We start from the raw sequence: 57,419 nt of genomic DNA, 5'->3' as shown, positions 1-57,419 counted from the left end.
CTCGTCCGCGCCGAGGTCGATCAGCGGCTTGCACTGGGCGACGTTGGCCACCAGGTTGCGGTGGGTCAGCATGACGCCCTTGGGCAGGCCGGTCGTGCCGCTGGAGTAGGGCAGCGTCACCAGGTCGTTCGCCGGGTCGATGTCGACCTGGGCCGACGGTGCGTCGCTGCCGAGCAGGTCCAGCAGCGACGCGTGGCCCTCGGCGCCGTCCATGACGACGACCTCGTCCACCGGGGCCTTCTCGACCGCGGCCAGCGCCCGGTCCAGGAACGGCGAGACGGTGACGAGCACCTTCGCGCCGGAGTCGCGCAGCTGGAAGGCGATCTCGTCGGGCGTGTACAGCGAGTTGATCGGGCTCATCACGCAGCCGGCGGCCGCGATGCCGTGGAAGACCACGGGGAACCACGGGGTGTTCGGGCAGAAGACGGCGACGACGTCGCCCTTGCGCAGCCCGCGGGCGTGCAGCGCCGCGGCCACCCGGTCGACGTAGGCGGCCAGCTGGCCGTGGGTGATGGTGTCGCCCTTCAGCCCGTCCACCAGCGCGGGCGCGTCCGGGTTCGCGCTGCCGGCGGACAGGACGTACGCGGGGACCGACAGGTCGGGGATCTCGATGTCGGGGTACAGGCTGGCCAGGGCCACGGGTCGTGCTCCTCGGGTCTCGGGTGTGTCGCCAGTCTCACATCCCCGGTGGCTCCCGTCACAGGTGGGTTACCCGTGGGTACCGGAACGGGTCACCGGGGCCAGAGCACGGACTGGGTGCAGCGGAACAGCCCGAGCGTCTTCCCGGTGGCCTCGGCGGTCACGACGGCGTCCCAGACCTGCGTCGTCCGCCCGGCGTGGGCGTTGGTCGCGACCGTGGCGATCCGGCCCTCGCGGACCGTGCCGAGGTAGTTGGTCTTGAGCTCGATCGTGGTGAAGCCGCTGGAGCCCTCCGGCAGCAGCGCCCGGGTGGCCAGCCCGCAGGCGGTGTCGGCCAGCCCCACCACGGTCGCGGCGTGCAGGTAACCGTTGGGCGCGAGCAGCTCCGGGCGGACGTCGACGTGCGCGGTCAGCCGGCCCGGCTCGTGGGTGTCGATGACCAGCCCCAGCAGCCCGGGGAGGGTCCCGGGCAGGAGGGCGTTGAGCTCGTCGGCGGTGTGGAACCCGGTGGCGGCCATGCGCGGCAACCTATCCAGGGCCCGTGCCCGGGAATCGGGTGACCGGCGGTGCTCACGTCCCGGCGGCGGTCTCCCACAGGCCGACGACGTTGCCCTCCGGGTCCCGCACGTAGGCGCTCCACCCCATGTCGCCCACCGGCTGCTTGCCGAGCACGGTCTCCCCGCCGAGCTCGCCGATGCGCTCGAGCGCGACGTCGATGCTCTCCACGTCGACGACGACGACCGGGGTGCCGGCGACGCTCTCCGGCCGCGGCAGCATCCCCCCGTTGACGAAGCCCGGCTCGGCGGGGCCCGCGTCCCCGGTCGGCCCGGTCGTCACCAGGGTGTAGTCCATGCCGGGGTAGGACTGCAGCTGCCAGCCGAAGGCCTCCTTGTAGAAGGCCCGCGCACGATCCCCGTCGTCGAAGGGGATCTCGAAGTGGACGACGCGTCCGGTCACGGGAACACCTCCTGCACCGCACGAGCACCTGCCCCACCTGGCGGACGGGGGCGACGCTAGACCGGCCGCGGCGCCGGGGGAACGGGTTCTCGCTCAGGCCAGGCCGCGGGTGGTGCGGGCGGGCGGGCGGTCGCCGCGGATCGAGGCGACCATGTCCAGCGTCTGCCGGGTCGGCGCCACGTCGTGCGCGCGGAACACCCGGGCGCCCAGCCAGGCGCTCACCGCGGTCGCGGCCAGGGTGCCGGTGAGCCGCTCCTCCAGCGGGACGTCGAGGGTCTCGCCGACGAAGTCCTTGTTCGACAGCGCGACCAGCACCGGCCAGCCGGTGGCGACCAGCTCGTCCAGGCGCCGGGTCGCCTCCAGCGAGTGCCGGGTGTTCTTGCCGAAGTCGTGGCCGGGGTCGACCAGCACCCGGTCGGGGTCCACGCCGGCGGCCACCGCGGCCCCGGCCAGCGCCGTCGTCCGCGCCACCACGTCGGCCACCACGTCGTCGTAGGTCACCCGGTGCGGCCGCGTGCGGGGCGGCAGCCCGCCGGCGTGGGTGCACACGATCCCCGCGCCGGCCGCCGCGGCCACGGCGGCGAGCTCCGGGTCCACCCCGCCCCAGGCGTCGTTGACGACGTCCGCACCCGCCGCGAGCGCCTCCCGCGCCACCTCCGCGCGCCAGGTGTCGATCGAGATCGGCAGCGCCGGGTGCGCCGCCCGGATCGCCGCCACCAGGTCGACCGTGCGGCGGATCTCCTCGGCGGCGTCCACGTGCTCGCCGGGGGCGGCCTTGACCCCGCCGACGTCCACCATGTCCGCGCCCTCGGCGACCACCCGGTCGACGCGCTCCACGGCCCGGGCGAGCTCGTAGGTGGCCCCGCGGTCGTAGAACGAGTCGGGGGTGCGGTTGACGATCGCCATGACGACGAGGTCGCCGTCGGGCACGTCGAGACCGCCGATCCGCAGCACGCCGTCCCCCCGTCCTCACCGGTGTGGTGGAGTCAGCCAACCAGACCGGGACGAGGGAGGACGGACATGGCGCAGACGACCGCCGACGGCGTCGAGGGCGTGCAGGAGCTGGTCGGGCAGCACCTGGGGCACAGCGAGTGGCTGGAGATCACCCAGGAGCGGGTCGACCGGTTCGCCGAGGCCACCGGCGACCACCAGTGGATCCACGTCGACCCGGAGCGGGCCCGGCGGGAGAGCCCGTTCGGCGGCCCGGTGGCGCACGGCTACCTGACGCTGTCGCTGCTGCCGATGCTCATGCCGCAGATCATGGAGACCACCGGGTTCCGGATGGGTGTCAACTACGGCCTGGAGAAGGTCCGCTTCCCGGCGCCGGTGCCGGTGGGCAGCCGGGTGCGGGCCGGGGCGACGCTGGACTCGGCGACGCCGTTCGACGGCGGGGTGCAGATGGTGGCCACGGTGACCGTCGAGGTCGAGGGCGGGTCCAAGCCGGCGATGGTGGCCACGACGGTCTCCCGCCGCTACGTCTGACGCGCCGCGCGCGCTGGGGGCAGACGCGCTGCGCGCCGGGGGCGCAGGAAGCTCTTCCCACGTCCTGAGCCGCTGGACGTGGGAAGAGCCTCCTGTGCCGGGGGTGGCGGGGGTGCCGGGGGCCTCCCTCAGTCGACCAGGGCCTGGTTGACCAGCTGGCGCAGGTAGTTGCGGATCGGCAGCGTGCTCGAGGGCAGCAGCTGGGTGAAGAAGGTGACCGTGACGTCCTCGACCGGGTCGACGTAGAAGGCCGTGGACGCCGCCCCGCCCCAGCTGTAGTCGCCGACGTTGGAGAGGACCCCGTAGCGCACCGGGTCGACCACCATCGAGAACCCGAGGCCGAAGCCGACGCCCCGCAGCGGGGTCTCGGCGAACAGCGGCCGGCCGAAGGTCTCCAGGTCGGCGTCGCCCGGCAGGTGGTTGCGGGTCATCAGCGCGATGGTGCGGGGGCCGAGCAGCCGCCCGCCGTCGTAGGAGCCGCCGCGGCGCAGCAGCTCGACGAAGCGCAGGTAGTCCCCGGCGGTGGAGACCAGGCCGCCGCCGCCGGAGAGGAACGCCGGCTTGGCGTGCGCGGTGGCGCCCATGGTGTCCAGCGGCGCGTAGGTCGTCGGCGGGCCCCCGGGCTGCCCGGGGACGGCGGTGTAGAGCCGGGCCAGGGTGTCGACGTCGTCCCCCGGCCGCAGCCCGAAGGACGTGTCGGTCATGCCCAGCGGCCGGAAGATGCGCTGTTCGAAGAACTCGTCCAGGGGCTGGCCGGAGACCACCTCGACCAGCCGGCCCAGGACGTCGGTGGAGACGCCGTAGTTCCACTCCGACCCGGGCTGGAAGACCAGCGGGACGGCCGCCCACTGCCGGCACACCTCGGCGGAGTCGGCGCCCGGCGGGGTGCCCCACTCGTGCCCCGCGGCCCGGTACATCGCGTCGCAGGGGTGGGCGTGGTGGAAGCCGTAGGTGAGCCCGGAGGTGTGGGTCAGCAGGTGCCACACCCGGATCGGCTCGGTCTGCGGGGCGGTGACCGGCTTCTGCGCCGAGCCGGCCACGTACACCCGGGTGTCGGCGAACTCCGGCAGCCACCGGGCGATGGGGTCGGAGAGCTGGAAGGCGCCCTCCTCGTACAGCATCATCGCCGCGACCGAGGTGATCGGCTTGGTCATGGAGTAGATGCGCCAGCGGGTGCCGGGCTCCACCGGCAGGCCGCGCTCGACGTCGCGGGCGCCGTACGCGCTCAGGTGCGCCAGCCGGCCGTGGCGGGCCACCGTGACGAGGGAGCCGGGCATCCGCCCCTCGTCGACGAAGCGGGCCAGCCGCCGGTCCAGGCGCTCCAGCCGGGCGGGGTCGAAGCCCACCTCGGCGGGGTCGGTGTCCACCTTCAGCTCGGTCGTCACGCGTCCTCCCTCCCCGCCGCCGTCCCCCGTCGGGCGGCGGCCTCCCGCGCATCCTGACCCACGACGCTGTGGGTCAGGCCACACGGGGTGCCGCCCGACGGCGCGGGCCCGCCCGACCGGCGGGCGCACCGGGACGCCGCCCGGCCCCTCCGGTCAGACCGGGACGTTGCTGGCGGCCTTCTTCAGGTTCGAGCCGGCGGTCACCTTGACGGTGTTGGCGGCGGGGATCTCGATCGACTCGCCGGTCTGCGGGTTGCGACCGGTCCGGGCCGAGCGCTGGGTGCGCTCGACGGTCAGCAGGCCCGAGACGGCGACCTTCTCGCCGCGGGTGATGGCCTCGACGAGCTCGTCCTGCAGCCCGGCGAGCACCGAGTCGACGGTCGAGGCGGGCACGTCGGCGCGCTTGGCGATGGCGGAGACCAGTTCGGCCTTGTTCATGTCGTCCTCCCGTTTGTGGGTGTGGTGTGGTGGTCCGGCGTCCGGACCTCGGCGGATACCGCGGTGCGGATCGCAGGGCACGGTGCCATGCCGACCCGGGCTCCCGCCACCGAGGGGGGCGGGCGGGTCCCCCGCGCACCAGCGGCCCCACCCGCCGGGACGGCGTGCGGCGGCCGCCCGGCATAGCTTGGGGGCATGCCGCAGATCCCCGGGACCGACCTGACCGTCAGCGACCTGTGCCTGGGGGCGAACGTCTTCGGCTGGACCGCCGACGAGGCGACCTCGTTCGCCCTGCTGGACCGCTACGAGGACGCCACCCCCGGCACGCTGGCCCCGTTCGTGGACACCGCGGAGATGTACGGCGACGGCCGCTCCGAGCAGATCCTCGGCGGCTGGATGGCCGAGCGGTCGATGCGCGACCGCGTCGTCGTGGCCACCAAGGCCTCGCCGGGCCGCAAGGAGCACCCGCTGTCGGCGCCGGAGATCCGGGCGGCCGCCGAGCGCTCGCTGCGCAACCTGCGGACCGACCGCATCGACCTCTACTACGCCCACTACGACGACGAGAGCACGCCGCTGGAGGAGACCCTCCGGGCGATGGACGAGCTGGTGCAGGCCGGCAAGGTCCGTCACGCCGCGGCGTCCAACTACTCCGCCAAGCGCCTGGTCGAGGCGCGCGAGACCGCCGACCGGCTCGGCGTGCGCGGGTACGTGGCGCTGCAGCCGCACTACAACCTGGTGGAGCGGCCCGCCTACGAGACCGAGCTGCGCGACGTCGTCGCCGCCCAGGGCATGGGCGTGCTGCCCTACTTCTCCCTGGCCAAGGGTTTCCTGACCGGCAAGTACCGGGCGGGGGAGCGGGTCGACTCGCCGCGCGCGCCGAAGGCGTCGGCCTACGTGGGGGAGCACGGCGACCGGGTGCTCGCCGCGCTGGAGGGCGTCGCCGGCGAGACCGGGACGACGATGGCCGCGGTCGCCCTGCGCTGGCTGGCCGAGCAGCCGACGGTCGTGGCGCCGATCGCCAGCGCGCGCTCGGTGGAGCAGCTCGCCGACCTGCTGCCGGTGCTCGACCTGCGGCTCACCGACGAGCAGCGGCAGCGGCTCACCGACGCGTCGGCGTGAGTGGAGTGGGTCCGTGGGCGTCACGCCCACGGACCCACTCCGCTCGCTCAGACCGGGTGGATGTGCGCCCGCACGGCGGCGACGAGGTCCGGGCCCACCTCGGTCACGCCGTGGTCGTCGCGGGCGTGGCCGGCCACCTGGGCGAGGATGCCCTCGGCGTCCCCGGCGGTGAAACGGGCGCTGCAGCCGGGGACGACGTCCCCGCAGGCGAAGGTCTTCATGGCGTGGGTCTCCCGGGTGTGGGGGTGGGCCGGCCGCCCGGGCGGGCGGCCGGGGCTCAGGGGCGCGCGGCGGCGAGGTCCTCGACGCGCAGCAGGCCGACGACGGCGCCGGTCGGGTCGGTGCACAGCACGGGCTCGAACCGGTGCGCGGGCGGGCGGGTGAGCGCCCGGTGCAGCACCTCCGGGACGCCGGCGGAGGGGTGCACCCGCAGGCTGACCGGCGCGGTGTAGGTCTCCCCGGTCCGCGGGTCGGCCAGCAGCAGGCCCACCGGCTCGCCCAGCCGGCCGAGCAGCACGGCCGGTGGGGCGCCGGCCGGCTCCCCGGCGTCGCAGCGGCGGATCGGGCGCACCAGGCCGGCCACGCTGTCGGTGCGCCGGCCGCGCTCGACCTGGGCCCGCACCAGCCGGGTCACCTCGGGTGCGAGCGGGGCGAACCCGGGGGCCGGCCGGCCCAGCAGCCAGCCCTGCGCGAGCGGGACGCCGAGCCGGGCGAAGGTGGCCAGCTCGCCGGCTGTCTCCACGCCCTCGGCCAGCAGCCAGGCGTCGATGCGGCCGGCGAACTCGCCGACCAGCTCGGCCAGCGCGCTGCGCACCGGGTCGGTGTCCACGCCGGAGACCAGCGCCCGGTCCAGCTTGACCAGCTGGGGCCGCAGCACCGTCATCGCCTGCAGCCCGGCGTACCCGGCGCCCGCGTCGTCCAGGGCGACCAGGGCACCGCGCGCCCGCAGCTGGTCGGACAGGCAGCGCACCAGGTCCAGGTCCCCGGCGGGGGCGTGCTCGGTCAGCTCGATGACGACGCACGACAGGTCGCGGCGCCGGTCGAGCGCGTCCTGCACCGGGCCGCTGCCGAGCAGGTGCGGGCTGACGTTGACCGTCAGGAAGGTGTCCTCGGGCAGCCGCGGCACCGCGGCCAGGGCCTTGGCGATCGCCAGCGCCTCCAGCTCGGCGGCCAGCCCGAGGTCGGCGGCGGCGGCGAACCACACGTCCGGCCCGGCCGTCCCGGGGAAGCGGGACAGCGCCTCGTACCCGGCGACCCGGGCACCGGCCAGGTCGACGACGGGCTGGAAGACCAGCGTCAGGTCGTCGGGGTCGGCCAGGAGCGGACGGCAGTCCGGCAGCGTGGCGGCGGAGGGGGCGGCCATGCCCCTCCATCGGCACGGGCCGGCCGCCGCGGCACGCCGCAGGGGTCGGGTCCCACCCGTCCGGGGGACGTACGGTCGTGGTGGCGGTCACGATCCGGGGGCCCTCCTCGTGCCAGCATGGCGGCGACGCGGAGCACCCGTGTCCCGCACGACCGCCGAGGAGGGGCCATGCTCCCCGCGACGCCGGCCGAGCAGCCGGGCGTCCGCGGCGACCCCGGTCGTGTCGCCGCGGCCCGCCGGCTGCTGGCTGAGGGGCCCGACCCGGTCGCCGCGGACCGGCTGGCCGGGCTGGCCGCGCGGCTGCTCGGTGCCGCGCGGGCGACGATCACGCTGGTCACCGACCGGCCGGTGGTCGTCGGTGGGTACGGCCTGTCGCCGGAGACGGCCGGCGGCCCCGCGCAGCTGACCGGCCCCCTGGCGGTGGAGACGGTGCGTCGCGGCGCGCCGCTGGTCGTGGCCGACGCCGCCACCGACCCGGTGGCGGCGGGTCTGCCCGGTGTGCGGTCCGGCCGGCTGGGCGCCTACCTCGGAGTCCCCCTGTCCACTGCCGCGGGCGACGCGGTGGGGGCGCTGTCGGTGCACGACGCCGTCCCGCGCGCCTGGGCGGACGACGACCCCGCGCTGCTCGCGGCGCTCGCCGGTTCCGTGGTCGCCGAGCTCGAGCTGCCGGCGGTCCGCGCGGCCGTCGACGCCTCGCTCACCCGCCTCGACGTCGCCCTGGAGGCCGGGTCGGTCGGCATCTGGGAGGTCGACCTGCGGGCCGGGCACATCGACTGGGACGCCCGCTGCGCGGCGATCTTCGGCCTGGACGACGCCACGCGGCTGCCCCTGGACCGGCTCTTCGCCGAGCACGTGCACCCCGAGGACCAGGAGCGCGCCGCCGAGGCCATGGGCGCGGCGGTGGCCGCCCGAGCGCAGTACACGGTCGAGCTGCGCGTGCTGCGCGCCGACGGCGGGCTGCGCTGGACGATCAGCCGCGGCCGCGTGCTCACCGGCCCGGACGGCGGGCCCGACCGCATCCTGGGCACGGTCGTGGACGTCACCGACGCCCGCGACCAGGCCGAGCAGCAGCTCTCCGCCGTCCGCCGGGCGGCCGCCGTGGCCGAGGTCGCCGCGCAGCTCGCGCACGGCACCCGCATGGCCGAGCTGGCCGAGATCGCCCTGCGGGGCGCGGAGGTGGTCGGGGCGGACGCCGTCGGCCTCGCCGTCGTCGACCCGCGCGACGGCCGGCTGTACGCGCACCTGTCCCGCCGCCTCGTGGACGAGGTGGCCAGCGCGGCCGACCTCCACCTGCCGGAGGGCGGGCTGGAGGTGCCGCTGGACGACGAGCTGCCCACCCAGTGGGTGGCCCGGCACGGGGAGCCGCTCCTGTTCCCCGACCCCGCGGCCGCCGCGGCGCGCTTCCCGGCGATGGGCCGGGTGCAGGCGTTGCTCGGCATCCGCGCCCTGGCCGCCCTCCCGCTGCGGGTGGGCGGGCGGCTGATCGGCTCCTTCGTCGTCGTCTGGCACACCGACCACGCCTTCCGCGCCGAGGACGTCGAGCTGCTCGAGGCGCTCGCCGCGCAGATCGCGCTGACCTCCTCGCGGCTGCACGCCGACGCGGCCCGCGGCGAGGCGGTCGCCGCGATGCGGGAGGCCACCGCGCGGCTGCAGCTGCTGGCCGACGCCGGCCGGGTGCTCTCCGGCAGCCTGGAGGTCACCGCGCAGGTGCGGCAGCTGGCCGACCTCGTCGTCCCCGCGCTCGGGGACTGGTGCTGGCTGGTCGTCACCGACGAGCAGGGCCGGCACCACGAGCTGGCGTCGGCGCACCGCGACCCGCAGCTGCGCGCCGAGCTGGAGCGCTACGTCCGGCAGATGGTCGTCGGCATGACCGAGCAGGCGGCCGCCCGCGTGGTCACCAGCACCGGCCGGCCGCTGCGGCTGCCGCGGATCAGCGCCGAGCGCCTGGAGCGGGCCCTGCCCGACCCGGCGACGCGGGAGCTGGCCGTCCGGCTCGGCCTCGCGTCCGGGGTCATCGTCCCGCTGACGGCGCGGGGGCAGACGCTGGGTGCGCTGGGCCTGTTCTCCGCCGACGGCCGCGGACCGCTCACCGACGCGCAGGTGCAGACCGCGGCCGAGATCGGCCGGCGCGCCGGGCTCTCCCTGCACCACGCCCGCCTGCACGGCCAGCAGCGCGAGCTGGCCGGTGCGCTGCAGCACAGCATGCTCACCGCGCCGCCGCAGCCCCGGCACTGCTCGATCGTCGTGCGCTACGTGCCCGCGGCCGCCGGGGCCGAGATCGGCGGGGACTGGTACGACGCCTTCCTCGAGCCCGGCGGGTCCACGGTGCTGGCCATCGGCGACGTCGCCGGCCACGACAGCCGCGCCGCGGCCGCGATGGGGCAGCTGCGCGGCCTGCTCCGCGGCATCAGCTACGCCGGCGGCGGGTCACCCGCGCAGGTGCTGACCCAGCTGGACCGCGCCGTCGAGGGCCTGGAGCTCCAGGCGCTGGCGACCGCCCTGGTCGCCCGGCTGGAATCCGGCGACGGCGACCCGGACGGCGTCCCCGCCCGGCTGCGCTGGTCGAGCGCCGGCCACCCGCCGCCGCTGCTGGTAGCGCCCGGCGGCCGGGTGCAGGTGCTCGGGGGGCGGCCGGCCGACCTGCTGCTCGGGGTCGACCCGGCCACCCCGCGCACCGAGCGGGTCAGCGATCTGCCCCCGGGCAGCACCCTCCTGCTGCACACCGACGGGCTGGTGGAGCGGCGCGACCGCGACCTGGACACCGGCACCGCCGAGCTGGTCGGGGCGCTGCGGGCGCACGCGCACCTCCCGCTGGAGGAGCTGTGCGACCGCGTGCTCGCCGAGCTGTTCCTCCCCGACGCCGAGGACGACGTCGCGCTGCTCGCCCTGCGGCTGGATCAGCCCGCGGCGACCTCGTAGGTGTGCCCGGCGGCGCGCAGCCGCTCCACCAGCGGCTCGCCGAGCGCGGTGGCGGGGGTGAGGGACCCGGCGCGCTCCGGCAGCCGGTCCCCGTCCCCGGCCAGCGCGAGGACGGCCTGCCCGAGCATGACGGCGGTGGCGGCGTACCCCGGGTCCCCCGGGCCGGCCGCGGTCGCCCGGTACCGGCGGCCGCTCTCGGTCTGCGCGTCCACCTCCATGCGGAACCAGCCGCGGCTGCGGGTGCGCTCGCCCGGCCCGCTGCCCGGGGCGGGGAGCACCCGGTCCAGCAGCGCGCGGGCGGGCGGCAGGCTCATCGCGGCCAGACCGGCGGCCAGCCCCGTGGTGAGGGCCACCGCGGAGGCCGCGCCGAGCGGGCCGCGCCCGCAGCCCATCGCCTCGCCGTAGCGCAGGCCGCGGCCGTACGCCCAGTCCTGCAGGGCGTTGCTGCGGCGCACGACCCGGGTGTTGAACGGCGCCATCACGAACGGGGCGGTCCAGACGCCGTCGCGGGTGCGGGCCGGCGGCCCGGCGTCCGCGGGCTGGCGGGTCGCGGGTTCGGCGTCCCGGTCGGGGGAGAGGGCGTGGGGGTCGGCCGCCAGCCGGCGCGCGGCCGGGTCCCGGCGCACGGCCTCCAGCTGGCCGCGCAGCGAGTCGACCGTGCCGCCGCTGATCCCGCCGCGGGCGGTGGCCACGAGGCGGACGTCGGTGAGCCCGCCCGCCCCGTCGGCGGCGGCCCGCCGGGCGAGCAGCAGCACGGAGAGGTCCGAGGGCACCGAGTCGTACCCGCAGGCGTGCACGAGGCGGGCTCCGCTCTCCCGGGCCGCCGCGTCGAAGCGGTCGATCGCCTCCCGGACGAAGAGGACCTCGCCGGTGAGGTCGGCGTAGTGGGTCCCGGCCCGGGCGCAGGCCTCGACCACGGGCAGGCCGTGCCGCGCGTAGGGGCCGACGGTGGTCGCCACCACCCGGGTGCCCGCGGCCATGGCGGCCACGGAGCCCGGGTCGCCGGAGTCGGCCACCACCAGCGGCCAGTCGTGCGCGGCCGGCGGCAGCCCGGCCCGGACCTCGGCGAGCCGCTGCTCGGAGCGCCCGGCCAGCGCTATGCGCGTGCCGGACGGGGCGTGCACGGCCAGGTGGGCGGCCAGCAGGCGGCCGACGAACCCGGTGGCGCCGTAGACGACGACGTCGGAGGTGGTGGTCACCCGGCCATCCTCGCCCGGGCGGCAGCGCGCGGCCATCCTCGCCCGGCCTCCCTCGGGCCTCCCCGAACCGCGCCTCCCCCCGGCCCTCCCCGCGGCCCTCCCGCGGTGATCCCGCGGTGATCATGGGCTTCTCGCCCGCCGACGCGCCGCTCCCGGGGTGTCCGCGGGCAAGAACCCCATGATCACGGCGGAGGAGGGGGCGGCCGCACGGCGGAGGAGGGGGCCGGCCGCTGCCGGGATGGACCGGGCCGCGGCGGGTCGCTAGCGTCGGGCTCCCGCGCTCCAGGAGGCCCACCGTGCCCGTACGACCGCCGGACGAGAACGAGGTGGCCGCCCTCGCGGCCGGTTACGGGATCGAGCTGCCGCCGGGGGAGGTGGCGACCTGGACCACGCTCGTGGCCGGCGCGCTGTCCTCCTACGACGCGGTCGAGGAGCTGCACGCCACGCTGGAGCGGCAGGCGCCGGTGGACCGGCCCAGCAACCGGCCGGGCGACGCCGACAACCCGCTCGGCGCCTGGTACGTCACCACCGACATCCCGGGTGCCGGCTCCGGTCCGCTGGCCGGCCGCACGGTCGCGGTCAAGGACAACGTCGCGGTCGCCGGCGTGCCCATGATGAACGGGTCGCACACCGTCGAGGGGTTCGTCCCGTCCGAGGACGCCACCGTCGTCACCCGGCTGCTCGAGGCCGGGGCCCGCATCACCGGCAAGGCGGTCTGCGAGGACCTCTGCTTCTCCGGCGGCAGCCACACGTCGGTGACCGGCCCGGTCCGCAACCCGTGGGACCCCACCCGCACCACCGGCGGCAGCTCCAGTGGCAGCGCCGCGCTGGTCGCCTCGGGCGCGGTCGACCTGGCCATCGGCGGCGACCAGGGCGGGTCGATCCGCATGCCGGCGGCGTTCTGCGGGATCGTGGGGCACAAGCCCACGCACGGCCTGGTGCCCTACACCGGCGCGTTCCCCATCGAGCTGACCCTCGACCACCTCGGCCCCATGACCCGCACGGTGGCCGACGCCGCGACGATGCTCGACGTCCTCGCCGGGCGCGACGGGCACGACCCCCGGCAGCCGGCCGACCTGCAGGCGGGTGGCTACGCGGCGGCCCTGGACGGCGACGTCCGCGGGCTGCGCGTCGGGGTCCTGACCGATGGCTTCGGCTGGGCGGAGCTGTCCGAGCCCGGCGTCGACGACACCGTGCGGGCCGCCGCCCGGCGGCTGGGCGAGCTGGGCGTCGACGTCGTCGAGCTGGAGCTGCCCTGGCACCGGCACGCGCTGCACGTCTGGAACGTGATCGCCACCGACGGCGCGACCGTGCAGATGATCGAGGGCAACGGGTACGGCCAGAACTGGGAGGGGCGCTACGACCCCGAGCTCATCGCGCACTACGGCCGCCGCCGGCGCGAGGTGACCGACCGCTGGTCGCCCACGGTCACCCTCGTCGCGCTGGCCGGCCGCTGGTCGGCCGAGCGGGAGCACACCCGGCACTACGCGATGGCGCAGAACCTGGGCGCGGAGGTCCGCCGGCAGTACGACCGGGCGCTGGCCGACGTCGACCTGCTCGTGCTGCCCACGGTGCCGATGGTGGCCCCGGAGATCCCCGCGCCGGACGACCCGCTCGAGATCCGCATCGCCCGCGGGCTGGAGATGATCGTCAACTGCGCGCCGTTCGACGTCAGCGGGCACCCGGCGACGAGCGTCCCGGCGGGGCTGTCGGACGGGTTGCCGGTCGGCATGATGCTGGTCGGCCGGCGGTTCGAGGACGCCACCTGCCTGCGGGTCGCGCACGCCTTCGAGCAGCTCGTCGGCGGCTTCCCGCGCCCGGCCGACCGCGCGGCCGCCCCGGCCTGAGCCGCCCCTGCCCCGGGCGGCCCCCGACCCGCCCGGGGCCGCTGCGCCGCCGTGATCATGGGGCTCTGGCACGCCCGCGCGGCGTGTCGACCCGTGTCCCGTGCAAGACCCCCATGATCACCGCGGGGAGGGGGCCGCGGGGAGGGGGCCGCGGGGAGGGGGCCGCGGGGAGGGGGCGCGCGGGAGGGCGGCCGTCGACGGGGCGGCGGCCGGTCGTGCGCAACGATCACGGGCAGGCAACGATCACGGCTTCGACCTGCGAGGTGGCCGCCGCGGGGTCAGGGTCGAGGGCGGACGACGAACCGCCGAATCCCCGGAGGTCCCCGTGCGTGCTCCTCGAACGCTGTCGTCGGTCGCGGCCGGCGCCCTGCTGCTCACCGCCTGCTCGGGCGGGGAGAGCGTCGACACCGGCGGGGGAGGCGGCGGCGGGGGCGAGAACGTTCTGGTGGCCGCGGTGAGCGCCCAGCCCGACCAGCTCGACCCGCACGTCACCAGCGCCTACCCGAGCTTCCAGGTGCTGGAGAACGTCTACGACACCCTCGTGGTCCCCAACGCCGAGGACCTCACGATGGAGCCCAGCCTGGCCACCGGGTGGGAGACCAGCGAGGACGGCCTGACCTGGACCTTCACGCTCCGGGACGACGTCACCTTCCACGACGGCAGCGAGTTCGACGCCGCCGACGTCGTCTACTCCTACAACCGGATCATCGACGAGCAGCTCAACAACGCCTACCGCTTCGCGACGGTGGAGTCGGTGGAGGCCGTCGACCCGCAGACGGTGGAGATCCGGGTCACCCAGCCGACGCCGAACCTGCCCGCGCTCATCGGCGGCTTCAAGGGCATGGCGATCCTCCCCGAGGGCGCGGCCGACCAGGTCGACCTCACCACCGAGGCGATCGGCACCGGCCCCTTCCAGCTGGAGAGCTCCGACGCCGGCAGCACCGTGCTCACCGCCTACGAGGACTACTGGGGCGGCGCGCCGACGGTCGACGGGGTGGAGTTCCGCTACATCACCGAGCCCGCCGCGGCGCTGACCGCGCTGCAGAACGGCGAGGTGGACTGGACCGACAACATCCCGCCGCAGCAGGTCAGCGCGCTGGAGAGCGAGGAGGGCGTCGAGCTCCAGAGCATCCCCAGCGTCGACTACTGGTACATGACGATGAACTACGACCGGCCGCCGTTCGACAACCGCGACGTGCGCCGGGCCGTCGCCACCGCCGTCGACCGGGCCGCGGTCACCGAGGCCGCCCGCTTCGAGGCGGCCCAGCCGAACCAGACCGCGATCCCCGAGGACAACTTCTACGCCTCGGACTACGCGCCCTTCGACACGAACCAGGACGCCGCCCGCCAGCTGCTCGAGCAGTCCGGCGTGCCGCTGCCGATCGAGATGGGCCTGATGGTCACCGACGAGTTCCCCGAGACGGTGACCGCCGCGCAGGTGATCGCCAGCCAGCTCGAGCCGATCGGCATCAACGTCAACGTCGAGACGCTGGACTTCGCCACCTGGCTGGACCGGGAGGCCCAGGGCGACTTCGACGCCTTCATGCTGGGCTGGCTGGGCAACATCGACCCGTTCGACTACTACCACGCGCAGCACATCACCGACGGGTCCAGCAACTACCAGGGCTACAGCAACCCCGAGGTCGACCGGCTGCTCAACGAGGCGGCCACGGAGACCGACGAGGACGCCCGGCGCGACCTGTACAACCAGGCGGTCCAGCTGATCGTCGACGACGTGTCCTACCTGTACCTGTACAACCCGAACGTGGTGCAGGCCTGGACGCCGGGGCTGACCGGGTACCAGATCCGACCCGACAAGGCGATCAACTTCGAGACCGTCGAGCTGCCCTGAGCCGTGGGCGGTTACCTGCTGCGCCGCGTCGGCCAGGCCGCTGTCGTCCTGGTCGGCGTGAGCGTGGTCGTCTTCGGGCTGCTCCAGCTGGTGCCGGGCGACCCGATCCGGCTCGCGCTGGGCACCCGCTTCTCCCAGGAGACCTACGACGCGCTGCTCGAGCGCTCCGGCCTGGACCAGCCGGTGCTCCAGCAGTACGTCACCTGGGCCGGCAACGCGCTGACCGGTGACCTGGGGGTGAGCTTCCGCAGCGGCGAGCCGGTCACCCAGCTCGTCCTGGAGCGGCTGCCGGCGACGCTCACGCTGGCGTTCGCCTCGATCCTGGTGGCGCTGCTGATCGCCGTCCCGCTGGGCACCCTCTCGGCGCTGCGCCCGCGGTCGGTGGTCGACCGGGGCGCCACCGTGCTCAGCCAGTTCGGCATCTCGGTGCCGGATTTCTGGATGGCGATCGTGCTCATCCTGATCTTCGCCGGGACGCTGGGCTGGCTGCCCTCCGGCGGGTACGTGCCGCTCACCGAGGACCCGCTGGGCTGGCTGCAGCGGCTGATCCTGCCGGCGATCGTGACCGGCGTGGTCTCCGGCTCGGTCATCACCCGGTTCGTGCGCTCCAGCGTGCTGGAGGTGCTGGGCCAGGACCACGTGCGGACGGCGCAGGCCAAGGGCATGGCGACCCGCCAGGTGCTCGGCTGGCACGTGCTGCGCAACGCCCTGCTGCCGCTGGTCACCGTCACCGGCGTGCAGCTGGCCTACCTGCTGTCGGGGGTGGTGGTCGTGGAGATCGTGTTCGCCTGGCCGGGCCTGGGCCAGCTGGCGCTGCAGTCGGTGCAGGCCCGCGACTACCCGGTGCTTCAGGGCGCCGTCCTGCTGTTCGCGCTCGTCTTCCTCGTCATCAACCTGGTGGTGGACCTGCTGTACAGCGTGATCGACCCGAGGATCGCCCGGCGATGACAGACAACCGAGGCCGGCAGCGATGACCCACAGCCGAGGCCGGCAGCCGGCCGCACACAGCCGAGGCCTGCCGCGATGACCGGCCAGCCCTACCCCGAACCGGCGGCGAGCCCCACCGCGACCGAGGCCGGCCGCGAGCCCTCGCTGCGCCCCGCCCGCCCGCGCTGGCGGGAGACCCTCGGGCTGCTGGCCCGCAACCCGACCGCGGCCGGCGCCGCGACGGTCCTCGTGCTCGTCGCGCTCGTGGCCGTCTTCGACCAGCAGCTGGCCCCCGAGGGGCCGAACGAGATCTCCGTCGAGGACCGGCTGCAGCCGCCCAGCACCGAGCACTGGTTCGGCACCGACGACCTCGGCCGCGACGTCCTCAGCCGGATCATCCTGGGCGCCTCGGTGTCCCTGCGGGTCGGGTTCACCGCCGTCGGCATCGCCCTGGTCGTGGGCACGCTGATCGGCCTGCTCGCCGGCTACTACGGCAAGTGGGTCGACGACGTCCTCATGCGCTTCATGGACGTGATCTTCGCGTTCCCGGCGGTGCTGCTGGCCATCGCGGTGCTCGCCGTCCGCGGGCCCGGGCCGACCAACACCGCCATCGCGATCGCGGTCGTCTACGTGCCGATCTTCGCGCGGGTGACCCGGGCCAGCGTGCTCGGCGTGCGGGAGGAGGTCTACGTGCGGGCCTCCCGCTCGGTCGGCGCCTCCGACCTGCGCCTGCTGACCCGGCACATCCTGCCCAACGCCGCGCCGCCGATCATCGTGCAGACCTCGATCAGCCTGGCCTTCGCCGTCCTCGCCGAGGCGGCGCTGTCCTTCCTCGGCCTGGGCACCCAGCCGCCGAACCCGTCGTGGGGGCTGATGCTCGCCGAGGGCCGCGGCTACATCGAGCTGGCCTGGTGGATCGCCTTCTTCCCGGGCATGGCGATCTTCCTCGTCGTCCTGTGCTTCAACCTGCTCGGCGACGGACTGCGCGACGTCCTCGACCCCCGGCAGCGGACGGCGATGGGGGGTGGCCGGTGAGCGAGCCCGTGCTGGAGGTCGAGGACCTGCGGGTGGACCTGCGCACCCCGCGCGGGACGGCGCACGTGGTGAACGGCCTGAGCTACACCGTGGGCCGCGGCGAGACGGTGGCGGTGGTGGGGGAGTCCGGCAGCGGCAAGAGCGTCTCGGTGCTCGCCCTGCTCGGCCTGCTGCCCTCCCGGACGGCGACGGTGACCGGCCGCGCCGCCCTGCAGGGCGAGGACCTGCTCACCATGTCGAAGAACCGGCTGCGGGAGGTCCGCGGCCCGGGCGTCGGCATGGTCTTCCAGGACCCGATGACCTCGCTGAACCCGGTGCTCACCATCGGCCGCCAGCTGGCCGAGGCGGTGCGCGCGCACGGGGAGAGCTCCAAGGCCGCCGCCCGGGAGCGCGCAGTCGACCTGCTCCGCGAGGTCGGCCTCCCCGACCCCGACCGCGCGGTGGACCGCTACCCGCACCAGCTCTCCGGCGGCATGCGGCAGCGGGTCATCATCGCGATCGCGCTGGCCAACTCCCCGGCGCTGCTGATCGCCGACGAGGCCACCACCGCCCTCGACGTCACCGTGCAGGCGCAGATCATCGAGCTGGTGGACCGGCTGCAGGAGGACCACGGCACCGGCGTCGTGTGGATCACCCACGACCTCGGGGTGGTCGCCGGCATCGCCGACCGGGTGCTGGTCATGTACGGCGGCCGGTGCGTGGAGGACGGCACGGTGGACGACGTCCTCGAGCGCCCGGCCCACCCCTACACGCGCGGCCTGCTCGGCGCGCTGCCCGACCTGGCCGAGGAGACCGGGGACGGCGAGGTGCCCGACCTCGCCACCGTGCCCGGCGTCCCCCCACCGCCGACCGACCTGCCCGAGGGGTGCGTGTTCTGGCCGCGCTGCCCGGTGCGCTCGGACCCGCGCTGCGAGACCGAGCAGCCGCCCCTGGACCTGGTGGGGGGACCGCTGCTCACGAAGGGCGACGGGTTGCCGCACCGCGCGGCGACCTGGTGCCGGGAGGGGGACGACCGGTGGACCTGACCAAGCGGGCCGAGCCCGAGCGGGACGTGCTGGTCTCCGCCCGCGGGCTGGAGGTGCACTTCCCGATCCGCGGCAGCGGCTTCCGCCGGCGGCCGATCGGGGCGGTGCGGGCCGTCGACGGCGTCGACCTGGACGTGTACCGCGGCGAGACGCTGGGGCTGGTCGGGGAGTCCGGCTGCGGGAAGTCGACCCTGGGCAACGCGCTGCTGCGCCTCGTGCCGCCCACCGGCGGCCGGGTGACCTTCGACGGCATCGACGTCACCGCGCTGGACCGGCGGCGGCTGCGGGAGCTGCGCCGCCGCGCCGGGATGGTGTTCCAGGACCCCTTCGCCTCCCTCGACCCCCGGCGCACCGTGGCCCAGACGGTGTCCGAGCCGCTCGAGGTGCACGGGCTGGCCGGGGACCGGCGGGAGCGGGCGGCCCGGGTCGGGGAGCTGCTCGAGCTGGTGGGGCTGGACCCCGCGGTCGCCGGGCGCTACCCGCACGAGTTCTCCGGCGGGCAGCGGCAGCGGGTGGGCATCGCCCGAGCGCTGGCCGGGGAGCCGGACTTCCTGGTGTGCGACGAGGCGATCGCCTCGCTCGACGTGAGCGTGCAGGCCCAGGTGCTCAACCTGCTGCGCCGGCTGCAGCGGCAGCTGGGCCTGACCCTGCTGTTCGTCTCGCACGACCTGTCGGCGGTGCGGCACATCTCCGACCGCATCGCCGTCATGTACCTGGGCCGCATCGTCGAGGTGGGCCCGGCCGCGGCGGTCGCCGGCGACCCGCAGATGCCCTACACGCGGGCGCTGCTGTCGGCGGTGCCCGTGCCGCACCCGGAGCTCGAGCGCTCCCGGCAGCGGGTGGTGCTCGGCGGCGACGTGCCCTCGCCGGCCGCCGTCCCGAGCGGGTGCCGCTTCCGCACCCGCTGCCCGGACGTCTTCGAGCCGTGCCCCGACGTCGACCCGGCGCTGCAGCCGGTCGGGTCGGCACCCGGCCACCTGGCCGCCTGCCACCTGCACGGCGTCGTCGGCACGCCGGTGGCGGCGGAGGCGGACGGCGCCGCGGACCGGCCGCCGCGCGCCGCCACCGGCTCCGCGGCCCGGTAGTCCGGGCCGGCCGCGGCGCGCGGCGGGGGCTCAGCCGGTCGCGCCTTCCTGCACCGCCACGGAGTCCGTGACGACGAACGGCTGGCCGGCGTACGGCTCGAACAGCGCGTCGTCGAGGTCGACGCCCTGGTCGCTCTCCACGGTGGGCACGTCGAAGCCCTCCTCCAGGGTGCCGGTGACCTGCACCGGGGTCCCCGGGTCGAGGGAGCCGGTGCTCCCCGCTTCGGTGTCGACGACGAGGAGCGGGGCCACCGAGGGGTCGTCGGGCGCGGTCATCGCGAAGAAGCCGGGCTGGATCACCTCGGTGACCTGGCCGTCGAGCTGGACCTGCTGCTGGGCGTACTGGTCGACGTCGCTGACGAAGTCCGGCCCGTAGCCGCCGGCGAACACGGGCGGCTCGACGAGCTCGTCGTCCGGCTCGAGCGTCTCCAGGGCGTCCTCGCCGGTGGTGTCCTCGCCGGCGCCGGTGTCACCGGTCCCCGGGAGTGCGGTGTCGGCGTCGTCGCCGCCGCAGCCGGCCAGCCCCAGGACGGCGGCGGCGGCGAGCCCGGTGAGCGCGGTCCGGGTCCGGTGGGTGCGCATCGGTTGGTCCTCCTCGGGTTCACGGGAACAGCGGTTCCCGGCCGTCGGTCGTGGTCCCCGTCTCCTTCCCGCCGCCCCGGCGGCCGCCCCGGATCGGCCCGCTTCGTCAACGCAATGACATGTGCCGGCCGGGGAGGCGGGGGGGTCGGTCCGGCGCGGGCTCCCGCCGGGGCGGCCGGTGCGGTAGGAACGGCCCGTGCGGACGGCGGAGGCCCGGGAGCGCTTCGCCTCGTGCCACGTCGCGCGCCTGGCCACGGTGCGCCCGGACGGCGCCCCGCACCTGGTCCCGGTGACCTTCGCCGCGGTGGGCGACCTGGTCTACAGCGCCGTGGACGCCAAGCCGAAGCGCACCGCCCGGCTGCAGCGCCTGGCCAACCTGCGCGCCGAGCCGCGCTGCGCCCTCCTCGCCGACCACTACGAGGACGACTGGGCGGCGCTGTGGTGGGTGCGCGCGGACGGGACGGCGGAGGTCGTCGACCCGCCGGACCCCGCGCACCCCGGGCTGGCCGCCCTGGCCGCCCGCTACCCCCAGTACCGCGCGCAGCCGCCGTCCGGGCCGCTGCTCGTGGTCACCGTCGACCGCTGGAGCGGTTGGTCGAGCAGGTCCTGACACGAGGAGGTCCGGGTGGAGATCGCGATCGGGATGCCCAACAGCATCCGCGGGACGACGGGTGGGCAGCTGCTGGACTGGGCGCGGCGGGCCGAGGCGGCCGGGTTCTCCAGCCTGGCCTCGATCGGCGCCGTCTCCTACCCCACCTACGAGGAGCTGACGGTGTTCGCCGCCGCCGGGGCGGTGACCGAGCGGATCCGGTTCCTCAGCAACGTGCTCATCGCCCCGGCCCGGAGCGCCGCCGAGCTGGCCAAGCAGGCGGCCACGGTGCACGAGCTCACCGGCGGGCGGCTGACCCTCGGCCTGGGGGTGGGGTGGCGGGCCTCCGACTACGCCCTCACCGGCCGCGACCACGCCACCCGCGGTGCGCTGTTCGACCGGCAGCTGGCCGACCTGCGCCGCGCCTGGGCCGGGGAGGCGCTGGCCGAGGGCACCCGCCCGCCGGCCCCGGAGACCGGGGTCGGCCCGGTGCCGGTCCTCATCGGCGGCAACACCGACGCGGCGATCCGCCGGACCGTCGAGCACGGCGTCGGCTGGACCGCCGGGGGCCTGCCGCCCGAGGCGACCGCGCCGTTCGTCGACCGGGTCCGCGCGGCCTGGCAGGACGCCGGCCGGGAGGGCTCTCCGCGGATCGTGGCGCTCAACTACTTCGGCCTCGGCGACACCGAGGAGCGCTCCCGCGGCTACCTGCTCGACTACTACGCCGCGATGGGCGACGAGGCCGCGCAGTACATCGCCGGCAGCGCGCACCGCTCGCCGGAGGCCATCCGCGAGGTGATCGCCGGGTTCGAGGCGATCGGCGTGGACGAGCTCGTGCTGGACCCGACCGTGTCCGACCCCGACCAGGTGGAGCTGCTCGCGGAGGACGCGCTCCCCTGACCGCCGTGCACCCCGCCGACCCGTCCGCCGTCCACTCCCCAGCCGTGGCCCCCGCCGCCGCGCCGCTCACGCCCCCGCCGCTCACGCCCCCACCGCCGCTCACGCGCCCACCCCGCGGTGATCATGGGGATCCGGCTCGCCGACACGCCGGTGTGCGCGTGTCCCGTGGCAAGACCTCCATGATCACGGCCGCGGGGCGCCACCCGCATGATCACGGCCGCAGGGGCGGCGGCGCCGGCCGCGGGCGCGGGTCGGGGTGAGGATCGGCGGGCGCCTCAGGTGCGGGGCTCGCGGCCCACCGGCTGCCGCGGCTCGTCGAGCAGCGGGGTGGGGGCGCGCAGCGGCGCGGTGGCAGGGGTGGCGGCCGTGGCCACCAGACGGGCGCCGTCCACGACGACGGTCACCGGCTCCCCGCCGCGCACCAGCGTGACCGTGGTGCCCTCGCGCGTCGTCTCGACGCGGAGCAGCCGGCCGCGCCAGGTGACGGAGTAGGCGGTGCGCGAGAGCGAGGAGGGCAGCAGCGGCGCGAGCTCGAGGTCCTCGTGGTCCTCCCGCAGCCCACCGAGACCGGCGGTGAACGCCAGCCACGCCCCGCCCACCGAGGCCATGTGCAACCCCTGGGCGGTGGAGCCGGTGACGTCCCGGAGGTCCACGAGCGCGGCCTCGCGCAGGTAGCGCAGCGCGAGGTCCGGGTGCTGGGCCTGGGCGCACACCACCGCCTGGACGGCGGCCGAGAGCGAGGAGTCCCGGACGGTGCGCGCCTCGTAGTAGTCCAGGTCGCGCGCCACCTCCTCGGCCGTGAAGTCGTCGCGGCACCACCACAGCGCCTGGACGAGGTCGGCCTGCTTGAGCACCTGCCGCCGGTAGAACGTGGCGTAGTGCTCGTGCTCCTGGACCGGGTAGGAGTCGCGCGCGTCCTCGAACCGCCACTCGCGGTAGCTCGTGAAGTTCTCGTTCATCGGGTGCACCCGCAGGCCGTCGTCCCACGGGACGTGGACGGCGTCCGCCGCGGCCCGCCAGGTCGCCGTCTCGGCGTGGTCCACGCCGAGCTCCGCGGCGCGCGCGCCCATCCGCCGGCACGCGTCGGCGGCGCGCCGGAGGTTGGCCCGGGCCATGAGGTTGGTGAAGACGTTGTCGTCGACGATCCCGGTGTACTCGTCCGGCCCCGTCATGCCGAACAGGTGCCAGCGGCCGGCGGCGTCCTCGTGCCCCAGGGACATCCACAGCCGCGCCGTCTCGACGAGCACCTCCAGGCCCCCGACGGAGTCGAGGTCGGAGCCGGTGACGTTCTCGTGGAGCCAGAAGGCGCGGGAGATGTCGGCGTTGACGTGCATCGCCGCCGTGCTGGCGGGCCAGTACGCGGAGACCTCGCGCCCGCTGATCGTGCGCCACGCGAAGCAGGCCCCCTCCAACCCCAGCGTCGCGGCCCGCTCGCGGGCGTGGTGCAGGCCGCCCGAGCGCCACCGCAGCAGGCGTGCCGCCGCGTCCGGGCGCAGCAGGGTCAGCGCCGGCAGGACGAACCCCTCGACGTCCCAGAAGGTGTGGCCGCTGTAGCCCACGCCGGTCAGCCCCTTGGCGCCGACGGGGGCGTCCGAGATGCAGGCGGCGGAGCAGAACAGCTGGAAAACGGCGTAGCGCAGGGCCTGCTGGAGCTCGTTGTCGCCGTCGACCTCGACGTCCGCCGTCGCCCACAGCTCGTCGAGCACGGCCCGCTGACCGGCGAGCAGCCGGTCCCATCCGAGGTCGAGCGCGGAGCTCACGGCGGCCGACGCCTCGCCGAGGACGGAGTCGGAGCCGGCGTCGGCCGACCAGCTGTACCCGACGACCTTGACGATGGTGAGGGCCTCGCCGGCGAGCAGGTCGGCGGCGATCGTGGTGACGACGTGCTGCTCGTCGACGTGGGAGTCGACCCGCCCGCCCTCGGCCCGGTGCTCGACGGCGGTGGCGACCGTGATGCCCGACCGGCGGGTCCGCTCCACGAGGGCGCCGCCGGTCGCCGTGCCGATCTGCGCGCGCGGGTCGAAGGCCTCGTCCAGGCACTCCGCGACCCGCGGGTCGTCGTTGTCCACGCCCGCCGGCGTGACCTGCCCGGCGGCCAGCTCCGACCGCACGAGGACGTGCGCGGGCCCGTCCAGGGCGCGGACCTCGTACCGCACGGCGCAGACCGACCGCTCCGCGAGCGAGACGAGCCGCCGGGAGGACACCTCCACCGACGTGCCCGACAGCGCCGTCCACCGCACGCGGCGGTCGAGCGTGCCGGCGCGCAGGTCCAGCGTGCGCTCGTGGACCTGCGGCCGGACCTCGCGCACGTCGAGCGCGACCCCGTCGACCAGCAGGCGCAGCGGCGTCCCGTCGGCCACGGTGAGCAGCGCCTGCCCCTCCTCCGGGTGCCCGTAACCACCTTCGGGGTAGGACAGCGGGTGCGTCTCGAAGACCCCGGACAGGTACGTGCCCCGCATGTCGGCGGGCTCCACCTCGTCGAACGTCCCGCGGATCCCCACGTAGCCGTTGGAGAGGCTGAACACCGACTCGGCGACGGCGAGCGCCTCGAGGTCCACGTGCGGTTCGCGGACCCGCCACGGGTCGGTGTCGAGGGTCGGGGCGGCCACGGGCAGTCCTCACTCGCGTCGTCCGGGGTGGAGCGGGACGCGCGGGCCGGGCATCCCGCTGACCGTCCTACCGGCCGGCGCCCCCGGGCGCGATCCGGACGGCGGAGGTCCCGGCCTCCTCTCCCGCCGTGATCATGGGGATCTGGCTCGTCGACACGCCGGCCTGCGCGTGTCCGCTGGCAAGAAGCCCATGATCACGGCCGGGGAGGACGGCGGGGAGGACGGCGGGGAGGACGGCGGGGAGGATAGCCTCGACGGCGCCAGGAGGGCTCGCCTAGTGGCCGATGGCGGCGGTCTTGAAAACCGCTATGGGGTGACACCCATCGTGGGTTCGAATCCCACGCCCTCCGCTCGGAGCGCGGTCAGGTGCGGACGACGAGCTGCCCGCCCTCGGCGGCGAACTCGTCGCGCATCTCGCGCAGGATGTCCAGGGCCCCGAGGTCGGCGCCGCGGACCCCGCGCATGTCGAGCACCACCCGGGGCGGGCCGCTGCCGCGCAGCCCGTCGGCGGTGCCCCGGAGCAGGTCGGCGCCGAGGGAGGTGAGGGGGCCGCGCACCCGGATCAGCCCGGCGCGGCGGTCCACCACCTCGACCTCGACCAGGTCGGGGCTCACCGAGGGCCCCGACCGGCCGGCCCGGTCAGGTACCCGGGTGCCGGGTGGGGCGGTAGAGCGCCTCGGCCCCGGCCACGGTGGCCATCAGCAGGGCGAGGCCGACGACGGTCAGCCAGAACCAGCCGGTGAGCACGCTGCCGAGGACGGCGAGGGTCAGCCAGACGACGGCCATGAGGGCGGTCAGGGCGAGCACGGTCCACCTCCGTGGACGGGGAGGGTTCGGTGCTCACGCGACGGCTCTGCCCGGTGCGGGCTCCAGTTGCATCACACGCCACAGGCCGGTGCGGTGCAGGAGGTCCTCGGTGCGCCGGTTGGCGCCGCGCAGCACCACCGCCCCGCCGCGGGCGCGGCAGGTGCGGTGCGCCCACAGGAAGCTCGCCACCGCGGAACTCGACAGATGGGCCACCCCGGTGAGGTCGACGACCAGCCGCCGCGCGCCGGCGAGCAGCGCGTCGTGCAGCAGCCACCGCACGTCCGCCAGACCGTCGGCGAGCATCGCGTCGTCGAGGTGGACGGTCACCACGTCGCCGCGCGTCTCGACCTCGGCCCGGGTGCGGGCGGCAGTGGTCATCGGTGTCCTCCTGGAGTCGGTGACCGGATCCTGTGAGCGGGTACTGACAGACTCGGTGGGGGACGTTGCGATACCTCTTGGAGTTGCTTTGCGATCCCATGACGGAAGCGCGTCGGGGAAGGCCGCGGTGGCAGCATGATCCGGGTGCCACCCCGCCTGCTGGTCGTCGAGGACGACGACCCGATCCGCACTGCCCTGCGCTGGGCGCTGGAGGACGAGGGCTACGACGTGGCCGAGGCGGCCACGGGGGAAGACGCGATCGCCCAGGTCGCCGTCGCCGCGCCCGACGTGATGGTCGTCGACCTGATGCTGGGCTCCACCGACGGCTTCGCGGTCATCCGCGAGGTCCGCCGCGAGCACGACCTGCCGATCATCGTGGTCAGCGCCCGCGCCGACACCCACGACATCGTCGCCGCCCTGGAGGCCGGCGCCGACGACTACGTGACCAAGCCCTTCCAGGTCAAGGAGATCACCGCCCGGCTGCGTGCCCTGCGCCGCCGGGCCCGGGCCGGCGGCGGCGCGGCGCCCGACGTCCCGCCCGACGAGGTCGTGCTCGACGCGCACCCCGCGGCGCCGCTGGTGCTGCGCGAGCAGCGGGGCACGGTGCACCGCGGCGACGAGCAGGTGCCCCTCACGCTCACCGAGTTCCGGCTGCTGTGCGAGCTCGCCGCCGCCCCGGGGCGGGTGTTCAGCCGCCAGGCCCTGCTCGAGCGGGTCTGGGAGCACGGCTTCTTCGGTGACGAGCGGATCGTCGACGTCCACATCCGCCGGCTGCGCACGAAGGTCGAGCTCGACCCCGGCTCCCCCCGGCTGGTGGTGACCGTGCGGGGGCTGGGCTACCGCCTGGACCCGCAGTGACCGAGTCCCTGCGGGCGCGGGGGCTGCGGGCGCGGATCGTGCTGGGGTTCGCCGTCGGCACCCTGCTCGTCTCCGCCGTGCTGGTGACCACCACCTGGCTGCTGGCCCGCGGCTACCTGGTCGACCAGCGCGAGCGCTCGCTGACCCGGCAGGCGTTCGCCGACGCCAACGTGCTGGCCAGCCGGCTGGCCACCGCCGGGACCGAGGTGGGCGACGTGCTCACCGAGCAGGTGCCCTCCGGCGGGGCGGACGTCGTCGTCCGCAGCGGCGACTCCTGGTACTCCACCAGCCTGGACGTCGGCGCCCGGGACGTGCCCACGTCCCTGCAGGCGCTGGTCGAGGACGGGTCGGCCGGCACCGCGCGGGTGGAGATCGGGGGCGTGCCGGCGCTGCTGGTCGGCGTCCCCGTCGCCTCGGCCGACGTCGAGTTCTACGAGGTCACCCGGTTGACCGAGCTGCAGCAGGTGCTGCGGACGCTGGCCGCCGTCCTCGGCGCCGGTGCGCTCGTCGCGACCGCCGCCGGCGCGGCCTTCGGGGTGTGGGCCAGCCGGCGCGCGGTCACGCCGCTGGAGCAGGTGGCCGGCGCCGCGACCCGCATCGCCGGCGGCGAGCTGACCACCCGGCTGCCGCCCACCGAGGACCCCGACCTGGTCGGCATCGTCGCGGCGTTCAACAGCATGGTCGACGCCCTGTCGGCCCGCATCGAGCGCGATGCCCGGTTCGTCGGCGACGTCAGCCACGAGCTGCGCAGCCCGCTGACCAGCGTGGTCACCAGCGTCGAGGTGCTCGGCGCACGGCGTGCGGAGCTCAGCCCGCGGGCCGACCAGGCGCTGGCGCTGGTGGAGCGCGAGCTCGACCGGTTCCGGCACATGCTCGACGACCTGCTGGAGCTCGCCCGCATCGACGGCGCCCCCGACCCGTCCGCCGGCACCCCGGTGTCGGTGGCGGCGCTGGCCCGGGAGCTCCTGGCGGCCACCGGCCGGGACCCCGACCTGCTGCGGGCCGAGGCGGGGGAGGACACCACCGTCCTCGGCGACAAGACCGCCCTGGAGCGCGCCCTGCGCAACCTGCTCGACAACGCCGACCGGCACGCCGGCGGCGCGGTCGCGGTGGTGGTGCGCCGCACCGGGGACACGGTCGTGGCCGGCGTGGACGACGCCGGCCCCGGGGTCGCGCTCGAGGACCGGGAGCGGGTGTTCGAGCGCTTCGCCCGCGGGACCGGCGCCGCGCGCGGCTCGCTGCCCGGTGCCGGGCTCGGCCTGGCCATCGTCGCGGAGACCGCGGCCCGGCACGGCGGCGCCGCGTGGGTGAGCGAGGCACCGGGAGGCGGGGCACGGTTCAACCTGTCGGTGCCGGCCGCCCCCGTCGGCGGGCCGGCGGGCGAGGGCTCGCCGTCCGGTGGCGCGCCCGGTGCGGCGCGCGGCGGGGAGGCCGAGCCGGTCGCCCCGGCGGGGAGCACCCGCAGGGGGACCCCGTGACCGCACGTCACCGGCGCTGGGTCGGTGCGGTGGCCCTCCCCGCGGCCTCGTCGCTGGTGCTGCTGACCGGCTGCGGGGTGCCCACCGGCGACCCGGCCGAGCCGATCCCGGCCTCCGACGTGCCCTTCGGGCTGGCCACGCCCACGACCGAGCCGGCCCCGAGCACCTCGCCCACCCCCGCGCCCGGCGTCCCCGAGGTGTACCTGCTCGCCGCCGGGGACCACCTCGTCCCCCGCGGCCGGGAGGTGCTCGCCGGGGCGCTGCCCGACCGGCTGGAGTCGGTCCTCGACGAGCTGGCCGCCGGCCCGACGAGCACGGAGCGGGACGCGCAGCTGTCCACCGCGCTGCCACCCGAGGTCGAGCTCGACGTCGTCGAGGTCTCCGGCGGGACGGCGACCATCGACCTCAGCGGCTCGGAGCAGGTCCCCTCGGGCACGGCGGGCCGGCGGGCGGTGGCCCAGGTGGTGCTCACCGCGACCAGCGTGGCCGGGATCTCCTCGGTCGTGCTCACCGTGGACGGCGAGCGCGTCGAGGCGCCGCTGCCGTCGGGCGAGCTGACCGCCGACCCGCTCACCGCGGTCGACTACACGGAGTTCCTGACCCCCGTCGAGCAGACCCCCGTCGCGGAGATCCCCGCCCCGGCGAGCCCCGCGCCGTCGGTCCCCGCGCCGCCCTCCTGACGTGAGGTCCCCGGCGCGCGGGACGCCCCCGGTGTGCGAGGGACAGGAAGCCATGCCCCCGTCACGGGCTGCTGGACGCCGGCATGGTTTCCTTCTCCGCGGCCTCCCGCGCGGCGGCCGGGCCCAGGGACCCGCAGCCGCCGCAGCCGCGGCCCAGCAGGACCCGGCCCAGCAGGACCCGGCCCAGCAGGACCCGGCCGGCGGGTCACATCGTGCGGCGCAGCTTCATCCGCGGCGGCCGGCCGTCGGGGTCGAACACCAGGCGGTAGGCCGGGGCGGCGAAGAGCCGCTGCCAGCGCGGTGGCGGCTGCACCCGGTGCGGCCGCAGCCGGCCGGGCGGGCGGGGGCCGGTGCGCCCGCCGGCGTGCCAGGTGTCCAGGGCGTCCGCGGAGGCCCGCAGCGCCGCGACGGCGGAGTCCGGGTCGAGCAGGTCGGCGTCGTCCCCGTCGGCGCGGTCGAGGTGCTCGCGCAGCAGGCGCAGCCGCAGCTCGCGGGCGAACACCCGCGCCCCGTCGCCGAGCCCGGCGGGGTCGGCCGGCGCTCGCTCGTCGCGGGCGGCGTCGAGCACCGCGGCGGTCAGCTCCGAGTCGTGGGTCCAGGACCGGCGGTTGAAGTTGTCGCTGCCGACGGCGGCCCACACGTCGTCGACCACGCAGACCTTGGCGTGCACGTACACCGGCTCGCCGTCCCGGTTCTCGACGTCGAAGACCTGCACCCGGTCCCCGCCGGCCTCCCGCACCATCTCCAGCGCCTCGGCGTGCCCGAGCATCACCGCGGGGACGCTGAAGCGCCCGTCCTGGTCGGGGAAGCGGGGGACGACGGCGACCAGGTGCAGCCGCGGCTGCGCGCGCAGGGCCTCGGCGAACACCCGGGCCACGTCGATGGACCACAGGTACTGGTCCTCGACGTAGACCAGCCGGCGGGCCCGCCGCAGCGCCTTGGCGTAGCCGCGGGCGGCGCTGCGCTCCCCGTCGGGGGCGAACGGGTAGCCCGGCCAGCGGTTGGGGTAGGTGCGCAGCAGCTGGACCGCGCAGCTCCCCGCGGCCGGCGGGTCCGGTCGCGGCTCGGGCAGGTGCGAGGGCTCGCGGTCCAGCCGGCGCAGCATGTCCGGCAGCGCCTGCCACGGCAGCCGGGTCAGGGCGGCCGGGTCCTCCCAGCGCTCGCGGAAGACGTCCTCCACCTCCCGCACGGCCGGCCCCTGGACCTGCACCTGCACGTCGTGCCAGGCCGGGCTGCCGCCGTAGGGGTCGGCAAAGGGCTGGGTCTGCGGGTCCCCGCCGTGGTCGGCGTCGTCGCGCCGGCTGTGGCCGAGGTCGATCCCGCCCAGGAAGGCGACGTCCCGCCGGGGGTCGTCGGCGTGCCGGACGACGACGAACTTCTGGTGGTGGCTGCCCATCGGCCGCACCCGCTGGTCGAGCAGCACCTCCCCGCCGTCGTCGTTGACGTCCTCGGAGAGGTCCCGGTTCTGCGCGGCGGAGAACTGGAAGCGGTCCAGGTGCGAGCGCCAGACCAGCCCCTTGACCAGCGCGCCCCGCCGCGCGGCCCGCGACAGGATCTCGCCGAGCCGCGGGCCGTCGTCGACCAGCTGCTCGTCCGGGTCGCCGCGCCAGTCGGCGAAGAAGACCAGGTCGCCGTCGGCGGCGCCCTCCAGCGCGTCGAGCAGCACGGGGAAGTAGCTGCGGCCGTCGACCAGCGCCCGCACCGCGTTGCCCTCGGTCCAGGCCCGCAGCCGGGTGGCGTCGTTGCCCCGCTCCTCGGCGCTGAGGAACCAGGCCTCGGGGCCGGTGCGCTCCGTCCCCGGTTCCGGCCCGTCGAGGACGGCGTGCAGCCGGGCGTAGAGGTCGGACCCGTCGGGGGCCGCGACCACCGGCACCTCGCCCACCCGGTCCCCGATCCGCGGGGCCGGCTCGGGCGTTCCGGGCGGCGCGACGGTGCGCAGCGCGATGGCGACCACCCGGTCGGGGTGCCGCCGCGCGAAGTCGGCGTAGATCTCGGGGTCGTGCTCGCCGTCGTCCCCGACGAGCACCCAGCGGACGTCCGGCAGGTCGGCGGCCAGCCGCTCGAGCTCGGCCCGCTTGTGCGCCTTCCCGCTGCGGAACCAGGCCGTGGGGCTGATGCCCCAGTCGGTCATGAGCAGCGCCCCGGCGGGGAACTCGTGCCGGGCCAGGAAGCGGCTGATCACGCCGGCCAGGTTCCACGGGCCGTTGCTCAGGTAGACCACCGGCGGGTCCGGCTCGCCCTCGAGGAGGCGGTTGAGCAGCCCGGCCATCCCCGAGACCGGCCGCCGGCCGGCGCCGCTGCGGGCGAACGTCCGCCAGGCGGCGCGCAGCGGGTGCCGCAGCCCGGTGACCCACACCGTGTCGTCGACGTCGCAGACGACGCCGCGGGCCGCCTCCGGCGCGGCCACGTGCACCGGCGCGGGCACCGGCGGGCGCCCCTCGACGTGCAGCAGGGCGCGCGCCGGGCCCGGGGGCAGGTGGGCGTCGACGGTGACGTCGAGCAGCCCGGCCCGGTCGGCGCGGACCCGGGTGCGCGTGCCGCCGAGGTCGACCTCCACCGCCCCGCCCGGCTCCTCCAGGGTGAGCAGCCGCCGCCAGCCGGGCACGTCGCGGCGCGTGCCCGGGTCGGTGGCGGGCGGGGCCAGCAGCAGCCGGCCGAGCACGCGGGCCCGGCCCGAGGCGCCGTAGCCGGGGAAGGCGAGGGCCGCCGTCGTCCAGCCGCTGCGCCGGGCCACCGCGGCCGAGCCCTCGCGGACGGCCGTGCCGAGCCGGTTGGCCAGCACGAGCAGCCGGCGGGCGGGTGGGGGCGCGCTCCCCGGGGCGGCGCCCTGCGGGGCGTCGCCTCCCGGTACGCGGCTCGGCCGGGCGGTGGTCACCTGGACCGTCCTACTCGCCCTGCGGCCGCGGGGCCACCGCTCCGGCGCTGGTCACCGGCCCGGGGACGCGAGGCCGCGGACCGTCCCGGCCAGCGCCCGCGCGGTGAGCCGGCCGTCGGCGAGCCCGAGGGCGACGACGTCGTCGAACACCCGCCGGTCGGCCGCGGCGGCGCGGACGGCGGCGTCCATGAGCGCCGGCCACCGGGACAGCTGCGAGGCCGCCGCCGACGACCGCAGGTGCCGGCCCAGCCGCCGGCGCAGCGCCGACCGGTAGCGCGCCCCGGCACCCGCCCCCTCCCGGGCGCACGCCCCGGCCAGCGCCCCGGAGAGGACGGCGTAGAAGATCCCCTCCCCGGTCAGCGGGTTGACCAGCGAGGCGGCGTCCCCCGCCAGCAGCACCCGGCCGTCGGGCTGGCGCGGGCGCTCCGTGGACAGCGGCAGCCGGTGCGCCCGCAGCGCCGTCGGCTCGACCCCGGGCAGCAGCCGGGCCAGGCCCTCGAGGAGCGCCGCCCGCGTCGCCCCGCCGGAGACCAGCTCGCCGTAGCCGGCGTTCACCCGCCCGTCGCCGATCGGGAACGACCACGCGTAGGCCGGCCAGCGCCGCTCGGTGGTGACCAGCACCTGGGTGCCGGGCCGGCCGGGCGGCTCGGGGGCGTAGCCGCGGATCGCCACCGCCAGCCGGTCGGGGCGGTTGGTGCCCAGCCCCAGCGCCCGGCGGACGACGGACTCCGCGCCGTCGGCCCCCACGAGCACCCCGGCGGTCAGGGCGCCGTCGACGACCACGCCGTCCGGGCCGGGCGCCACCCGCCGCACCGCGTGCCGGCGCACCTGCGCACCCCGGGCGCGGGCGGCGTCGAGGAGCCGCGCGTCGAGCACCAGCCGCGGGACCACGTACGAGGGCCGGGCGACGTCCCGCTCGACGGTCGCGCCGCGCGGCGAGCGCAGGGACAGCCGGGGCACCGGCGGGTGGCCGGCGACCACCGCGGCCGGGTCGACCCCGAGGCCGGCGAGCACGTCGAGAGCCTCGGCGGCCACCCCGTCGCCGCACACCTTGTCCCGCGGGAAGCCGGCCCGGTCGAGCACCAGCACGGACGCGCCGGTGGCCCGGGCCGCGAGCGCGGCGGCCGCTCCGGCCGGGCCGCCGCCGACGACGACGACGTCCCAGCGCTCCACCCGACCGACGCTAGGCGGCCCGGTTCAGCGGCGCACGATCACGGCGGCGTGGGCTGCCACTTGCGCTCCGGGTGCTCGTAGGCCTCGACGAAGGCCAGCAGCTCCGCCGCGCTGCCCACCACGCCGAGCGCGTCGAGGCGGTGGGCGTCGAGGTAGCCGTCCTCGACCATGCGCTGCACCTGGTCCAGCAGCGGCTGCCAGAACCCGTCGACGTCCACCAGCACGACCGGCTTGGCGTGCAGCCCGAGCATCCCCCAGGTCCAGGCCTCGAACAGCTCCTCGAGGGTGCCGGCCGCGCCGGGCAGTGCCACGAAGGCGTCGGCCAGCTCGGCCATGCGGGCCTTGCGCTCGTGCATCGACCCGACGACCTCCAGCTGCGGCAGCCCCGGGTGGGCCAGCTCGTCGTCGACCAGGTGCTGCGGGATGACGCCGACGACGTCCCCGCCGGCGGCCAGCGCCGCGTCGGCGACCACGCCCATCAGCCCGACGCGCCCGCCGCCGTAGACCAGGCCGACACCGGCGCGGGCCAGGTCCGCGGCGAGGGCGGCGGCGGCCGCGCGGTGGGACGGCGGCCCGCTGCGGGACCCGGTGAAGACGGCGACGCGCACGCCCCGAGCCTGGCACGCCCGCCCGGGGCGCCCGCCGCGCCCCCGCGACCCGGGGTTCACTGGTCGGCGTGTTCACCTCCACCGACGGCTGGGTGCGGTGCGACCTCGGGCACCGGCACTGGGGCCTGGTCGGCGCGGCCGGCCTGCTCGTGCACCGGGACGGCGACGACGGCCCCGAGCTGCTGCTCCAGCACCGCGCGGTCTGGTCGCACCACGGCGGCACCTGGGGCACCCCCGGCGGCGCGCTGCACGCGGGGGAGAGCCCGGAGCACGGGGCGCTGCGCGAGGTCCGGGAGGAGCTGGGCCTCGACCCGGCCGACCTGGTGCTCGGGGCCTCATCGGTCGACGACCACGGCGGGTGGTCCTACACCACGGTGCTGGCCCGGCCGGTGCGCCGCATCGAGGCGGCCGACCTGCGGCTGGACGGCGAGAGCGACGGGGTGGCCTGGATCCCGGTCGCCGACCTGGTGTCGGTGCCGCTGCACCCGGGGTTCGAGGCCTCGCTGGTCCGGGTCGCCGCCCTCCTCCCCTGACCCAGGGCGCGGCGGGTGGGGCGGGCCGGCCGGGTCGGGGCGGCCGAGCGGGGCGGCCGGGTCGGGGCGGCCGGGTCGGGGCGGCCGGGTCGGGGCGGCCGATGATCAGGTCACCTGGTCGTTGCCGGTCCTGGCTCACCACCGGTGCTGAGCCAGGACCCGCAACGGTGAGCCAGGACGACGGCGGCCCCGGCGGCGATCGGGAGGGGGCCGGGACGACGACCGGTCGCCGGGGTCAGGCCGGGGCGACGGTCACCGACAGCGCCCGGTGGTCGCCGACCGCCAGGCGGGTGGCCGCCGCGTCGTGGCCGGCCAGCCCGTCCCCGACGGCCAGCAGGTGGTCGAGCTGCACCCGCGGCCCGTGCGCCGGGAAGCTGGGCAGCCGCACCAGCGGGTGGGCCCGGGCCAGCCGGGCGGGCACCCGACCGGGCAGGTTGAGGTCGCCGGCCAGGACGACGGGCCCGCGCAGCCCGGCCATCCACCGGCGCAGCCGCAGCAGCTGGCGCACCGCGGTGTGCGGCGCGAACGACAGGTGCGTGGCCACCACGGTCACCGCGTCCAGCCGCGCGGCGACGGCGACCCGCGGCTCGTCGGGGATCCACCACCAGCGCGGCCGCCCGGTGCGCGGGTCGAGGGCCTGCATGGGCAGCCGGGCGCGGCCGGCACCCAGCCCGAGCACCGACCACTCCCGCACGGGCAGGCGGCTGAGCAGGGCGATGCCGTAGGCGGGGCCGTCGGCGCTGCCGTCGTCCGGACCGCGCAGGGCCGGCGGCGCCGGCCGCCAGCTCCGGAACGGGTCGGGCGTGCCCGCCACGGTCGCGGCTCCCCGCCAGTGCCCGGCCTCCAGCGCGCCGGCGAGGACGGCGGCCTGGTCGGTGCCCTGCGAGCGCGGCTGGCCGGCGTCCACCTCCTGCACCGCGAGGACGTCGACGTCCAGGCCGGTGACGGCCGCGGCGAGCTGGTCGGGGCCGAGCACCGCGCCGCCCGGGCCGCGGCCGCCGGCGAGGTTCAGGGTGCCCACGCGGACGGCGGGGGCGGGGGGCACGTCCCGGACGCTACCGGGGCCCGAGCGGTCCGGCCGGACACGCGGGGCTGTACCGGACCGTGCCTGAACCGTTACCTTGCGTCGTCGCGCTGTCACCCGTTCGGAGGAACCGGCCGTGAGTTCCCACCGCCACCGTCGCACCGCCGCAGGCGCCTCGGGCCGGCGCGGGCGCCGCCTGGCCGGCCTGCTCCTGCTGCTCGGCTGCGTCGCGGCCCTGGTGGCGGTCGTGTCGGCGGCGTCCCCGGGGACGGCGACCGTGGCCGCCGAGGGGCGGGTCCGGGAGGCCCCGGCCGCGTCGCCCGCGGAGACGGGCAGCGGCCTCTCCCGCGCCTGGAACCGCTCCTCCGGCCCGGGGGCGACCGCGCCGTCCGGGTCCCCGGGCACCCCGCCGCCCACCGCGGCGACCCGGGCGCCGGCCGCGACCGGCCCGGCGGCTCCCGACGCCCCCGCGGGCACGGCGACCCCCGCCGGGGCGACCAGCGCCGGGGCGACCACCCCGACGGCCATCGCAGCTCCCGCCACGACCCCGGCCGGCGCGACGGTCCTCCCGGCGCCCGTCGTGCCGGGGACGCCGGCACCCGCCGCCCCGGTTCCGGGAGCGGCCGCCTCCCCGGCCGCGGGCGGCACGACGGGCGCGCCCAGCGGCGCCACCCTGCCCGCGGCCACCACGGCCCCGGGCGGCACCGCCGCCCGCACGGCGGCGCCGGCCGCCGCCCCCGCGCCACCGGCCGTCGCCCCCGCGCCACCGGCCGTCGCCCCCGCGCCACCGGCCGTCGCCCCCGCGCCACCGGCCGTCGCCCCCGCGCCACCGGCCGTCGCCCCCGCGCCACCGGCCGCCCCGGCACCGGCCACCCCGCCCGCCGGGTCGACGGGGGAGGCCGACGCGACGGAGGAGGCGGCACCGACGGCCGGGACCGCGCCGACCCCGTCGACCGACCCGGCGGCGACCACCGCCGCGAGCACCACCGCCGCCGCCGTCCCCGCTCCCACCGCCACCGCCGCGCAGGCGGCGCCGCCGGCCCCCGGGGAGCCCGGGCGCCGGCACGGGCACGACCGGCCCTGACCCGGCCACCGCCCGGCCGCCGGCCGCCGGCCGCCGGCCGCAGGCCGGCCACCGGCCCTGACCCGGCCACCGCCCGGCCACCTCCGGGCGGGAGCACTAGGTTCGGGTCATGCCCGCCCGCGACGACGTCTCCGAGCTGTTCGACCCCGCCGCGTGGCAGCCGGTCGAGGGCTTCGACCTGACCGACCTCACCTACCACCGGGCCGTGGACGCCGGGGTCGTGCGCATCGCCTTCGACCGGCCGGAGGTCCGCAACGCCTTCCGGCCGCAGACGGTCGACGAGCTCATCGCCGTCCTCGACCACGCGCGGCTGTCCACCGACGTCGGGTGCGTGCTGCTGACCGGCAACGGCCCGAGCCCCCGGGACGGCGGGTGGGCGTTCTGCTCCGGCGGCGACCAGCGGGTGCGGGGCCGGTACGGCTACGAGCACGACAAGGGGCGCAGCAGCGGCCGGCTGCACGTGCTCGAGGCCCAGCGGCTGATCCGCTTCATGCCCAAGGTCGTCGTGTGCGTCGTCCCCGGCTGGGCGGCCGGCGGCGGCCACAGCCTGCACGTGGTCAGCGACCTCACGCTGGCCAGCGCCGAGCACGCCCGGTTCAAGCAGACCGACGCCGACGTCGGCAGCTTCGACGGCGGCTTCGGCTCGGCGTACCTGGCCCGCCAGGTGGGGCAGAAGTTCGCCCGCGAGGTCTTCTTCCTCGGCGACGAGTACTCCGCCGCCGACGCACACGCCATGGGCATGGTCAACCGCGTCGTCCCGCACGCCGAGCTGGAGCGCACCGCGCTGGAGTGGGGACGGCGGATCGTGGCGAAGAGCCCGACCGCCCAGCGGATGCTGAAGTACTCGTTCAACCTGATCGACGACGGGCTGGTCGGCCAGCAGCTGTTCGCCGGGGAGACCACCCGGCTGGCCTACATGGCCGAGGAGGCCGTGGAGGGCCGTGACGCCTTCCTGGAGAAGCGGGAGCCGGACTTCACGCGGTTCCCGTGGCACGTGTGACGACCGACGCGCCCGGCGCGGGCGTGCGAGCGCTGGGGAGAAGGGGGTCCTTGCTGTGATCGTCGAGGTGGTCGGCGGGGCGGACGCGCGCCCCGAGGTGAAGGTGGTGGACGTCGACGAGCTGACGTCCCTGCACCTGGCGCTGGGCGAGGTGACCGACGAGGAGGCCGACGGTGCCCTGCGCGCCGCGGGGCTCGGCCGGCTGGCCGACGGCGAGACCGGGTACCTGGACCCGGCGGCCCTGCGCGCGTCGGCGGAGCCGCAGGCGGGGGCCGCCGACTGGCCGCAGCGCTGGGAGGGGATGCTGGCGACCGCCCGGGAGCGCGGCTGGGTCGCCGACGACGGCAGCCTGCAGGTGCACGTGGAGAGCGCCGCGGGGGCCTGAGGCCGGCCCGACGCCCTGGGAGCAGAAGTTGAGAAAGTAAGGAAAACTGGGGGAGAACGGTCGCGGGTGATTGTGGGGACTCCGACCCACGGTCCACGATGGCCTGCGTCGTGACGACCGGGAGAGGGGCCGAGAGGTGACAGGGACGCCGGGGCGCCCGCTGAGCGCGGAGCTGTCCGAGCAACTGCTGACCGTGGCGGTCGACATCCTGGCCGAGGACGGGTGGGGCAAGCTCAACAGCGACCGGGTCGCTGCCCGTGCACGCGCGGGGAAGGCCGGGATCTACCGGCGCTGGCCGACGATGGCGGCGATGGCCCGCCACGCGGTCAGCCGCACCGCGCTGGTCGCCGCCCCGGTCGACACCGGGTCGCTGCGCGACGACCTGGCCCTGCTCGTGGACCGCTGGCGCCGCCCGCTGGACCGCGAGGAGCGGGCCGTGGCGAGCCTGGTCGGTGCCGCCCGCCACGACGACGAGCTGCGGGCCGGGCTCGACGCCGCGCTCGTGCAGCCGCTGGCGGCGGCCGTGGCGGAGATCGGCGCCCGCGCCGAGGCCCGCGGCGAGGGCCTGCCGCCGGCGCGGCTGGCGCTGCTCGGCTCGGTGCTCGAGGCGTTCTGGTGGCAGCGGTTCACCGCCGGCACCGGCCCGATGCCCGACGACCAGGTGCAGCGGGTGCTCGACGAGGTGCTGCTGCCGATCGTCCGCATGCCCGCCGGCGAGGCCGCCGCCGTCTGACCCCGGGTCACCCGGCCGCGTCGCGCCGCCAGTCCTGCAGCACGGCCCGGGCCCACGAGTCGACCAGCACGGCCAGGTCGATGACGTCGAGGTCCGCCGCGACGTCAGCGATCGTCGTCCGCCACACCGCCGGCCGCGCCGTGCCCTCCGGGACCGGGGGCGAGGCCGTCCGGGTGGCCAGCGCGTCGAGGGCGGCGCGCACCCGGTCGGGTCCGGCCCCGGCCGCGTGCTGGGCGGTCCAGGCGGCCTCGGCGAGGGCGAGCGTGGCCGCCGGCCGCGGGTCCGCACCCTCCTCGTCGCGCAGCCCCCGCGTGGTCTCCTCGAAGAGCCGAGCGCAGGCGGCCGTCGGGGCGGCGGGCGGCTCCGGGGCGGTGGTCTCCAGGGCGGCGAGCACCGATCCGCAGCCGGGGCACTGCACCGCGGCGTCCGCGGCGGTGCGGGCGGGCGGGACGGCGGGCGGCGGCGTGGGCACCCGCCGATCGTGCCCCACGGCGGCCCCCGGAGCGGTCCGGCTCCCCGTCCGCGGTTGGCCGGGGAGCCGCGCGGGCACCGCCCCGGCGTGGTGCTGCGCGCGGGGCTCGTCGGCGCCGGTGGGGTGGGCGCCCGGCACGCCCGGACCCTGGCCGGCTTCCCCGACGTCGAGCTGATCGGGATCACCGACCCGGCGCCCGGGGTCGCCGGCGCCCTGGCCGCGGACCTCGGCGTCCCGGTCGCCCCGGACCTGCCGGCCCTGCTGCGGCAGCGGCCGGACGCGGTCTGGCTGTGCGTGCCGCCGTTCGCCCACGGCGCGCCCGAGCTGGCCGCCGTCCGCGCGGGGGTGCCCTTCCTCGTGGAGAAGCCGCTGTCCACCGGCCTGCCGGTGGCCGAGGAGGTGGCCGCCGCCGTCGCCGCGGCCGGCCTGCCCACCGCCACCGGCTACCACTGGCGCCACCTCGACACGGTGGCCCGCGCCCGGGAGGTCTGCGCCGCCTCCCCGCCCCGGCTGGTCGACGCGACCTGGCTGGACACGGTGCCGCCCCCGGCCTGGTGGCGCCGGCGGGAGGCCTCCGGCGGGCAGGTCGTCGAGCAGCTCACCCACGTGCTCGACCTGGCGCGGCTGCTGGCCGGCGAGGTCGCCGAGGTCCGCGCCCTCCCGGCCGGCTCGACCGGCGCGGGGCGGGACGTCGACGACGCCACCGCGGCCCTGCTCGCCTTCACCGGCGGCGCGGTCGGCACCGTCACCGCCGCCTGCACGCTGCCGGCCAAGGTGCGCGCCGGCCTCGACGTCGTCTGCGACGGGGTGGCCGTCGAGCTGACCGAGACCGCGCTGACCGTCACCACCCGGGACGGCGCGGAGACCCGGCAGCCGCAGGTCGACGCCCGCACCGCCGTCGACCGGGCCTTCGTCGACCTGCTGGCCGGCGGGCCGCCGGCCCCGGGGCTGGTCGACTACGCCGAGGCGCTGCGCACCCACCGGGTGGGGGTGGCGATCGCCGAGTCGGCGCGCACCGGCGCCGCCGTCCGCCCCTGACGGCCTGCCGCCCGGCTACCGCCCCGCCCGCCGCAGCACCTCCGCGTAGAGCCGCAGGTAGCCGTCGGCCATGACGGCCGGGGCGAACCGGCGCCGGGCCTCCGCCGCGCACACCTCCGGGTCGATCGCGTCGAGCCGGCGCAGCGCCGCGGTGAAGCCCGCCTCGTCGCCGGCCAGCCACCCGGTGCGGCCGTCGTCCACCAGCGAGGGCAGGCAGCCGCGCGCCATGGCGACCACCGGGGTGCCGGCGGCCAGCGCCTCGCACACCGCGGTGCCGCCGGGCTCCTCCCAGCGGATGGGGAACAGGACCGCCCGGGAGGTGCGCAGCAGCTCGTCCTTCGCGGCGCCGCCCACGCTGCCGATCCAGCGGGCGGACCGGCCGTCGAGGTGCGGTGCCACGTGCTCGGCGAACCAGGCGACGTCGGGGTGCGAGCGGGCCGGGTGGTCGGGGTCGGCGAGCGCGGCGTCGAGGGCCGCCCGGTCGGGCAGCCCGCCGACCGGGCCGGCGAGGACCAGCGGCACCCCGGCCGCGCGGCAGGCCCGCAGCGCGGTGTCCACGCCCTTGGACGCGCACAGCCGCGACAGCACCAGGACGCGGTCGGCCCGCTGCCCGCGGGGCACCGGCGGCCGCCGGTCGACCGGCACGGCCAGGGGGACGACGCCCACCACCTGCTCGCGCAGCCGCGGGGCCGCCCGCGCCACCTGGCTCGCCGAGACCCCGGCGAAGCAGACCCGCCCGCGGCCGTCGAAGGTCGCCCAGAAGTCGGCGTTGCGGTGCAGGTCCCAGTGCAGCGTGCCCAGCACCGGGGGGCCGGCGCTGTCGAGGGCACCCAGCACGGCCGGCCCCACGACCTCGACGTGCGTGTGCACCAGGTCGAAGGGCCGCCCGGCGACGGCGTGGTCGGCGAGGGCGCGCAGCACAGCCTGCTCGTGCGCGTGGGCGGTGCCCACCACCTGCGGGTAGGGGCCGCCCAGCAGCTCGAACCGGCCGTCGGGGAAGGCGCTGACCAGCCCGTCGACCGGCAGCGTCGAGTCGCCGGGCGCGGCGAGGACGACGGTGTGCCCGCGGGCGCGCAGCTCGGTGGTGAGGGTGGCCACCACGTTCTCCACCCCGCCGTAGCCCGGCGGGGGCACCGGGAGCCACGGCCCGGCGTCCATGAGGACCTTCACGGCCGGGGGGTGCCGTCGCGGGCGGCCGCGCGCCGCACCGACCGCATCGGCGGGCGCTCGGCGACCCCGACGTCCCAGGTCACCCCCTCCAGCCCGTCGGCGGTGCGCAGGAACTGCAGCAGCTCGGTGGCCGGCCGCCCGCCGCCGGGCCGGCGGGCGAGCGCGGTCTGCAGGACCTGCCCGGCCATCCGCCCCAGCGCCGCGTCGGGCTGGTGGCCGTGCCGGCGGGTGCCGAGGTCGACCTGGGCCAGGGCGTCGAGCCCGGCGAGGGCGGCGAGGTCCACCAGCAGGCCGAGCTCCACGCCGTACCCGGAGACGAACGGCACCCGCTCGAGGAGGTCCCGCCGCCCGGCGTACTCCCCGGACAGCGGCTGCACGAAGCCGGCCAGCTCGGGCCAGAAGGCGTTGATCAGCGGCCGCGCGAGCAGCTCGGTGACCCGCCCGCCGCCGGAGGGCACGATGCCGTCGACGGTGGTGAGCGGGCGGTCGTAGAGGGCCTTGACGTAGCCGATCGCCGGGTCGGTGAGCAGCGGGCCCAGCAGGCCGACGACGAACTGCGGGTCGAAGCCGATGAGGTCGGCGTCGACGAAGACGACGAGGTCGCCGGTGGTGGCGTGCAGCGACTTCCACAGCGCCTCGCCCTTGCCGGGCCGGCCGCCGTGCGCGGGCAGCACGTCGGCGGCGGTCACCACCGTCGCCCCCGCGGTCGCCGCGACCTGCGCGGTCCGGTCGGTGGAGCCGCTGTCGACGACGACCACCTCGTCGACCAGGGGGCAGTCCTCGACCAGCGCGCGCCGGAGGGCGGCGACGATGTCGCCGACGGTGCGCTCCTCGTCGAGGGCGGGCAGCACCACGCTCACCGTGGTGCCGCCGTCGGCCTTGCGCTCGAGCAGCTGCGCTGCCCGCCAGGTGCCCGCGGTGTAGGTGCGGGTGCCGAACCAGTGCCGGACGTCGGGGCGCACGTGCCCTCCCGGGGAGGCGGTGCCGACGGCCTCGCCGGCACGCGGGCGGGCCCGTCGCGCCGGGGGCGGCGGGCCCGGACGGTCCCGGGCGGCTGGTCTGCACCCGGGGTGCCGTTGTACCGGATCGCGGGCCGCGCGGCGCGCCGGAGCGGCCCCGGACCTCAGCCGACCTCGTCGGTGCGCGCCCGGTACCCGGGCACGGTGGCCATCGGCGGGCGCTCGTCCACGGCGACCGCGGTGCTGCCCGGCACGAACGCCGTCCCGTCGTGGGTGAACCGGGTGAGCAGGCCGCCGGGGTCGGTGCGCAGCCCGCCGGCGCGGGCGAGGACCGCCGACACCACCTGGCCGGCCATCCGGCCGAGGGCCACCTCGTCCTGGGAGGTGTGCCGCCGGACGCCGAGGTCCACCTGCGCCAGCGCGTGCAGGCCGACCAGGTCGAGCAGGTCGACCAGCAGCCCGACTTCCACGCCGTAGCCGGAGACGAACGGCACCTGCTCCAGCGCCGACCGCCGGCCGGCGTACTCGCCGCCCAGCGGCTGGACGACGCCGGCCAGCTCGGGCCACAGGGCGTTGAGCAGCGGGCGCGCGGTGAGCTCGGTGACCCGCCCGCCGCCGGCGGGGAGCACCCGGCCGCCGACCTCCAGCGGCCGGGTGTAGCAGCCCTTGACGTAGTCGACGCCCGGGTCGGTGAGCAGGGGGCCGAGCAGCCCGGGGACGTAGTGCCGGACGTCGCCGAGCAGGTCGGCGTCGAGGAAGACCACCAGGTCCCCCGTCGTGGCGGCCAGCGACTTCCACAGCGCCTCGCCCTTGCCGGGCCGGTGGCCGTGGGCCGGCAGCACGTCGCCGGCGGCCACCACCTCGGCCCCGGCGGCCCGGGCCGCCGCGGCCGTGCCGTCGGTCGAGTCGGAGTCGACGACGAGCAGCTCGTCGACCAGCGGGACCTCCTCGACCCAGTGCCGGCGCAGGTCGGCGACCAGCCGCCCCACGGTGGCCTCCTCGTCGCGGGCGGGGAGGACGACGCTGACCCGCTGCCGGCCGCGGCGCCTGGCCCGCAGCAGGAGGTCGGCGTCGACCGCGTCGAGGGTGGGGACGGAGGTCGTGCGGGTCCGGAACCACGCGCCGGCGTCGGGTCGCATCGGCCCACTCTCCGGGACGGCCGGTCGCCGGCGCCACGGCGGGAGGCCAGTGTTCACACGCACGTCCGGCGGCCGTCACCGGGCCCGGCGCCCGGGAGCCGTTGGCAGGCGAGGGGGGCCGCTCGTACGGTGGTCGGCGGACGCGGGTCCGGGGGACACAGGGCGGGACGCCCGGGGGGACATGGCGGGACGAGCGGCGCGACACCTGACGCGGCGGCGCCCTGCCCGGGGCCCCGCCGTGGTCGTCGTCCACCTCCTCGACCTCGCCGACCCGGGGTGGGACCTCGACGCGGCCGCCGCCGTCCTCACCGCCGCCGAGCGCGAGCGCGCCGAGCGCGGCGTCCCGGCCGTGCGGCGCCGCCGGCTCCTGGTCCGCGCCGGCCTGCGCCGGGTGCTCGGCGGGGTGCTCGGCGTCCCGCCGGCCGCGGTGCCCCTGCGCGGCGACCGCGGCCGGCCGCTGGTCGACGGGGCGGACCTCGGCCTGTCCTGCTCGGCCGGCGGGGACCTCGCCCTGGTGGCGGTCGCGGCAGGCGCGCGGATCGGCGTCGACGTGCAGCCGCACCGGGACGCCGAGGCCGCCGCCGCGCCCGCCGAGGGCTGGCTGGCGCCCGCCGAGCAGGCCCGGATCGCCGAGCTCCCCGCCGCCTCCCGGCTGCCCGCGGTCACCCGCTGCTGGGTGCAGAAGGAGGCCGTGCTCAAGGCGCGGGGGACCGGGATCCGCCGTCCCCCCGCCGACGTGGTGACCCCGGTGGCCGACTCGGGACGGGTCGGGCCGGAGTGGGTGACCGCGCTGCCCGTCCCGGCCGGGTCGCTCGCCGCCCTGGCGGCCGACGTCCCCGTGCCCGCCCCCGGTGTCGTCCTGCTCCCCCCAGGAGGTCCACGGTGAAGACCCCGCCCCCGGTGGGGCCCGCGCCCGCCGGGCCCCGGACCGCGGCCCCGCAGGTCGCCGGCTTCCGGGCGCGCGCCGAGGCCGTCGCCGGCCGCCCGCTGCCCACCCCTCCCGCGCTGCACGCCTGGTCGGTGGCCGCCCCCGGCGACTTCTGGCGCACGTTCCTCGACTGGTCCGGCCTGGTCTGGGAGGGCTCGGCCGACCCGGTCCTGACCGAGGGGGACGTGCGGACGGCGCGGTTCTTCCCCGGCGTGCGGCTCAACTACGCCGAGAACGCGCTGCGGGCGGTGGACGGCGCCGGGGACGACGCCCCCGCCCTGACCTCCGTGCACGCCGACGGGTCGGTGGAGCGGTACACCCGCGGGGAGCTGCGGGCCGCCGTCCGCCGGACCTCCCGCGCCCTGGCCGACTCAGGCGTCGGCCCGGGGGCCGCGGTGCTGGCCGTCGCGCCGAACACCGCCGCGGTCGCCGTCGCGGCGCTCGCCGTCGCCGGGCTGGGCGCCGCGCTGTCGACCGCCACCCCGGACATGGGCCCGAGCACGCTGCTCGGCCGGTTCGGGCCGGTGCGGGCGGCGACCCTGCTGGTGGACCGGACCGGCATGGCCCGCCCCGACGCGCCGGCCGACGACGTGCTCGCCGCGGTGCTCGCCGGCCTGCCCACCGCCGAGCGGGTGCTGCTGCTCGACGACGGGCCGCTGCCCGCCCTGGAGGGGGTGGCCGTCGACCGCCTCGCCGACCGGGTGGCCGCCGTCCCGGCCGGCGACCCGGGCCCCGCCTGGCCCCGGCAGCCGTTCGACGCGCCGCTGTGGGTGATGGCGTCCTCGGGCACGACCGGCCCGCCGAAGGCGATGGTGCACGGCACCGGCGGCTCGCTGCTGGAGCACGTCAAGGAGCACCGGCTGCACGGCGACCTGGGCCCCGGCGACACGCTGCACTTCCACACCACCACCGCCTGGATGATGTGGAACTGGCAGCTCTCGGCGCTCGCCGTCGGGGCGCACGTGGTGCTCGCCGACGTGCCGCTGACCGGGCCGGACACGCTGTGGCGGCTGGCCGCCGAGCACGGCGTCACGGTGCTGGGCACCAGCCCGGCGTACCTGCAGCTGTGCCAGGACGAGGGGTACCGGCCGCGCGACGAGGTGGACCTCTCCCGGCTGCGCGCGGTGCTCTCGACCGGCGCCGTGCTGCACGAGTGGCAGTTCCGCTGGGCCGCCGACGCCGTCGGGGCCGTGCCGCTGCAGTCGATCTCCGGCGGCACCGACATCGTCGGCTGCTTCGTCCTCGGCTCCCCGGAGCTGCCGGTGCGGCCCGGCCGGTCGCAGGCGCTCAGCCTCGGCCTGGACGTCGCCGCCCTCGACGACGCCGGCCGCCCGGTGCTCGGGCAGGTCGGCGAGCTGGTCTGCCGCAACCCGTTCCCCTCCCGGCCGACCGGCTTCCTGGACGACCCGGACGGCGAGCGCTTCCGGGCCGCCTACTTCGCCCGGCACCCGGGGGTGTGGACGCACGGCGACCGCGTCGACGTCGACGCCGACGGCTCGGCGCGGGTGCACGGCCGCTCGGACGGCGTGCTCAACGTCGCCGGCGTCCGGATCGGGCCCTCGGAGATCTACACGATCGCGCGGGCGGTCCCCGGGGTGGCCGACGCCATGGCGGTCGAGACCCGCGACCCGGCGGCGGAGGGCAGCACCCGGCTGGCGCTGCTCGTGGTGCTGCGGCCCGGGGTGGAGCTGGACGACGGGCTGGCCGTCGCGCTCCGGGCGGCGCTGCGGCGGGAGGGGTCGCCGGCGCACGTGCCGGACCTGCTGCTGGCCGTCGACGAGCTGCCGCTGACGCACAACGGCAAGCGGTCGGAGGCGGCCGCCCGCGCGGTGCTCGACGGCGAGCCGGTGCGCAACACCGCCGCGCTGCGCAACCCGGGGTCGCTGCGGGGCATCGCGGCGGCCGCGGCGGCCGCGGCCGGGGCGGCTGCTGCGGCTGCTGCGGCGCCCTCGCCGGCCGCGGACGGCCCGCAGGGCGGCGTGCACGACGCGGTGGCCCGCGTCTTCACCGAGGTCCTCGGCGCCCCCGTGCCCGACGACGCCGACTTCTTCGACGCCGGCGGGACCTCCCGCAGCTCGATGACCGTGCTGCGCCGGCTGCGCAGCGAGCTCGGCCGCCCGGTGGGCCTGGAGGTGTTCGCCGCCGAGCCGACCGTCCGCGGCCTGACCACGGCGCTGGCCGAGGCCGACCCGCAGGGGGCGACGGTGGAGCCGCTCCGGGAGGGGGCGGCCGGCGAGCCGCCGCTGGTCCTGGTGCACGGGGCCTTCGGGGACGTCGACGCCTACCGGGCCCTGGTCGAGGCCCTGGACACCGACGCCCCGGTGTACGGGCTGCCCGTGCCCCCCGGTGAGGGCGGCGGGGTCGCCGAGCTGGCCCGCCGGCACGTGGAGACGGTCTCGACGGTGTGGCCGGCCGGGCCGGTGCGGCTGGCCGGGTACTCCTTCGGCGGGCTGGTGGCCTACGAGATGGCCCGGCTGCTGACCGCCCGGGGCCGGGAGGTGCCCTTCCTCGGCCTGCTCGACGTCCTGCCGCCGACCGGCCGGCTGTCCCGGAACCGGCAGCGGCTGTACCACCTGGCGGCGCTGCTGGCCCGCTTCGTGCCGGGCATGGCCGAGGACGGCCCGGTGGACTTCCTGCGCGCCGGCCCGCTGGCCCCGCTGCTGCGCCTGGCGCCGGCGCCCCCGCCGGCCCCCGAGGAGGCGGCGCTGCAGCGCAGCGAGGAGCTGTTCAACGCGCACGCGTGGGGCCCCTACGGCGGGCGGGTGAGCTACTTCCGGGCGCGCCGGCGGATCCCGGTGATCATGAACCAGCTCGCCGCGTGGCGGCGGGTCGCGCCCGACCTCGCGGTCGCCGACGTGCCCGGGGCACACCACGACCTCCTGGCCGCCGAGCACGCCCCGGGGCTGGCGCGGGCGGTGTCGGCGGCGCTGGCGGCGTCGCCCTCGCCGTCGGCCGGCTGACGTACCGTCCCCGCCGGCCGGGGCGCCGGCCGGTCAGGCCGGGACGTCGGCCACGGGGGCGGGGGAGCGCCGCGCCCGCGCGGTGGCGCTGTCCGGACCCACCGCGGCCCCCTCCCCGGTCGGCTCGGGGTGGCCGAGGTCGGTCAGCCAGCCGCGCAGCACGCGGTGCAGGTGCTCGGCCCCGACGATCTCGCCGGGCGGCCGGAACGAGCGGGGGTGCAGCAGGAAGCCGAGCTGCTGCGGGCCGCCGAGCCCGCCGTGCGAGCCGACGTGCGGCTCGAAGGCCGACGCCTCGTCGGTGTGCGGGTCGTACCGGCTGTTGACCACGACGTCGGCGCAGTGCCGGAACGTCGAGGCGCGGGCCACCAGGCGGGCGGCGTGCGGGCCGTAGGGGGTGAGCGGGTCCTCGCCGAGCACCTCGCCGGTGGCCAGCCGGTGCACGCCGTCCCGGCCGAGCACGACCGGGCCCTGCTCGGTGGAGTGCACCAGCAGGAACCCGACGCCGTCGTGGTCGACCAGCCCGGGTAGCAGCGCCGGCCAGTGCTGCTCGATCTCCTCCAGCGGCACCCGGCCCGGGATGTCGGGGAAGGAGACCATCGCGGTGTGCCCGGAGACGGCGACGACGACCCCCGGGGCGACCCGCGGCACCTGCCCGGCGCGGTCGGCCGGCAGCTCGTGGTCGTGCGGCCGGCCGGCGCCCCGCTCGGCCCGCTCCCGCAGCCGCCGGGCGATCGGGCCGGCGCCCTCGGCCAGGGCGGCCCCGACCTGCCAGCCCTCGGTCAGCCGGCGGCTGTCGCGGGGCCCGGTGAGGTGCCCGGTGCCGGCTTCCGAGCCGCCGCACAGCCGGCCGACGAGCGCCTCGACCGTCTCGCCGAAGCGGGTGGCGAAGGACTCGCCCTGGGTCTGGCCGTGGTCGGACAGGCAGACCAGGTGGTACTCGCGGGGGGCGAGCTGCGCGGCCCGCTGCAGCCGGCCGATCTGCTGGTCGATGGTGCGCAGCACGGCCAGGCTGTCGGCCCGCTCGAGCCCGGCGTGGTGGGCCGCCTCGTCGTAGCCGAGGAAGTCCGCGTAGGCCACCGGGCGGCCGGCCAGCATGTCCTCGAGCAGGGCGAAGACGACGACGTCCCGGCTGATCACCGTCGTCCCCGGGCGGGCCAGCGGGTACAGGCCGCCGCGGGAGGTGCGCGGCCGGACGTCGTCGCGCCGCTCCCGGGCCGCGGCGAGCAGTTCCCGGCCGACGTCGACCAGGGAGACCGCGAGGGTGCGCAGGGCGTTCACCGGGCTGGCGAAGTAGGCGTAGTAGCCGGTGCCGACCCGCTCCCGGCGGCGGGCCCGGCGGGAGCGGGCGGGGACCACGTGGGCCAGCGAGCTCATGGTGAGGCTGACGTGCGCGGCGTCGCCGGTGAACAGGTTGCCGCGGCTGGCCCCGCCGCCGGCGAGCAGCCCGCGGCCGTCGGAGAGCCGGCGCTCGATCTCCGCGGCGTCGGTGGGGGAGGAGACCCGCACGATGCGGTCGCGGTCCTTGTCGTAGAAGCGGAAGCCCGGGACGTCCTCGTTCGACCCGTGCAGGATGCCGCTGACCGCCGCGCCGGTCTGCGAGCTCCAGTCGGTGTGCCAGGAGGTCATCGCGTGGCTGCCCGAGCGCAGCCAGGCGGACAGGACCGGCATGGAGCCGTCGCGGACCGCGCGCCGGGCCGTCTCGTAGGAGAGCGCGTCGATCTGCAGGAACAGCACGCCGGGCGGGCGGTCGCCGTCCGGCTGCGCCCGCCGGGCCCGTCGCCGCGCGCGGCGGAAGAACAGCTCGTCCTCGTCGAGGGCGAGCACGCTGCTGACCACCCCGGAGACCCCGGCCATGACCACCCCGACGACCACCGCGGTGGGCAGGCCGGTGATGACCACGCCGGGCACGAGGAAGGAGAGCCCGAGCACGGCCGCGCCGAGCAGCAGGAAGCTGCCCAGGCCGAGGGTGAGGAAGGCCAGGGGCAGGGCGACCCGCATGACCAGCGGCCAGGCCACCGCGGTGAGCAGCCCGAGCAGCAGCGCGATGACCGGGGGCTGCCACCAGGAGTCCATGGTGAAGGTGCGCAGCCGGTCGTCGAGCAGGACCAGCGCCGCGGTGGTGACCGCCCAGGTGAGGACCAGCCGGGCCGGCGTGCGCCCGGCCTGCAGGACGCGGCCGACGACCCGGGGGGCCGCGCTCACGCCGGACCGCAGGGGGTGGCGTCGGGGCGGGTGGGGTCGGGCCGGCGGGCACCGGGGCCGGCCGCGGTGGGGGGCTCGCCCGGCTCCCGGGCCCGGCGCCGGCGGTTGCCGAGCAGGTTGAGCAGCGCGCCGACGACCAGGACCAGGACCGTGGCCAGCAGGACGGCGGTCAGCGGGGAGTCGAAGATGCCGCCGCTGATCACGCCGAGCAGGGAGTAGGCCAGCGCCCACAGCGCGGCGGCGGTGAACGAGGCGGGCAGCAGCCGGCGCCACGGGTAGGCCAGCGCGCCGGCCGCCAGGAGCACCGGGATGCGCCCGGCGGGCAGCAGCCGGCCGACGACGATGATCTGCCAGCCGTGCTGCCGGAACTGCTCGCGGACCTCGGCGATGCGGTCGGCGTGCTGGCCGCGGGCCACCCAGCGCACCGCGGCGGGGCCCCCGGACCGGCAGATGGTGAAGGTGACGACGTCCCCGGTCCAGGCCGCCAGCGTGGCGACGAGCACCACCAGCGGCAGGTTCAGCCCGTGCGCGGTCATCGCGAACGCCGCCCCGGCGCCGACGATCGCCCCGGTCGGCACCACCGGCGCGATGGAGCCGAGCAGCACGCCGCCGAAGAGGACCGGGTAGCCGATGCTCGCGCCGTCGGTCCAGCTCGAGGCCAGCGCGCTCATGCCGTCGTCCCCAGCAGGACCGGGTTCCCGGGCAGGGTGACCGCCACCCGCGTGGGCAGCGCCCGGGCGGTGACGGCGGCGGCGAACTCGTGCGGCGGGGACGTGAGCAGCCGGCGCATCCGGCTGCCCAGCCGCGGCAGCGCGGTGGCCCCGCGCACGGCGAGGGTGCCCCAGTGCACGGGCACCGCCAGCCGCGGGCGCAGCCGGGCCACCGCCTCGGCCGCCTGCTGCGGGTCGAGGTGGCCGGGGCCCAGCGAGGGCCCCCAGCCCCAGACCGGCAGCAGCGCGATGTCGAGGGCGGCGCCCGCGAGCTCCCGCATGCCGTCGAACAGCCCGGTGTCGCCGCTGACGTAGACGGTGCTCCCGCCGCCCTCGAGCAGGTGCCCGACCGCGCGGGTGTCGGGCCCGTGGGTCAGCCGCGGCCCCCAGCGGTGGCCGCTGTGCGCGGCCGGGACGGCGGTCACCGTCAGCGGGCCGTGGGTGAAGGACTCCCCGGGCGCGACCTCCACCACGTCGCGCACCCCCCGGCCGCGCAGCCAGCGCCCGGCGCCGCGGGGGACCGCGACCCGGACGTCGGGGCCCAGCCGGCGCAGCGAGGGCAGGTGCAGGTGGTCGCCGTGCAGGTGGCTGACGAGGACGAGGTCGACGCCGGCCCAGGTCTCCGGCGCCGGCGGGGGGACGACGCGGCGCAGCGGCCCGACCCGCGAGGTGAGCAGCGGGTCGGTGAGCACGGTGACGCCGGCCAGCTCGACGCGGACCGTCGAGTGCCCGAGGAAGTGCATCGACGGCCCACCCACCGACCCAGTATCGGGCCCGGGGGTGACAGGACCCAGGGGATTCACCCCCACCAGGATCCCCGGGACCACCCTGGTTCCCAGGTCCGCACCGACCGTTCACCCGCCCGCCACCCCCCGGCGGTGATCATGGGCGACTTCCCCAGCGGTGATCATGGGCGTCTGGCCGGCCGCCTGGGCGTGTCCGCGCGTGTCCCCGGCAAGAAGCCCATGATCACCGCGGCCGGGGGGGGGGGGGGCGCCCACACCCGGCAGCGGCGTCCACAGGTCGTCGTCGCCACCGCTGTGGGCGGCTCCGGGCCAGCACGGTCGCCGGGTGACCGACATCGAGCTGGGCGAGGCCTACACCTGGGCGGCGGCGCGGGCGGCCGGCGCCACGCGCGGGCAGATCCGGCGGGACGGCGTCCGGCTGGGCAAGGGCCTGTACCTCTCCTCCGCCGCCGAGCCCGACCTGCGAACCCGCTGCGCGGCATGGGCGCCGGTGCTGCCGGACGACGCCGCCTTCGGCCTCTGGACGGCGGCCGAGCTGCTGGGTGCGCCGGCCCGCCGCTCCTCGGTCCACGTGGTGCTCAGCCCACGGCTGTCCCTGCCACGGCGCGCCGGCCTGGTCGTGCACGCCCGGGGGATCGCCGCCGCCGACGTCGTGGACCTCGACGGCCTCGCCGTGACCTCCGGCCCCCAGACCTGGCTCGACCTGGCGCCGCTCCTCCCGCCGCAGGAGCTGGTCGCGGTCGGGGACGCGCTGATGCGGGGCGGCCACCTCACCGCCGACGACCTGGCCGCGCGCCTGGCACGGGCCGGCGGGCTGCGGGGCGTCGTCCGCGCCCGCGAGTGCGCGCCGCTGCTCGACGGGCGCGCGGCCTCGCGGCCGGAGAGCCTCACCCGGTACTGGCTCGTGACCAGCGACCTGCCCGCTCTCGAGATCCAGATGCCGGTGCACGACCGGTGGGGCCGGGAGGTGGTCCACGCCGACCTGGGGTGGAGCCGCTGGCGGGTGGCCGTGGAGTACGAGGGCCGGCAGCACGCCGACCACGACCAGTTCGGCCGGGACCTCGACCGGTACTCGCTCATGGCCGCGGACGGCTGGCTGCTGCTCCGCTTCGCCGCGCGGCACGTCGACGGCCCGACCGTGGTGGTCGAGCGCTGCCGCCGGGCCCTGCTCAGCCGCGGCTGGCGCCCGGACTCACCGTGATCGCCGGCCTCCCCCGGCCGCGGCCCGCCGCGGGTCCCCACCCCTTCGCCGCCCCTTCGCCGCCCTTCGCCGCCCCTTCGCCGCCCCTTCGCCGCGGTGATCATGGGCGTCTTGCCTGGGACACGCGCCGACACGCCGGGGCGGCCGGCCACATCCCCATGATCACCGCCGGGCCGCGCCCCGCCGCCACGTCGCCGCGGTGATCATGGGCGTCTTGCCGGGGACACGCGCCGACACGCCGGGGCGGCCGGCCAGATCCCCATGATCACCGCCGGGGGCGGGGGGCCGGGAGGCCCGGCGGGGCCGGAGGGGGCAGGCGGCGGCCCCCGGAAGCCCCACCCACCGGCCGGCAGCGGGCGGACGGCGGCATCCGGGTTCCGAGCGGCCGGATCGTGCCCAACATGGCAGAGTCGGCCGGGTGAAGACCTGGCTCGACGCGTGGCCGGTGTACCGGCAGCTCACCGGACCGGACCCGCTCGGCCGCGGCAGGGCCGCGCGCAACAAGGGCACCGAGCAGCTGACCAGCCGGACGGCGACCGCCGACCGCGTGGTCCAGAGCGTCTGCCCGTACTGCGCCGTGGGCTGCGGCCAGCGCGTGTACGTCAAGGACGAGCAGATCCTGCAGATCGAGGGCGACCCGGACTCGCCGATCAGCCGCGGCCGGCTGTGCCCCAAGGGCAGCGCCAGCAAGCAGCTGGTGACCAGCCCGAGCCGGGTCACCGAGGTCCGCTACCGCCGCCCGTACGGGACGGAGTGGGAGGACCTCGACCTCGACACGGCGATGGACATGATCGCCGACCGCGTGCTCGACGCCCGCCGCAAGCGCTGGGAGGCCGAGGACGAGGACGGCCGGACGCTCAACCGCACCATGGGGATAGCGAGCCTCGGAGGGGCGACCCTCGACAACGAGGAGAACTACCTCATGAAGAAGCTGTACAGCGCCATGGGGGCCATCCAGATCGAGAACCAGGCCCGCATATAGCACTCCGCCACGGTCCCCGGTCTGGGGACCACGTTCGGGCGCGGCGGCGCCACCAGCTTCCAGCAGGACCTCGCGAACTCCGACTGCATCGTCATCGAGGGTTCGAACATGGCCGAGTGCCACCCGGTCGGCTTCCAGTGGGTGATGGAGGCCAAGGACCGGGGCGCGAAGGTCATCCACGTCGACCCGCGGTTCACCCGCACCAGCGCGCTGGCCGACCGGCACGTCCCGCTGCGCGCCGGCACCGACATCGCCTTCCTCGGCGGGCTGATCAACCACGTGCTGCAGAACGAGCTGTACTTCCGGGAGTACGTGCTCGCCTACACCAACGCCGCGACGCTGGTCCGGGAGGACTTCCAGGACACCGAGGACCTCGACGGCCTGTTCTCCGGCTTCGACCCGGAGACCCGCAAGTACGACGAGTCCAGCTGGCAGTACGACGGCGTGGACACCCCGGCGGCGGCCGGCCAGCGCTCCACCGCGCAGCCCGGCGGTCAGGTCAAGTCCCCCAACGACGGCGGCCGGGCCGACCGGATGCAGGAGCAGTCCGGTGAGGACGTCGACGTCCGCAGCGCCGACCAGTTCGAGACCGCCGGCAGCGGGGGCTCCGGGGCGGTCCCGAAGCCTGAGCGCGACGAGACCCTGCAGCACCCGCGCTGCGTGATCAACGTCCTCAAGCGGCACTTCTCCCGCTACACCCCGGAGCTGGTCGGCGAGATCTGCGGCGTCGAGCCCGAGGTGTTCCTCGAGGTCGCCGAGGCGATCACGGCCAACAGCGGCCGGGACCGGACGACGGCGTGGGTGTACTCGGTGGGCTGGACGCACCACACCGTGGGCGTGCAGTACATCCGCACCTGCTCGATCCTGCAGGCGCTGCTGGGCAACATGGGCCGGCCGGGCGGGGGGATCCTCGCGCTGCGGGGGCACGCCAGCATCCAGGGGTCCACGGACATCCCGACGCTGTTCAACATCCTCCCCGGCTACCTGCCGATGCCGCACGCCAAGCAGCACCAGTCGCTCGACGACTACTGCGCGCTCGGCGACCAGCGGATCGGCTTCTGGGGCAACATGCGCGCCTACACCGTCAGCCTGCTGAAGTCCTGGTGGGGCGACGCGGCGCAGCCGGAGAACGACTTCTGCTTCGACTACATGCCGCGGATCAGCGGCGACCACAGCTCCTACCGCACGGTCGCCGACATGATCGAGGGCAAGGTGCCCGGCTACTTCCTCGTCGGGGAGAACCCGGCGGTGGGCCACGCCAACGGGCGCATGCAGCGCTTCGGGCTGGCCAACCTGGAGTGGCTCGTCGTCCGCGACCTGCAGATGATCGAGTCGGCCACGTTCTGGCAGGACGGCCCGGAGATCGCCACCGGGGAGATGGTCACCGACCAGGTCCCGACCGAGGTGTTCTTCATGCCCGCCGCCACGCACGTGGAGAAGGAGGGCACGTTCACCCAGACCCAGCGGCTGCTCCAGTGGCGGCACAAGGCCGTCGAGCCGCCGGGCGAGTGCCGCAGCGACCTGTGGTTCTACTTCCACCTCGGCCGCCGGCTCAGGGAGAAGCTGAAGGACTCCACCGACCCGCGCGACCGCCCGCTGCTGGACCTGGTCTGGGACTACCCGACCCACGGCGAGCACGCCGAGCCCAGCGCCGAGGCGGTGCTGCGGGAGATCAACGGCGTCGGCCCCGACGGGCGCACCCTCTCCTCCTACACGGAGATGAAGGACGACGGGTCGACCACCGGCGGCTGCTGGATCTACACCGGCGTCTACGCCGACGAGGTGAACCAGTCGGCCCGCCGCAAGCCCGGCCGGGAGCAGGACTACGTGGCCGCCGAGTGGGGCTGGGCGTGGCCGCTCAACCGCCGCACCCTCTACAACCGCGCCAGCGCCGACCCCGAGGGCCGGCCGTGGAGCGAGCGCAAGAAGTACGTGTGGTGGGACGAGGACGCCGGCGAGTGGACCGGCGTCGACGTGCCCGACTTCGAGAAGGGCAAGCGGCCGGACTACGTGCCGCCGGAGGGCGCGAAGGCGCAGGACGGCATCGGCGGCGCCGACCCGTTCATCATGCAGGACGACGGGAAGGCCTGGCTGTACGCGCCGGCGGGCCTGGCCGACGGCCCGATGCCGACGCACTACGAGCCGGCCGAGTCGCCGATGACCAACCTGCTGTACAAGCAGCAGTCCAACCCGGGGCGCGAGGAGATCCACGCGCCGTGGAACCGGCTCAACCCCTCCGGCGACGACCCGGGCGCGCGGGTCTACCCGTACGTGTTCACCACCTACCGGCTCACCGAGCACCACACCGCCGGCGGGATGAGCCGCACCCTGCCCTACCTGTCGGAGCTGCAGCCGGAGTTCTTCGTCGAGGTCAGCCCGCAGCTGGCCGAGGAGCGCGGGCTGGAGAACGGCGGCTGGGCGACGCTGGTCAGCGCGCGCAGCGCGATCGAGGCCAAGGTGCTGGTCACCGAGCGGATGCGCCCGCTGAAGACCACCGACGGGCGGCTGATCCACCAGATCGGCGTCCCGTACCACTGGGGTGAGCGGGGCATCTCCACCGGCGACGCGGCCAACGACCTGTTCGGCGTCGTCATGGACCCGAACGTGCACATCCAGGAGTCCAAGGTGGCCAGCTGCGACATCCGGCCGGGCCGGCGCCCGCGCGGGACGGCGCTGGTCGAGTTCGTCGAGGGCTACCGGCGGCGGGCCGGCGTGCCCAGCGGGCTGGTGCCGCTGAACGGGCGCGCGCCGGTCGAGACCGTGGAGGGCATGTGACGACCGTCAGCTCGGCCAGCCCGGCCTTCTCCGGGAACGACCCGGCCAACCGGCTCTACGGGCCGCTGCCGGACGTCGCGGGGGACGCCGGGTACGACGGCGACCACCCGGCGCGGGTCGGCTTCTTCACCGACACCTCGGTGTGCATCGGCTGCAAGGCCTGCGAGGTGGCGTGCAAGGAGTGGAACATGCTGCCGATGGACGACGCGGACGGTGTCCGCGACCGGATGGGCCTGACCGGCATGTCCTACGACAACACCGGCATGCTGGGCGCCAACTCCTGGCGGCACGTGGCCTTCGTCGAGCAGAGCCGCCCGGTCGACCTGCCGATGCCGGGCGTCGGGCTGCCCGGCGCCGGCGGCACCCCGGGGGCGCACGGGCTCGCCGACGGCTCGCAGACCCGGCAGGACAGCGTGCTCAACGCCGAGGCGCTGGCCGAGTTCGACCCGCAGACGGGGCGCTCGGCCGACCGCGAGATCCGCTGGCTGATGAGCTCGGACGTGTGCAAGCACTGCACGCACGCCGGCTGCCTCGACGTCTGCCCGACGGGGGCGCTGTTCCGCACCGAGTTCGGCACGGTCGTCGTCCAGGGCGACATCTGCAACGGCTGCGGCTACTGCGTGCCGGCCTGCCCCTACGGGGTCATCGACCAGCGCAAGGACGACGGGCGGGTGTTCAAGTGCACCCTCTGCTACGACCGCACCCTCGACGGGCTCATGCCCGCCTGCGCGACGGCCTGCCCCACGGAGTCCATCCAGTTCGGCAACCTCGACGAGCTGCAGGCCCGCGCCGACGCCCGGCTGGCCACGCTGAAGGAGCAGGGCGTGCAGACCGCCCGGCTCTACGGGCGCGACGAGGGGGACGGCGTCGGCGGCGCCGGGGCGTTCTTCCTCCTGCTCGACGAGCCGGAGGTCTACGGCCTCCCGCCGGACCCGGTCGTGCCCACCCGTGACCTGCCGGCGCTGTGGAAGTCGGCCGGGGCGGCCGCGGCGGTGATGCTGGGCGTCATCGCTTCGGCGGTGCTCGGCTCGCGGCGGCCCCGGTGACCGGGGGCACGGCGCAGCCGGGCGGCGGGGCGCAGCCGGGGGGTGTGGCGCAGCCGGGGGGTGGCTGGCGGCGGGCCGACGGGCCGTCGGCGCACGACCGCGAGCGCCGCAGGCGCGGCCGCGGCGGCAGCGAGCGGCTGGGCCGGCGGCCCGGGGCGGCCGACGGCGCGCCGGTGGTGGCCGACGCGGAGTTCGGCTCCTACTACGGGCGCCCGATCATCAAGGAACCGGTGTGGAAGACGCCGGACGTGCCGCTGTACCTGTTCCTCGGGGGCGCGGCCGGGACGTCGGCCGCCCTCGGGTCCCTGGCCGACGCGACCGGTCGCCCGGCGCTGGCGCGGTCGGGCCGCCTGACGGCCGGCGCCGCGTCGGTGCTGTCGGTGGGCTGGCTGATCCACGACCTGGGCCGGCCCGAGCGGTTCCTGCACATGCTGCGGGTGCTCAAGCCGACGTCCCCGCTGTCGGTGGGCTCCTACATCCTGGCGCCGTTCAGCGCGGCGGCCGGTGCCACGGCGGCGGTGGAGCTGCTGGGCTGGTTCCCGCGGCTGAAGCGGTTCGGCTCGGCGGTGTCGGCCCTCTTCGGCGGGCCGATGGCGACCTACACCGCGGTCCTGTTCGCCAACACCGCCGTCCCGTCGTGGAAGGAGCCCGGCCGCGAGCTGCCGTTCGTGTTCGCCGGCTCGGCGATGGCCGCCGGGGGCGGCCTGACGATGGCGTTCACCCCGGTCGCGGAGGCCGGCCCGTCGCGGGGGACCGCGGTGGCCGGGGCCGCGCTGGAGCTGGCGGTGATGCGCCGGGTGGAGAACGGCCACGGTGTCGTCAGCGAGCCCTTCCACGAGGGCAAGGCCGGGCGCTACCTGAAGGCGGCGCGGGCGTGCACCGCTGCCGGCGCGGGGCTGACCCTGCTGGCCGGGCGCCGGCGGGCCGGTGCGGTGGCCGCCGGGGCGCTGCTGGCGGCCGGCTCGCTGCTCACCCGGTTCGGGGTCTACGAGGCCGGGATGGCCAGCGCCCGCGACCCGAAGTACACCGTCGTCCCGCAGCGGGAGCGGATCGCGGCGCGGGAGGACACCGGCTCCCTGGTGCGCTGAGGTCGCCCCGGCGGGGCTGCGTCCGGCGGGCCTGCGTCCGGCGGGCCTGCGTCCGGCGGGGCTCGTCGGGCACCTGCGGCTGCAGCCTCACGCGGGCACCAGTTCGACATCGACGCCCAGCGCCCTGTAGGTGCTCAGGGCGCGGGCGTCCCGGGTGAGCAGCGGCAGTGCCGCGGCTCGGGCGGCGAGGCCGACGAGAGCGTCGTAGACGGCTCCGCCCGCCAGGTCCCGGGCGGCCAGAACGCGCGGGAGGCCCCTGTTCTCGTCCCGCGGGACGGGAAGCACCCTGGGGAAGCCGGACTCCAGCAGCCGGACGGCGTCCCACGGGGCGACGCGGGCGTCGCCGGGCAGCCGGGTCAGCACGGAGTACGTCTCGGCCAGCGAGTGGGTGGTCAGCGCGGCGGCCCGCCCGTACGCGTACCGCCGGACGGCCTC

General features: G+C 76.9%; 51 protein-coding genes, 1 tRNA gene and 1 pseudogene (2 of these 53 cut by a window edge). 27 read left to right on the top strand and 26 right to left on the bottom strand.

Annotation, left to right across the window (positions count from 1 at the left end; genetic code table 11):
- From D0Z06_RS11340 to folP, 4 genes are all read right to left on the bottom strand, one after another.
- Nucleotides 1-639, bottom strand: the beginning of a protein-coding gene (locus D0Z06_RS11340) for a 4-coumarate--CoA ligase family protein (protein ID WP_117377492.1). It extends 960 nt beyond the left edge of the window; 639 of the gene's 1,599 nt are visible here — the first part of the coding sequence; the start codon lies at nt 637-639; the stop codon falls past the left edge of the window.
- 92 nt (nt 640-731) lie between these two features.
- The gene (locus D0Z06_RS11335) at nt 732-1,157 is read right to left on the bottom strand and encodes a PaaI family thioesterase (RefSeq protein ID WP_117377491.1); all 426 of its coding nucleotides are present in this window, start codon (nt 1,155-1,157) and stop codon (nt 732-734) included.
- A 52-nt stretch (nt 1,158-1,209) separates the two neighbouring features.
- On the bottom strand, nt 1,210-1,596 hold the full coding sequence (locus tag D0Z06_RS11330) for a VOC family protein (protein WP_117377490.1): 387 nt from the start codon (nt 1,594-1,596) through the stop codon (nt 1,210-1,212).
- Between the two features lie 93 nt (nt 1,597-1,689).
- Complete coding sequence (folP, locus tag D0Z06_RS11325) at nt 1,690-2,550, bottom strand: dihydropteroate synthase (protein ID WP_117377489.1); 861 nt, start codon at nt 2,548-2,550, stop codon at nt 1,690-1,692.
- Nucleotides 2,551-2,616: 66 nt separating this feature from the next.
- Between folP and D0Z06_RS11320 the strand changes: the two genes are divergently transcribed.
- Nucleotides 2,617-3,078 carry a MaoC family dehydratase gene (locus D0Z06_RS11320; protein WP_117377488.1) on the top strand — a complete coding sequence of 154 codons (462 nt, stop codon included), beginning with the start codon at nt 2,617-2,619 and terminating at the stop codon, nt 3,076-3,078.
- A 128-nt stretch (nt 3,079-3,206) separates the two neighbouring features.
- On the opposite strand, the gene D0Z06_RS11315 is transcribed toward D0Z06_RS11320, so the two are convergent.
- Nucleotides 3,207-4,463: a serine hydrolase domain-containing protein gene (locus D0Z06_RS11315; protein WP_117377487.1), complete on the bottom strand. Its 1,257-nt coding sequence runs from the start codon at nt 4,461-4,463 to the stop codon at nt 3,207-3,209.
- A gap of 153 nt (nt 4,464-4,616) precedes the next feature.
- The gene (locus D0Z06_RS11310) at nt 4,617-4,901 is read right to left on the bottom strand and encodes an HU family DNA-binding protein (protein ID WP_117377486.1); all 285 of its coding nucleotides are present in this window, start codon (nt 4,899-4,901) and stop codon (nt 4,617-4,619) included.
- A gap of 195 nt (nt 4,902-5,096) precedes the next feature.
- Between D0Z06_RS11310 and D0Z06_RS11305 the strand changes: the two genes are divergently transcribed.
- Entirely contained in the window at nt 5,097-6,020 is a 924-nt protein-coding gene (locus tag D0Z06_RS11305) for an aldo/keto reductase (RefSeq protein ID WP_117377485.1), read from the top strand.
- Nucleotides 6,021-6,067: 47 nt separating this feature from the next.
- On the opposite strand, the gene D0Z06_RS11300 is transcribed toward D0Z06_RS11305, so the two are convergent.
- A complete protein-coding gene (locus tag D0Z06_RS11300; RefSeq protein ID WP_117377484.1) occupies nt 6,068-6,241 on the bottom strand; it encodes a DUF1059 domain-containing protein in 174 nt (57 codons plus the stop codon).
- Nucleotides 6,242-6,297: 56 nt separating this feature from the next.
- The gene (locus D0Z06_RS11295; protein ID WP_117377483.1) at nt 6,298-7,383 is read right to left on the bottom strand and encodes an EAL domain-containing protein; all 1,086 of its coding nucleotides are present in this window, start codon (nt 7,381-7,383) and stop codon (nt 6,298-6,300) included.
- A gap of 168 nt (nt 7,384-7,551) precedes the next feature.
- On the opposite strand from D0Z06_RS11295, the gene D0Z06_RS11290 reads away from it, so the two are divergent.
- Complete coding sequence (locus tag D0Z06_RS11290; protein WP_117377482.1) at nt 7,552-10,302, top strand: SpoIIE family protein phosphatase; 2,751 nt, start codon at nt 7,552-7,554, stop codon at nt 10,300-10,302.
- On the opposite strand, the gene D0Z06_RS11285 is transcribed toward D0Z06_RS11290, so the two are convergent.
- Complete coding sequence (locus D0Z06_RS11285) at nt 10,281-11,501, bottom strand: saccharopine dehydrogenase family protein (protein ID WP_233517604.1); 1,221 nt, start codon at nt 11,499-11,501, stop codon at nt 10,281-10,283. The genes D0Z06_RS11290 and D0Z06_RS11285 overlap by 22 nt on opposite strands.
- Nucleotides 11,502-11,797: 296 nt before the next feature.
- Between D0Z06_RS11285 and D0Z06_RS11280 the strand changes: the two genes are divergently transcribed.
- The 6 genes from D0Z06_RS11280 to D0Z06_RS11255 all read left to right on the top strand — a co-directional run bounded on the left by D0Z06_RS11280 (nt 11,798) and on the right by D0Z06_RS11255 (nt 19,272).
- Nucleotides 11,798-13,348, top strand: a complete 1,551-nt coding sequence (locus tag D0Z06_RS11280) for an amidase (protein ID WP_117377480.1) — start codon at nt 11,798-11,800, stop codon at nt 13,346-13,348.
- Nucleotides 13,349-13,673: 325 nt separating this feature from the next.
- Nucleotides 13,674-15,200, top strand: a complete 1,527-nt coding sequence (locus tag D0Z06_RS11275) for an ABC transporter substrate-binding protein (RefSeq protein WP_117377479.1) — start codon at nt 13,674-13,676, stop codon at nt 15,198-15,200.
- Between the two features lie 3 nt (nt 15,201-15,203).
- Nucleotides 15,204-16,148, top strand: a complete 945-nt coding sequence (locus D0Z06_RS11270) for an ABC transporter permease (RefSeq protein ID WP_117377478.1) — start codon at nt 15,204-15,206, stop codon at nt 16,146-16,148.
- A gap of 75 nt (nt 16,149-16,223) precedes the next feature.
- A complete protein-coding gene (locus D0Z06_RS11265; RefSeq protein ID WP_117377477.1) occupies nt 16,224-17,162 on the top strand; it encodes an ABC transporter permease in 939 nt (312 codons plus the stop codon).
- A complete protein-coding gene (locus D0Z06_RS11260) occupies nt 17,159-18,187 on the top strand; it encodes an ABC transporter ATP-binding protein (RefSeq protein ID WP_117377476.1) in 1,029 nt (342 codons plus the stop codon). The genes D0Z06_RS11265 and D0Z06_RS11260 overlap by 4 nt, the downstream gene beginning before the upstream one ends.
- Nucleotides 18,178-19,272, top strand: coding sequence for an ABC transporter ATP-binding protein (locus tag D0Z06_RS11255; protein WP_233517603.1), 1,095 nt, complete (start codon nt 18,178-18,180; stop codon nt 19,270-19,272). The genes D0Z06_RS11260 and D0Z06_RS11255 overlap by 10 nt, the downstream gene beginning before the upstream one ends.
- Nucleotides 19,273-19,302: 30 nt before the next feature.
- Here the strand turns inward: D0Z06_RS11255 and D0Z06_RS11250 are convergent, their stop codons facing one another.
- Nucleotides 19,303-19,854: a hypothetical protein gene (locus D0Z06_RS11250; RefSeq protein WP_117377475.1), complete on the bottom strand. Its 552-nt coding sequence runs from the start codon at nt 19,852-19,854 to the stop codon at nt 19,303-19,305.
- Nucleotides 19,855-20,050: 196 nt separating this feature from the next.
- On the opposite strand from D0Z06_RS11250, the gene D0Z06_RS11245 reads away from it, so the two are divergent.
- Entirely contained in the window at nt 20,051-20,464 is a 414-nt protein-coding gene (locus tag D0Z06_RS11245) for a TIGR03668 family PPOX class F420-dependent oxidoreductase (protein ID WP_117377474.1), read from the top strand.
- Between the two features lie 15 nt (nt 20,465-20,479).
- Nucleotides 20,480-21,343, top strand: coding sequence for an LLM class flavin-dependent oxidoreductase (locus D0Z06_RS11240; protein ID WP_117377473.1), 864 nt, complete (start codon nt 20,480-20,482; stop codon nt 21,341-21,343).
- 275 nt (nt 21,344-21,618) lie between these two features.
- On the opposite strand, the gene D0Z06_RS11235 is transcribed toward D0Z06_RS11240, so the two are convergent.
- Complete coding sequence (locus tag D0Z06_RS11235; RefSeq protein ID WP_117377472.1) at nt 21,619-23,952, bottom strand: glycoside hydrolase family 65 protein; 2,334 nt, start codon at nt 23,950-23,952, stop codon at nt 21,619-21,621.
- Between the two features lie 263 nt (nt 23,953-24,215).
- On the opposite strand from D0Z06_RS11235, the gene D0Z06_RS11230 reads away from it, so the two are divergent.
- A tRNA-Ser gene (locus tag D0Z06_RS11230) sits at nt 24,216-24,302 on the top strand.
- A 12-nt stretch (nt 24,303-24,314) separates the two neighbouring features.
- Here the strand turns inward: D0Z06_RS11230 and D0Z06_RS11225 are convergent.
- From D0Z06_RS11225 to D0Z06_RS11220, 3 genes are read right to left on the bottom strand one after another with little or no spacing between them, the layout of a single operon-like run.
- Nucleotides 24,315-24,566, bottom strand: a complete 252-nt coding sequence (locus tag D0Z06_RS11225; RefSeq protein ID WP_117377471.1) for an STAS domain-containing protein — start codon at nt 24,564-24,566, stop codon at nt 24,315-24,317.
- A 25-nt stretch (nt 24,567-24,591) separates the two neighbouring features.
- Nucleotides 24,592-24,759 (bottom strand): hypothetical protein, encoded by a 168-nt coding sequence (locus D0Z06_RS25785; RefSeq protein WP_199522255.1) that lies wholly within the window; start codon nt 24,757-24,759, stop codon nt 24,592-24,594.
- Between the two features lie 33 nt (nt 24,760-24,792).
- Nucleotides 24,793-25,137 carry an STAS domain-containing protein gene (locus D0Z06_RS11220; RefSeq protein ID WP_117377470.1) on the bottom strand — a complete coding sequence of 115 codons (345 nt, stop codon included), beginning with the start codon at nt 25,135-25,137 and terminating at the stop codon, nt 24,793-24,795.
- A 135-nt stretch (nt 25,138-25,272) separates the two neighbouring features.
- Here D0Z06_RS11220 and D0Z06_RS11215 point away from each other — a divergent pair, with 135 nt between their 5' ends.
- Genes D0Z06_RS11215 through D0Z06_RS11205 form a run of 3 tightly spaced genes read left to right on the top strand, consistent with a single transcriptional unit; the run spans nt 25,273 to nt 28,153 of the window.
- Nucleotides 25,273-25,995 carry a response regulator transcription factor gene (locus D0Z06_RS11215; RefSeq protein ID WP_117377469.1) on the top strand — a complete coding sequence of 241 codons (723 nt, stop codon included), beginning with the start codon at nt 25,273-25,275 and terminating at the stop codon, nt 25,993-25,995.
- On the top strand, nt 25,992-27,473 hold the full coding sequence (locus D0Z06_RS11210) for a sensor histidine kinase (RefSeq protein WP_117377468.1): 1,482 nt from the start codon (nt 25,992-25,994) through the stop codon (nt 27,471-27,473). Before D0Z06_RS11215 ends, D0Z06_RS11210 begins: the two co-directional genes overlap by 4 nt.
- Nucleotides 27,470-28,153, top strand: a complete 684-nt coding sequence (locus D0Z06_RS11205; RefSeq protein WP_158579951.1) for a GerMN domain-containing protein — start codon at nt 27,470-27,472, stop codon at nt 28,151-28,153. The genes D0Z06_RS11210 and D0Z06_RS11205 overlap by 4 nt, the downstream gene beginning before the upstream one ends.
- Before the next feature lie 205 nt (nt 28,154-28,358).
- On the opposite strand, the gene D0Z06_RS26300 is transcribed toward D0Z06_RS11205, so the two are convergent.
- The 3 genes from D0Z06_RS26300 to D0Z06_RS11190 are packed head-to-tail and all read right to left on the bottom strand — an operon-like array spanning nt 28,359 to nt 32,809.
- Nucleotides 28,359-31,028 (bottom strand): phosphatase domain-containing protein, encoded by a 2,670-nt coding sequence (locus D0Z06_RS26300; RefSeq protein ID WP_233517602.1) that lies wholly within the window; start codon nt 31,026-31,028, stop codon nt 28,359-28,361.
- A 51-nt stretch (nt 31,029-31,079) separates the two neighbouring features.
- The gene (locus D0Z06_RS11195; protein ID WP_117377466.1) at nt 31,080-32,201 is read right to left on the bottom strand and encodes an NAD(P)/FAD-dependent oxidoreductase; all 1,122 of its coding nucleotides are present in this window, start codon (nt 32,199-32,201) and stop codon (nt 31,080-31,082) included.
- 38 nt (nt 32,202-32,239) lie between these two features.
- A complete protein-coding gene (locus D0Z06_RS11190) occupies nt 32,240-32,809 on the bottom strand; it encodes an LOG family protein (protein WP_117377465.1) in 570 nt (189 codons plus the stop codon).
- 68 nt (nt 32,810-32,877) lie between these two features.
- Between D0Z06_RS11190 and D0Z06_RS11185 the strand changes: the two genes are divergently transcribed.
- The gene (locus D0Z06_RS11185; RefSeq protein ID WP_117377464.1) at nt 32,878-33,342 is read left to right on the top strand and encodes an NUDIX domain-containing protein; all 465 of its coding nucleotides are present in this window, start codon (nt 32,878-32,880) and stop codon (nt 33,340-33,342) included.
- Nucleotides 33,343-33,577: 235 nt separating this feature from the next.
- On the opposite strand, the gene D0Z06_RS26295 is transcribed toward D0Z06_RS11185, so the two are convergent.
- The gene (locus D0Z06_RS26295; protein ID WP_117377463.1) at nt 33,578-34,387 is read right to left on the bottom strand and encodes an endonuclease/exonuclease/phosphatase family protein; all 810 of its coding nucleotides are present in this window, start codon (nt 34,385-34,387) and stop codon (nt 33,578-33,580) included.
- Between the two features lie 115 nt (nt 34,388-34,502).
- Between D0Z06_RS26295 and D0Z06_RS26290 the strand changes: the two genes are divergently transcribed.
- The 4 genes from D0Z06_RS26290 (at nt 34,503) to D0Z06_RS11160 (ending at nt 37,568) form a co-directional block, all read left to right on the top strand.
- Nucleotides 34,503-35,450 (top strand): hypothetical protein, encoded by a 948-nt coding sequence (locus D0Z06_RS26290; protein ID WP_117377462.1) that lies wholly within the window; start codon nt 34,503-34,505, stop codon nt 35,448-35,450.
- A 109-nt stretch (nt 35,451-35,559) separates the two neighbouring features.
- Entirely contained in the window at nt 35,560-36,450 is an 891-nt protein-coding gene (locus D0Z06_RS11170; RefSeq protein ID WP_117377461.1) for a 1,4-dihydroxy-2-naphthoyl-CoA synthase, read from the top strand.
- 55 nt (nt 36,451-36,505) lie between these two features.
- Nucleotides 36,506-36,835: a hypothetical protein gene (locus D0Z06_RS11165; RefSeq protein WP_117377460.1), complete on the top strand. Its 330-nt coding sequence runs from the start codon at nt 36,506-36,508 to the stop codon at nt 36,833-36,835.
- A 136-nt stretch (nt 36,836-36,971) separates the two neighbouring features.
- Entirely contained in the window at nt 36,972-37,568 is a 597-nt protein-coding gene (locus D0Z06_RS11160; RefSeq protein WP_117377459.1) for a TetR-like C-terminal domain-containing protein, read from the top strand.
- 7 nt (nt 37,569-37,575) lie between these two features.
- On the opposite strand, the gene D0Z06_RS11155 is transcribed toward D0Z06_RS11160, so the two are convergent.
- On the bottom strand, nt 37,576-38,040 hold the full coding sequence (locus tag D0Z06_RS11155) for a DUF5946 family protein (protein ID WP_147332027.1): 465 nt from the start codon (nt 38,038-38,040) through the stop codon (nt 37,576-37,578).
- 87 nt (nt 38,041-38,127) lie between these two features.
- Here D0Z06_RS11155 and D0Z06_RS11150 point away from each other — a divergent pair, with 87 nt between their 5' ends.
- Nucleotides 38,128-39,078 (top strand): Gfo/Idh/MocA family protein, encoded by a 951-nt coding sequence (locus D0Z06_RS11150; RefSeq protein WP_117377457.1) that lies wholly within the window; start codon nt 38,128-38,130, stop codon nt 39,076-39,078.
- Between the two features lie 15 nt (nt 39,079-39,093).
- Here the strand turns inward: D0Z06_RS11150 and D0Z06_RS11145 are convergent, their stop codons facing one another.
- The 3 genes from D0Z06_RS11145 to D0Z06_RS11135 form a co-directional block, all read right to left on the bottom strand.
- Nucleotides 39,094-40,248, bottom strand: coding sequence for a glycosyltransferase (locus D0Z06_RS11145; protein ID WP_199522254.1), 1,155 nt, complete (start codon nt 40,246-40,248; stop codon nt 39,094-39,096).
- Nucleotides 40,245-41,210, bottom strand: coding sequence for a glucosyl-3-phosphoglycerate synthase (locus tag D0Z06_RS11140; protein ID WP_117377456.1), 966 nt, complete (start codon nt 41,208-41,210; stop codon nt 40,245-40,247). The genes D0Z06_RS11145 and D0Z06_RS11140 overlap by 4 nt, the downstream gene beginning before the upstream one ends.
- Nucleotides 41,211-41,371: 161 nt before the next feature.
- Complete coding sequence (locus D0Z06_RS11135) at nt 41,372-42,346, bottom strand: glucosyl-3-phosphoglycerate synthase (protein ID WP_117377455.1); 975 nt, start codon at nt 42,344-42,346, stop codon at nt 41,372-41,374.
- Between the two features lie 238 nt (nt 42,347-42,584).
- Here D0Z06_RS11135 and D0Z06_RS25340 point away from each other — a divergent pair, with 238 nt between their 5' ends.
- Nucleotides 42,585-43,232, top strand: a complete 648-nt coding sequence (locus D0Z06_RS25340) for a 4'-phosphopantetheinyl transferase family protein (protein ID WP_158579950.1) — start codon at nt 42,585-42,587, stop codon at nt 43,230-43,232.
- Entirely contained in the window at nt 43,229-46,234 is a 3,006-nt protein-coding gene (locus D0Z06_RS11125; RefSeq protein WP_158579949.1) for an acetoacetate--CoA ligase, read from the top strand. Before D0Z06_RS25340 ends, D0Z06_RS11125 begins: the two co-directional genes overlap by 4 nt.
- 33 nt (nt 46,235-46,267) lie before the next feature.
- Here the strand turns inward: D0Z06_RS11125 and D0Z06_RS11120 are convergent, their stop codons facing one another.
- Genes D0Z06_RS11120 through D0Z06_RS11110 form a run of 3 tightly spaced genes read right to left on the bottom strand, consistent with a single transcriptional unit; the run spans nt 46,268 to nt 49,904 of the window.
- Nucleotides 46,268-48,436 (bottom strand): phage holin family protein, encoded by a 2,169-nt coding sequence (locus tag D0Z06_RS11120; RefSeq protein WP_117377452.1) that lies wholly within the window; start codon nt 48,434-48,436, stop codon nt 46,268-46,270.
- Nucleotides 48,433-49,107, bottom strand: coding sequence for a DedA family protein (locus D0Z06_RS11115; RefSeq protein WP_117377451.1), 675 nt, complete (start codon nt 49,105-49,107; stop codon nt 48,433-48,435). The genes D0Z06_RS11120 and D0Z06_RS11115 overlap by 4 nt, the downstream gene beginning before the upstream one ends.
- A complete protein-coding gene (locus tag D0Z06_RS11110) occupies nt 49,104-49,904 on the bottom strand; it encodes an MBL fold metallo-hydrolase (protein WP_117377450.1) in 801 nt (266 codons plus the stop codon). Before D0Z06_RS11110 ends, D0Z06_RS11115 begins: the two co-directional genes overlap by 4 nt.
- A 313-nt stretch (nt 49,905-50,217) precedes the next feature.
- On the opposite strand from D0Z06_RS11110, the gene D0Z06_RS11105 reads away from it, so the two are divergent.
- From D0Z06_RS11105 to nrfD, 4 genes and pseudogenes are all read left to right on the top strand, one after another.
- Complete coding sequence (locus D0Z06_RS11105) at nt 50,218-51,093, top strand: hypothetical protein (RefSeq protein ID WP_117377449.1); 876 nt, start codon at nt 50,218-50,220, stop codon at nt 51,091-51,093.
- A 418-nt stretch (nt 51,094-51,511) separates the two neighbouring features.
- Nucleotides 51,512-54,850: pseudogene (fdh, locus tag D0Z06_RS11095) on the top strand (formate dehydrogenase).
- On the top strand, nt 54,847-55,896 hold the full coding sequence (locus D0Z06_RS11090) for a 4Fe-4S dicluster domain-containing protein (protein WP_117377446.1): 1,050 nt from the start codon (nt 54,847-54,849) through the stop codon (nt 55,894-55,896). The pseudogene fdh and the gene D0Z06_RS11090 overlap by 4 nt, the downstream one beginning before the upstream one ends.
- A gap of 44 nt (nt 55,897-55,940) precedes the next feature.
- Entirely contained in the window at nt 55,941-56,984 is a 1,044-nt protein-coding gene (gene nrfD, locus D0Z06_RS11085) for an NrfD/PsrC family molybdoenzyme membrane anchor subunit (protein ID WP_233517600.1), read from the top strand.
- An 87-nt stretch (nt 56,985-57,071) separates the two neighbouring features.
- Here the strand turns inward: nrfD and D0Z06_RS11080 are convergent, their stop codons facing one another.
- Nucleotides 57,072-57,419, bottom strand: partial view of a PIN domain-containing protein gene (locus D0Z06_RS11080; protein WP_117377444.1) — the 3' portion only. 66 nt of this gene lie beyond the right edge of the window; 348 of the gene's 414 nt are visible here — the last part of the coding sequence; its start codon lies off the right edge, out of view — the gene reads right to left on this strand; the stop codon is at nt 57,072-57,074.

Origin of the sequence: Geodermatophilus marinus (assembly GCF_003428645.1) — a bacterium.
Lineage (GTDB): Bacteria > Actinomycetota > Actinomycetes > Mycobacteriales > Geodermatophilaceae > Geodermatophilus.
Note: the sequence above shows the minus strand (reverse complement) of the source record. Positions and strands in the feature narration are given on the sequence as shown.

Excerpts from the sequence above, each read along its gene's own strand:
- D0Z06_RS11320 (WP_117377488.1), top strand. The coding sequence starts at position 2,617 with ATGGCGCAGACGACCGCCGACGGCGTCGAGGGCGTGCAGGAGCTGGTC.
- D0Z06_RS11290 (WP_117377482.1), top strand. The coding sequence starts at position 7,552 with ATGCTCCCCGCGACGCCGGCCGAGCAGCCGGGCGTCCGCGGCGACCCC.
- D0Z06_RS11300 (WP_117377484.1), bottom strand. The coding sequence starts at position 6,241 with ATGAAGACCTTCGCCTGCGGGGACGTCGTCCCCGGCTGCAGCGCCCGT.
- D0Z06_RS11135 (WP_117377455.1), bottom strand. The coding sequence starts at position 42,346 with ATGCGACCCGACGCCGGCGCGTGGTTCCGGACCCGCACGACCTCCGTC.
- D0Z06_RS11170 (WP_117377461.1), top strand. The coding sequence starts at position 35,560 with ATGCCCGCCCGCGACGACGTCTCCGAGCTGTTCGACCCCGCCGCGTGG.
- D0Z06_RS11220 (WP_117377470.1), bottom strand. The coding sequence starts at position 25,137 with ATGACCACTGCCGCCCGCACCCGGGCCGAGGTCGAGACGCGCGGCGAC.
- D0Z06_RS11115 (WP_117377451.1), bottom strand. The coding sequence starts at position 49,107 with ATGAGCGCGCTGGCCTCGAGCTGGACCGACGGCGCGAGCATCGGCTAC.
- D0Z06_RS11310 (WP_117377486.1), bottom strand. The coding sequence starts at position 4,901 with ATGAACAAGGCCGAACTGGTCTCCGCCATCGCCAAGCGCGCCGACGTG.
- D0Z06_RS11215 (WP_117377469.1), top strand. The coding sequence starts at position 25,273 with ATGATCCGGGTGCCACCCCGCCTGCTGGTCGTCGAGGACGACGACCCG.
- D0Z06_RS11250 (WP_117377475.1), bottom strand. The coding sequence starts at position 19,854 with ATGCGCACCCACCGGACCCGGACCGCGCTCACCGGGCTCGCCGCCGCC.
- D0Z06_RS11305 (WP_117377485.1), top strand. The coding sequence starts at position 5,097 with ATGCCGCAGATCCCCGGGACCGACCTGACCGTCAGCGACCTGTGCCTG.
- D0Z06_RS11265 (WP_117377477.1), top strand. The coding sequence starts at position 16,224 with ATGACCGGCCAGCCCTACCCCGAACCGGCGGCGAGCCCCACCGCGACC.
- D0Z06_RS11335 (WP_117377491.1), bottom strand. The coding sequence starts at position 1,157 with ATGGCCGCCACCGGGTTCCACACCGCCGACGAGCTCAACGCCCTCCTG.
- D0Z06_RS11295 (WP_117377483.1), bottom strand. The coding sequence starts at position 7,383 with ATGGCCGCCCCCTCCGCCGCCACGCTGCCGGACTGCCGTCCGCTCCTG.